General features: G+C 68.9%; 42 protein-coding genes and 1 other RNA gene. 17 read left to right on the top strand and 26 right to left on the bottom strand.

The genetic code is table 11. The annotated features are described in order from the left end of the window. Positions 1 to 101 precede the first annotated feature (101 nt). On the bottom strand, positions 102 to 407 hold the full coding sequence (locus tag ACR4XJ_RS08360; protein ID WP_434754802.1) for a hypothetical protein: 306 nt from the start codon (positions 405 to 407) through the stop codon (positions 102 to 104). A 174-nt stretch (positions 408 to 581) separates the two neighbouring features. On the opposite strand from ACR4XJ_RS08360, the gene ACR4XJ_RS08355 reads away from it, so the two are divergent. Beyond that, positions 582 to 854, top strand: coding sequence for a hypothetical protein (locus tag ACR4XJ_RS08355; RefSeq protein WP_333505431.1), 273 nt, complete (start codon positions 582 to 584; stop codon positions 852 to 854). A 217-nt stretch (positions 855 to 1,071) separates the two neighbouring features. Here ACR4XJ_RS08355 and ACR4XJ_RS08350 read toward each other — a convergent pair whose 3' ends face one another. Further along, on the bottom strand, positions 1,072 to 1,389 hold the full coding sequence (locus tag ACR4XJ_RS08350; protein WP_007523442.1) for a TusE/DsrC/DsvC family sulfur relay protein: 318 nt from the start codon (positions 1,387 to 1,389) through the stop codon (positions 1,072 to 1,074). Between the two features lie 919 nt (positions 1,390 to 2,308). On the opposite strand from ACR4XJ_RS08350, the gene hrcA reads away from it, so the two are divergent. The 4 genes from hrcA to ACR4XJ_RS08330 all read left to right on the top strand — a co-directional run bounded on the left by hrcA (position 2,309) and on the right by ACR4XJ_RS08330 (position 5,513). Beyond that, on the top strand, positions 2,309 to 3,376 hold the full coding sequence (gene hrcA / locus ACR4XJ_RS08345) for a heat-inducible transcriptional repressor HrcA (RefSeq protein ID WP_434754801.1): 1,068 nt from the start codon (positions 2,309 to 2,311) through the stop codon (positions 3,374 to 3,376). Positions 3,377 to 3,479: 103 nt separating this feature from the next. Further along, positions 3,480 to 4,076: a nucleotide exchange factor GrpE gene (locus ACR4XJ_RS08340; protein ID WP_434754800.1), complete on the top strand. Its 597-nt coding sequence runs from the start codon at positions 3,480 to 3,482 to the stop codon at positions 4,074 to 4,076. Between the two features lie 161 nt (positions 4,077 to 4,237). Then, entirely contained in the window at positions 4,238 to 5,275 is a 1,038-nt protein-coding gene (locus ACR4XJ_RS08335) for a DMT family transporter (protein ID WP_434754799.1), read from the top strand. A 49-nt stretch (positions 5,276 to 5,324) separates the two neighbouring features. Continuing rightward, on the top strand, positions 5,325 to 5,513 hold the full coding sequence (locus ACR4XJ_RS08330) for a hypothetical protein (RefSeq protein WP_434754798.1): 189 nt from the start codon (positions 5,325 to 5,327) through the stop codon (positions 5,511 to 5,513). A gap of 59 nt (positions 5,514 to 5,572) precedes the next feature. Here the strand turns inward: ACR4XJ_RS08330 and ACR4XJ_RS08325 are convergent, their stop codons facing one another. From ACR4XJ_RS08325 to mqnE, 4 genes are all read right to left on the bottom strand, one after another. Then, a complete protein-coding gene (locus ACR4XJ_RS08325; RefSeq protein WP_434754797.1) occupies positions 5,573 to 6,559 on the bottom strand; it encodes a DUF429 domain-containing protein in 987 nt (328 codons plus the stop codon). Between the two features lie 54 nt (positions 6,560 to 6,613). Then, positions 6,614 to 7,474 carry a menaquinone biosynthetic enzyme MqnA/MqnD family protein gene (locus ACR4XJ_RS08320; protein WP_434754796.1) on the bottom strand — a complete coding sequence of 287 codons (861 nt, stop codon included), beginning with the start codon at positions 7,472 to 7,474 and terminating at the stop codon, positions 6,614 to 6,616. Positions 7,475 to 7,652: 178 nt separating this feature from the next. Continuing rightward, the gene (gene mqnC / locus ACR4XJ_RS08315) at positions 7,653 to 8,771 is read right to left on the bottom strand and encodes a cyclic dehypoxanthinyl futalosine synthase (protein WP_434755164.1); all 1,119 of its coding nucleotides are present in this window, start codon (positions 8,769 to 8,771) and stop codon (positions 7,653 to 7,655) included. 32 nt (positions 8,772 to 8,803) lie between these two features. Then, complete coding sequence (gene mqnE / locus ACR4XJ_RS08310) at positions 8,804 to 9,991, bottom strand: aminofutalosine synthase MqnE (protein ID WP_434754795.1); 1,188 nt, start codon at positions 9,989 to 9,991, stop codon at positions 8,804 to 8,806. Positions 9,992 to 10,192: 201 nt separating this feature from the next. On the opposite strand from mqnE, the gene ACR4XJ_RS08305 reads away from it, so the two are divergent. Together ACR4XJ_RS08305 and ACR4XJ_RS08300 are read left to right on the top strand one after the other, a co-directional pair. Next, positions 10,193 to 11,119, top strand: coding sequence for a 1,4-dihydroxy-6-naphthoate synthase (locus ACR4XJ_RS08305; RefSeq protein WP_434754794.1), 927 nt, complete (start codon positions 10,193 to 10,195; stop codon positions 11,117 to 11,119). 203 nt (positions 11,120 to 11,322) lie between these two features. Next, complete coding sequence (locus ACR4XJ_RS08300; RefSeq protein WP_434754793.1) at positions 11,323 to 12,099, top strand: substrate-binding periplasmic protein; 777 nt, start codon at positions 11,323 to 11,325, stop codon at positions 12,097 to 12,099. A 123-nt stretch (positions 12,100 to 12,222) separates the two neighbouring features. Here the strand turns inward: ACR4XJ_RS08300 and rny are convergent, their stop codons facing one another. The 5 genes from rny to glmU form a co-directional block, all read right to left on the bottom strand. Continuing rightward, positions 12,223 to 13,782, bottom strand: a complete 1,560-nt coding sequence (gene rny / locus ACR4XJ_RS08295; RefSeq protein WP_434754792.1) for a ribonuclease Y — start codon at positions 13,780 to 13,782, stop codon at positions 12,223 to 12,225. 280 nt (positions 13,783 to 14,062) lie between these two features. Further along, a non-coding RNA gene (ssrS, locus tag ACR4XJ_RS08290) (6S RNA) lies at positions 14,063 to 14,248 on the bottom strand. A 22-nt stretch (positions 14,249 to 14,270) separates the two neighbouring features. Continuing rightward, a complete protein-coding gene (gene zapA, locus ACR4XJ_RS08285; RefSeq protein WP_434754791.1) occupies positions 14,271 to 14,534 on the bottom strand; it encodes a cell division protein ZapA in 264 nt (87 codons plus the stop codon). Positions 14,535 to 14,549: 15 nt separating this feature from the next. After that, positions 14,550 to 14,786: a cell division protein ZapB gene (gene zapB, locus ACR4XJ_RS08280; RefSeq protein WP_333505419.1), complete on the bottom strand. Its 237-nt coding sequence runs from the start codon at positions 14,784 to 14,786 to the stop codon at positions 14,550 to 14,552. Positions 14,787 to 14,817: 31 nt separating this feature from the next. After that, positions 14,818 to 16,185, bottom strand: a complete 1,368-nt coding sequence (gene glmU, locus ACR4XJ_RS08275; RefSeq protein WP_434754790.1) for a bifunctional UDP-N-acetylglucosamine diphosphorylase/glucosamine-1-phosphate N-acetyltransferase GlmU — start codon at positions 16,183 to 16,185, stop codon at positions 14,818 to 14,820. A 311-nt stretch (positions 16,186 to 16,496) separates the two neighbouring features. Here glmU and ACR4XJ_RS08270 point away from each other — a divergent pair, with 311 nt between their 5' ends. After that, a complete protein-coding gene (locus ACR4XJ_RS08270) occupies positions 16,497 to 16,967 on the top strand; it encodes an HAD family hydrolase (RefSeq protein ID WP_434754789.1) in 471 nt (156 codons plus the stop codon). Between the two features lie 29 nt (positions 16,968 to 16,996). Here the strand turns inward: ACR4XJ_RS08270 and ACR4XJ_RS08265 are convergent, their stop codons facing one another. The 10 genes from ACR4XJ_RS08265 to ACR4XJ_RS08220 form a co-directional block, all read right to left on the bottom strand. Next, a complete protein-coding gene (locus ACR4XJ_RS08265; RefSeq protein ID WP_434754788.1) occupies positions 16,997 to 17,869 on the bottom strand; it encodes a substrate-binding periplasmic protein in 873 nt (290 codons plus the stop codon). Positions 17,870 to 17,954: 85 nt separating this feature from the next. After that, positions 17,955 to 19,676 carry a multicopper oxidase family protein gene (locus ACR4XJ_RS08260; protein WP_434754787.1) on the bottom strand — a complete coding sequence of 574 codons (1,722 nt, stop codon included), beginning with the start codon at positions 19,674 to 19,676 and terminating at the stop codon, positions 17,955 to 17,957. Positions 19,677 to 19,933: 257 nt separating this feature from the next. Continuing rightward, positions 19,934 to 21,076, bottom strand: a complete 1,143-nt coding sequence (locus ACR4XJ_RS08255) for an ATP-binding protein (RefSeq protein WP_434754786.1) — start codon at positions 21,074 to 21,076, stop codon at positions 19,934 to 19,936. A gap of 121 nt (positions 21,077 to 21,197) precedes the next feature. Next, positions 21,198 to 22,085: a precorrin-4 C(11)-methyltransferase gene (gene cobM, locus ACR4XJ_RS08250; RefSeq protein ID WP_434754785.1), complete on the bottom strand. Its 888-nt coding sequence runs from the start codon at positions 22,083 to 22,085 to the stop codon at positions 21,198 to 21,200. Beyond that, complete coding sequence (locus ACR4XJ_RS08245; protein ID WP_434754784.1) at positions 22,066 to 22,884, bottom strand: substrate-binding periplasmic protein; 819 nt, start codon at positions 22,882 to 22,884, stop codon at positions 22,066 to 22,068. Before ACR4XJ_RS08245 ends, cobM begins: the two co-directional genes overlap by 20 nt. Before the next feature lie 92 nt (positions 22,885 to 22,976). Next, positions 22,977 to 24,368 carry a precorrin-6y C5,15-methyltransferase (decarboxylating) subunit CbiE gene (gene cbiE / locus ACR4XJ_RS08240; protein WP_434754783.1) on the bottom strand — a complete coding sequence of 464 codons (1,392 nt, stop codon included), beginning with the start codon at positions 24,366 to 24,368 and terminating at the stop codon, positions 22,977 to 22,979. Then, positions 24,365 to 25,687 carry a cobalt-precorrin-5B (C(1))-methyltransferase CbiD gene (gene cbiD / locus ACR4XJ_RS08235; RefSeq protein ID WP_434754782.1) on the bottom strand — a complete coding sequence of 441 codons (1,323 nt, stop codon included), beginning with the start codon at positions 25,685 to 25,687 and terminating at the stop codon, positions 24,365 to 24,367. Before cbiD ends, cbiE begins: the two co-directional genes overlap by 4 nt. Before the next feature lie 173 nt (positions 25,688 to 25,860). Continuing rightward, positions 25,861 to 26,856, bottom strand: a complete 996-nt coding sequence (locus tag ACR4XJ_RS08230) for a quinone oxidoreductase family protein (RefSeq protein ID WP_434754781.1) — start codon at positions 26,854 to 26,856, stop codon at positions 25,861 to 25,863. A 364-nt stretch (positions 26,857 to 27,220) separates the two neighbouring features. Continuing rightward, positions 27,221 to 30,280: a hypothetical protein gene (locus tag ACR4XJ_RS08225; protein ID WP_434754780.1), complete on the bottom strand. Its 3,060-nt coding sequence runs from the start codon at positions 30,278 to 30,280 to the stop codon at positions 27,221 to 27,223. A gap of 261 nt (positions 30,281 to 30,541) precedes the next feature. Next, on the bottom strand, positions 30,542 to 31,447 hold the full coding sequence (locus tag ACR4XJ_RS08220; RefSeq protein WP_434754779.1) for a diaminopimelate epimerase: 906 nt from the start codon (positions 31,445 to 31,447) through the stop codon (positions 30,542 to 30,544). 384 nt (positions 31,448 to 31,831) lie between these two features. On the opposite strand from ACR4XJ_RS08220, the gene ACR4XJ_RS08215 reads away from it, so the two are divergent. The 5 genes from ACR4XJ_RS08215 (at position 31,832) to ACR4XJ_RS08195 (ending at position 36,814) form a co-directional block, all read left to right on the top strand. Continuing rightward, on the top strand, positions 31,832 to 32,995 hold the full coding sequence (locus tag ACR4XJ_RS08215) for an ABC transporter substrate-binding protein (protein ID WP_434754778.1): 1,164 nt from the start codon (positions 31,832 to 31,834) through the stop codon (positions 32,993 to 32,995). 286 nt (positions 32,996 to 33,281) lie between these two features. Next, positions 33,282 to 34,202, top strand: coding sequence for a branched-chain amino acid ABC transporter permease (locus ACR4XJ_RS08210; RefSeq protein WP_434754777.1), 921 nt, complete (start codon positions 33,282 to 33,284; stop codon positions 34,200 to 34,202). 30 nt (positions 34,203 to 34,232) lie between these two features. Further along, positions 34,233 to 35,309, top strand: coding sequence for a branched-chain amino acid ABC transporter permease (locus tag ACR4XJ_RS08205; RefSeq protein ID WP_434754776.1), 1,077 nt, complete (start codon positions 34,233 to 34,235; stop codon positions 35,307 to 35,309). Between the two features lie 12 nt (positions 35,310 to 35,321). After that, positions 35,322 to 36,089: an ABC transporter ATP-binding protein gene (locus ACR4XJ_RS08200; RefSeq protein WP_434754775.1), complete on the top strand. Its 768-nt coding sequence runs from the start codon at positions 35,322 to 35,324 to the stop codon at positions 36,087 to 36,089. Further along, positions 36,089 to 36,814 carry an ABC transporter ATP-binding protein gene (locus ACR4XJ_RS08195; RefSeq protein ID WP_434754774.1) on the top strand — a complete coding sequence of 242 codons (726 nt, stop codon included), beginning with the start codon at positions 36,089 to 36,091 and terminating at the stop codon, positions 36,812 to 36,814. Before ACR4XJ_RS08200 ends, ACR4XJ_RS08195 begins: the two co-directional genes overlap by 1 nt. A 171-nt stretch (positions 36,815 to 36,985) precedes the next feature. On the opposite strand, the gene ACR4XJ_RS08190 is transcribed toward ACR4XJ_RS08195, so the two are convergent. Together ACR4XJ_RS08190 and ACR4XJ_RS08185 are read right to left on the bottom strand one after the other, a co-directional pair. Beyond that, the gene (locus tag ACR4XJ_RS08190) at positions 36,986 to 44,383 is read right to left on the bottom strand and encodes a Calx-beta domain-containing protein (protein WP_434754773.1); all 7,398 of its coding nucleotides are present in this window, start codon (positions 44,381 to 44,383) and stop codon (positions 36,986 to 36,988) included. A gap of 523 nt (positions 44,384 to 44,906) precedes the next feature. After that, complete coding sequence (locus ACR4XJ_RS08185; protein ID WP_434754772.1) at positions 44,907 to 45,050, bottom strand: hypothetical protein; 144 nt, start codon at positions 45,048 to 45,050, stop codon at positions 44,907 to 44,909. Between the two features lie 992 nt (positions 45,051 to 46,042). Between ACR4XJ_RS08185 and ACR4XJ_RS08180 the strand changes: the two genes are divergently transcribed. The 4 genes from ACR4XJ_RS08180 (at position 46,043) to ACR4XJ_RS08165 (ending at position 53,297) form a co-directional block, all read left to right on the top strand. Then, positions 46,043 to 48,232 carry a type I secretion system permease/ATPase gene (locus ACR4XJ_RS08180; RefSeq protein ID WP_434755163.1) on the top strand — a complete coding sequence of 730 codons (2,190 nt, stop codon included), beginning with the start codon at positions 46,043 to 46,045 and terminating at the stop codon, positions 48,230 to 48,232. 27 nt (positions 48,233 to 48,259) lie between these two features. Next, positions 48,260 to 49,759 (top strand): HlyD family type I secretion periplasmic adaptor subunit, encoded by a 1,500-nt coding sequence (locus ACR4XJ_RS08175; RefSeq protein ID WP_434754771.1) that lies wholly within the window; start codon positions 48,260 to 48,262, stop codon positions 49,757 to 49,759. A gap of 185 nt (positions 49,760 to 49,944) precedes the next feature. Next, complete coding sequence (locus ACR4XJ_RS08170; protein ID WP_434754770.1) at positions 49,945 to 51,078, top strand: transglutaminase-like cysteine peptidase; 1,134 nt, start codon at positions 49,945 to 49,947, stop codon at positions 51,076 to 51,078. A gap of 14 nt (positions 51,079 to 51,092) precedes the next feature. Continuing rightward, a complete protein-coding gene (locus ACR4XJ_RS08165; protein WP_434754769.1) occupies positions 51,093 to 53,297 on the top strand; it encodes an HD domain-containing phosphohydrolase in 2,205 nt (734 codons plus the stop codon). A 136-nt stretch (positions 53,298 to 53,433) separates the two neighbouring features. Here the strand turns inward: ACR4XJ_RS08165 and ACR4XJ_RS08160 are convergent, their stop codons facing one another. The 3 genes from ACR4XJ_RS08160 to ACR4XJ_RS08150 all read right to left on the bottom strand — a co-directional run bounded on the left by ACR4XJ_RS08160 (position 53,434) and on the right by ACR4XJ_RS08150 (position 57,470). Beyond that, positions 53,434 to 55,854 (bottom strand): methyl-accepting chemotaxis protein, encoded by a 2,421-nt coding sequence (locus tag ACR4XJ_RS08160; RefSeq protein WP_434754768.1) that lies wholly within the window; start codon positions 55,852 to 55,854, stop codon positions 53,434 to 53,436. A 264-nt stretch (positions 55,855 to 56,118) separates the two neighbouring features. Continuing rightward, positions 56,119 to 56,904 (bottom strand): RNA methyltransferase, encoded by a 786-nt coding sequence (locus tag ACR4XJ_RS08155; RefSeq protein WP_434754767.1) that lies wholly within the window; start codon positions 56,902 to 56,904, stop codon positions 56,119 to 56,121. Between the two features lie 56 nt (positions 56,905 to 56,960). Next, positions 56,961 to 57,470, bottom strand: coding sequence for a DUF456 domain-containing protein (locus tag ACR4XJ_RS08150; RefSeq protein ID WP_434754766.1), 510 nt, complete (start codon positions 57,468 to 57,470; stop codon positions 56,961 to 56,963). Positions 57,471 to 57,671: the final 201 nt, after the last annotated feature.

Raw genomic sequence — 57,671 nt, 5'->3', positions numbered from 1 at the left:
GGCCGCTCCCTTCGGGGGGCGGCCCTTTCGCGTGGGCGGGAAACGGCGGGGAGGGGCGGTGTGATGCGCGGCGGAATGCCGTTCCGGCCGGTTGGCCGGAACTACTCTTGGCCGCCGTACTCGCGGGCATGCCATGCGCGCAGCCCGCGCGGCTTGTCGCGCAGGTAGCCGGAAACCAGGTGGTCCAGCAGGTTGCGGGCCGCGCGTTCGGACAGCAGCAGCAGGGGGGTGTCGGCCCCCTGTGCCTCGAGCAGCAGCAGGCTGGCGTCCAGGGTGCAGCGGAAGCGCTGGCCATGGCCGCGCGTGCGCAGGGCAAGGCACAGGTCGCACAGGTCCTGCTCGCTCAGGGGCGAGAGGGAGGCGAGCCAGGACATGGCGTCGGTGGTGGCGTTGGTGTAATCGAGCATAACGTATTGCCCGGTGTATTGCGCGGCCGGGGGCGCGTCAAGCGTGCGCGCCCGCGCACTCTCCACGGTTCCGGGGAAAATATAAATGACCGGCGCGAACGGCGCTTGCTAGTCTGTTGCGGGTGCCGGCGCTTTGCGCGCACGGCGTCTAGTTCCTACAACGGGGTTCGCAACGTGAAGCATGACATCGATGGTCTACTGGGTAACGTGGGCAAGGAACTGACGGGCCTTTCCGTATCGCTTGACGGGCTGGAGCGCACACCGGACGGCGCGTACATCGTTCCGGCATCGGTGCTGATCTCCATGGTTCATTCCGTGCAGCAGATACTTTCCCTGTGGAAGAAGGCCCATTCGACGTTCAGCATCGCCATGGCGTCGAGCGTCCTGTGCCGCGAAGAGGCGTTGAACACCCTGTTCGACGCCGCGGAGGACGGCACGGAACATTGATTCCGGCCAGCCTTCCCCGCCTGCAACCACGCTTCGCCGTACGAAGCCCGCAACCGGCGCGCCCGAACTGGCCGGGCGCGCCACCGAAAGCCGGAAAGGGCGGGAACGCGAGTTCCCGCCCTTTCCGCGTCCGGGCGGAAGCCGCCCTGGGGCCATGCGAACGAAAAGGGCGGGAGCACAAGCTCCCGCCCTTTCAGTGAACAATGGGCCGTATGGACTACACGCAGCCGGTGGGCTTGGGCAGACCGGCCATCTTGCAGGCGCCCTTGCCGGGGCCGGAGGGGAACAGTTCGTAGATCTCCTTCAGCTTGAAGCCGGTGTTCTTGGAGAGGATACGAACCATCGGGGCGATGCCGTTCTTCTTGTAGTAGTCCTGCAGGAAGTCGATGATCTTCTGGTGATCGGGGGTGATGTCCGCGATACCTTCGGATTCCTTCACGAATTCAACCCACTCGGTGCTCCAGTCATCAAAGCGAAGAAGGAAGCCGTCTTCATCGACTTCGAAGCTCTTGCCCTTGTAAGTGACTTCAGCCATGCGTGTCCTCCTTGGACAGGTTCTTGGCAGTGAAAGGGATGCACGACAAACGCCTGACCTTCGCATCGTGCGGCGATGCGCCGGCCGATGATAAGCAGCGATCCGCTGCCTCTATCCGAATGATGGTCGGCCCGTGGCAGATACTGCCCGCTGGATAAACCGGGGCCACCCGGCGTGTCAACGATGGCCTCGTGCCGAGGCCCTCTCGCCGGTAACCCCGTGGCGCGCCCCGAGGGATGCACCCATGGGTACCGGAGAACCGAATCGCACGGGTTTTTCCGGGTTCCAGACATGCGGACGAGGCACAAGATGCCACAATGTCATGAAAAATTCAAGGCAGGTGTGGGTGTTTTTTCGGCAAGCATTACAGCCCCCTACGGGTGAGCGTGTAAACAATTGCTCACTCGCCGCGCCACGCCCGGCGGAATGGGCGCGATGCGGGCCGTATGGGGCATAGTGTGGGGAACAGGTGAAGCGATGCATGCGGCGATGCATTTCCGCTCCCCCGGTAACAACGCCACTGTAGTGTGTTGCCAGTGGCGTGTCAATGCATGTGAAATAATGCGCAAGATATAAAAGGGCACAACGTGCCGCGCGCAGTGGTTTGGGCGCGTGGGCCGGAAAATGGATGATGGCAGTCGGTTTTTGTCATTATGCTGAAATGATGAATGTTATTTTGATTTTTGGGGCGTTTGCGAGTCGCAATAGTGATTTTATTCACAAGTATCAGCCCAATCCGGTCCAAACAGCCACGGGGCGTCCCGCCGCACGGCCCGGCCGGGATTTCCCGCCGCCGCACGGGCGTTGCCGGGGCGGGCGCGCGCCCGCGCATGTCCCCGTCAACCTTGACAGCCCCCACCCCCGTTGTTACCCGTTTGTGCTACTGCAAGAACTGCATCCTCGTGATGCCGGAGCCTTCATGCCCAGCCTCGGACAGCGCGAAACCCAGGTGCTTGCCACCATCATCGAAAGCTACATCGCCTCGGCCTCGCCCGTGGGGTCTCGCGCCGTGGCCGAATGCTCGGGCCTGCACCTTTCCCCGGCCAGCATGCGGGCCACCATGTCCGACCTGACCGACCTCGGCTACCTGGAGCAGCCGCACACGTCCGCAGGACGGGTTCCGACGGCGCGCGCCTTCCGGCTGTACGTGGACAGCCTGCTGCGCCTGCGCCCGCTGGGCAGCGTCGAGCGCGAGGCCATCGCCGACGAGCTTTTCCGGCAGGAACTGGAGATTTCCGGCATCCTGCGCCGCGCCGCCAACCTGCTGTCCGGCCATGCCCGGCAACTGGGCATGGTGGTGGCCCCCAGCGAGGACGAGGCCCGCTGGCGCAGCATCGAGTTCGCTCCGGCGGCGGAAGGGCTGGTGCTGGCCGTGCTGATGCTGGAAGGCGGCCTGGTGCGCACCCGCACCGTGCGCGTGGACGGGCGCTACGGCCAGGACGAACTGGTGCGCTTCGGCAACTACCTCAACGAACATTTCCGGGGCCTGCCCCTGTCCGAGGCGCGCAACCGCATCGGCCGCGAACTGGCCCGCGCGGGCTCGCGGCTGGAAGAGATGTGCATGCGCGCCCTGGACCTGTCGCGGCGCGCCGTGGAGCACATGGGCGACGACCGCGAACTTATCGTCAACGGCACGCTGAACATGCTGGACCACGCGGAGTTCACCGACGTGGGCCGCATGCGCGACCTTCTGGCCGCCATCGAGGAACGCTCGCGCCTGCTGGAACTGCTGGACCGCACCCTGTCCGAAGAGGACGTGCGCATCACCTTCTGTCAGGACGTGCCGGAAGGCGCGCCGGACGGGCTGCGCGGGTGCAGCGTGGTCAGCGCGGCCTACGGCGGCGACACGCCGCGCGGCGTGGTCAGCGTGGTGGGCCCGCTGCGCATGGACTACGCCAAGATCGTGCCGGTGGTGCAGTGCGTGTCGCGCGCGCTCACCCAGCTGCTGCGCGAACGCTTCGCCGCGCCGCCCTCCCTGCTGCCGTAGTCCGGGCCATTTTCATCCGTTTTAGGACGCATGCAACCCGCCCCCCGGCGGGAGATGTTCAACGACGACTTCACGCATCAGGATTTCAAGGAGACTCAGGAACATGCCCCCCAGCAACGTGTTCAAGGACAATGTGGAGATCAGCCCCGAGGCCGAGGCCGACGCGCCTTCGCGGAACCCGGCCCCGGCGGCCCCCGGCGCCATGCCCGCCGTGATGGACGATGACGATCTGCGCGAGCAGTGCGCGGCCCGGCTGTGCCCGGAATGTCCCGTACGGGCCGAGGCCGATGAACAGCGCCTGCGCGCCCTGGCGGAAATGGACAATTTCAAGAAGCGCCTGCAACGCGAAAAGGACGACCAGGTGCGCTACGCCGCCGAGGTAGTGCTGGCGGACCTGCTGCCCACCCTGGACAACCTGGACCTGGCCCTGCAATACGGGCGCGGCAACGCGGCCTGCAAGGACATGCTGATGGGCGTGGAAATGACCCAAAAGCTGCTGCTGGACGCGCTGAAGCGCCACGGCCTGGAGCCGGTGGGCGAGGCGGGCGAACCGTTCAGCCCGGAAATCCACGAGGCCATCGGCGCCGAGGTGCGGCCCGACCTGCCGGAGAACACCGTGTGCGTGATGATGCAGCGCGGCTACCGGCTGAAGGAACGCCTGCTGCGGCCCGCCAAGGTCACGGTGAGCCGGACGGAATAGCGGCGCGCGGACAGCGCGCCCAAGCATCCCGCCAGACATCGCGCCCAGGCATCGCGCCAGACATCGCGGACATGCGGCGGCACGTCCCCCGGCGGGGCGTGCCGCCCTTGCGTTGCGGCCCGCATTTGCGCTTCCCCCGGCTTCGCAGTATGGGGGGCCGCATGAGTACACACTACTCCCCCTGCCTTGATCTGGGAGGGCTGCTGCGCGTTGCCGGGGGCGGCGTGCTGATCAGCTTTTCCGGCCTGTTCGTGAAGCTGGCGCACGTGGGGCCCAGCCAATCGGCCTTCTACCGCATGTTCCTCGGCGGGGTTGCGCTGCTGTTCGTGGCCCTGGCGCGCCGCGAGCGGCTGCGGGCGCGGCGCGGCGTGTGGGCGGTGATGGTCGCGGCGGCGGTGTTCTTCGCGCTGGACCTGGAGTGCTGGCACCGCAGCATCCTGCTCATAGGGCCGGGGCTGGCCACCATCATCGGCAACTTTCAGGTGTTCTTCATCGCCATCGCCGGGGCGGTGCTGCTGCGGGAACGGCTTTCCGTCCGGCACATGGCGGCCATTCCGCTGGCCCTGGCCGGGCTGTGGTGGCTGCTGGGCGTGAGCCCGGCGGAACTGCTGCCCGTGGCCGCCGACGGCGGTCTGGCGGTGGGCGATGCGCTGGCCGGGGTGGCCTACGGCTTCGCCACGGCGCTGTTCTACACCGGGTTCATCCTGCTGCTGCGGCATTCGCAGGGTATGGGCGGCATGCTCACGCCGGTGGCCAACATGGCCCTGGTTTCGCTGGTCTGCGCGGCGCTGATCGGGGCGGGCATCCTGGCGCGCGGCGGGGCGTTCGCCATCGGCGATGCGCCCAGCCTCGGCTATCTCGTCACCTACGGGATACTGTGCCAGGCGGCGGGCTGGGCGCTGCTGTCCACGGGGCTGCCGCGCCTGCCCGCCTCGCTGGCGGGGCTGGTGATGGTGGTGCAGCCCGCGCTGGCGTTCGTGTGGGATATCCTGCTGTTCGACCGGCCCACGGATGGCTGGGGCATGGCCGGGGCGGGCCTTTCGCTGTTCGCCATCTGGCTGGGCCTGTCGGGCGCGTCGGGCGGTTCGGGCGGCTCGGGCGCGCGGGTGTGCCGTCCGGGCGATCTGGAGGCGGCCCCGGATGCAGTGGCCGCGGGGGAATCCCCCAGCGGGGCGGACAGGGATTCCGACGCCGCATGACCGTACGCGACAACCAGGGCGCGCCGCGCCGCAACCGGGTGGGGGGACGATGATGAAGGTTCTGGGACTGATATTCGTGGCCGCCGTGGCCGGGGTGATCGGGTGGCTGTTGCTGCGCGGGCTGCTGGCCGCCGCCGGGTGCGTGCTGCGTCTGGTGCTGGGCCTGCTGCTGCTGGCCCTGCTGGGGGCCACGTGGACCATGGTGTCCTTCCTGTTCACCGGCGGGGCGGGCTGGTAGGCGCACGGCGGCCGCCGTTCCTTGGGGGCGCGGAAAGGGGTTGAAGGCGGGAGGAGCGGCTATTCCTCTGGCGGCAGCCCGGCAATCCAGCCTTCCACGTCCAGTTGCGCGGCGGTGACGCCGTGAGGAAGAGCGGAGGGTTCCGGCAGCCCGTAGCCGGGCCGCAGGACGGAGCCTGCGGCCAGCACGGCGCACAGCAGGGCATCCAGCAGGTCCGCTTCCGCATCGTCCAGCATGCGGGCCGCGTGGTCCGCGTTCCAGCGGATGAGCAGAGGCGGCAAGCCGGTGGGGTTCGCCGGTCCGTCAAGTTCCGCAAGACCATGCAGCAGGGCCGCGCGCATCCCGCGCCGGGCGGCCCGGTTCGTGGCCTCGCCGCCCTTGTACGGGGCGCGCCCGATCAACCGGCGGGCCAGCCAGCCGGGGTAGGTTTCCAGCGCCACGCGGTCCGCGCCGGGCAGGGGGCGCAAGAGGGGCACGTGCACCGCGTGCGCGGCCAGACGGGGGGCCACGGCGTGGAACATCAGGGCCACGGGCGGGCGCACCGTGTTCATGGGGCTGGCGGCCCCGGCGCGGCGGCAGCAGGCCCGGTACAGGTACTTGTGCCCGGCGGGCCGGGCGGCGGACACGCCACGCAGCAGATCGCGGAATCCGGCGCGGCTCATCCCGCCGCACAGGGCCGCGTATCCGGCCCAGTCGCGCGGCCAGCCCAACTGTTCCACCAGTTCCAGCGGCTGGGCCAGCGCGGCGTCGATGCCCAGCACCCAGCCAGCGTCGGGCGGATCATCGCCCCCCGCCAACCCCGCGTCCAACAGCCCGGCAAACAGCCGGTCCAGATCGTCCAGCGCGTGCAGTTCGCGCAGTTCGCGCAATGTGAGCACGAACGGCGCGTCCGGCATGTGGTTGCCCGGCGCGAGGTCGCACACGGCCAACGTCAGCGGCTTGCGCGGGCCGGGCGTGGCCGTGACGTCGAGCCCCAGCACCCGCACGGGCAGGGCGCGGGCGGGCGAGGGGGCGGCGGGTGGAATGTGATGGTCGCGGGTCTTCATGGCTGGCCGTCAACGCGCTGCGGCCCCGCGTGGTGTTCGCGGGGCCGCCGTGCGTTACATGCTGAAGAATTCCAGTTCCGGCGCGGCGGGTATTTCGCCCGCCTCGGCCAGCCGGTGGTAGAACAGGCGCAGCCCTTCCATTTCCGGAAAGCCCATGTGGAAGACCAGGCCGTGGTAGTACTGGCGCAGTTCGTCGCGCGACAGGGGGCAACCCTGCAAGGTCAGGTCGAGGATCACGTCCATGTGGCGTTCGCCCCAGTTGCGGGCGCGCTGCAACAGCTCGCACGGGTCGCTGGCGAAGCAGCCGGAGGCCGCCGCCGCGCGGCTGACCACCCACACCCCGAACACGAAGGGCAGGCCGGTCCACTGCCGCCACGCCTCGCCAAGGTCCAGCCGGTAGGGGAATTCCGGGTGGTTGCGCAGGCGCAGGGCTTCGTCGCCGATGGCCAGGAACGCCTCCGGCGGGTTGCCCGCCGCGATGCGCCCGGTGGCCGACCCCACCTCGTAGCGCACCGGAAACCTGTAGTAGTCGCGGAACAGCAGGCGCAGCAGCGCGGCCGAGGTGTGCGTCTCCGCGCTGACCAGCACCGGCTGGTCGGCCAAGTCTTCCACCGGGCGGCGCGATAGCAGCAGCACGCTCTGCACCGGCCCCCGGCTGCCGATGGCCAGGTCCGGCACCAGTAGGTAGTTTTTCCAGCGGTGCGCGTACTCCACCGACGAGTTGGCCGACACGTGCAGGTCGCCCCGCGCCATCATGTTGTTCAGCACAGCGGGCGGCCCGGCCACCAGTTCGTACTCGTGCGGGATGATGCCCGTCTCCAGCGGATGGTAGATGGGCAGCACGTTCAGGTACCCGATGCGGCCCAGCCGCAGCGGGCGGGCGCATGACGACGGTGTGGTGTTGTTGTTGCTCATTGGGGGGTTCCGTTTTGCATGCTCTGGCGGGGGACAGTTTTTTTGTACGCCTCCGGCGGGCAGGGGGCTACTGCCCCCTGCACCCCCCATCTCCCCCAACTAGAAGGTTTTGGGGGGAGGGGTCCGGGGAGGGAGACCTTTTTTAAAAGGTCCCCTCCCCGGAAAATCTTCCTGCTTTTTATATTTCCCCTTCCACCACGGGCTGGGGCGACACGGGGGTGTAGTCCATGGAGCGTTGCACGGGGATGAACCCGGCGGCGCGGATGCAGTTGTGGATCTCGCGGCGCGAGAGGCTGAAGCTGACCCCGGCGGCGGCCACCACGTTCTCCTCGATCATGAGCGAGCCGAAGTCGTTGGCGCCGAAGTACAGGGCCAGTTGGGCCACCTGCGGTCCCATGGTCACCCACGAGGCTTGCAGGTTGTCCACGTTGTCGAGCACCAGGCGCGACAGGGCCAGCAGGCGCAGGTAGGCGGGCGCGGGTTCGGGGTCGCGGTGGATGTTGGTGTGCGCGGGCTGGAAGGTCCAGGGGATGAACGCGGTGAACCCGTGGGTGCGGTCCTGCACCTCGCGCACGGCGAACAGGTGGTCCAGGCGGTGGCGGGGCTGTTCCTCGTGGCCGAACATCATGGTGGCGGTGGTGCGCAGGCCCTGGATGTGGGCCTCTTCCATGACGCCCAGCCAGCGCGACGCGGAACACTTGTTGGGCGATACCTGCGTGCGCACCTCGTCCACCAGGATTTCCGCGCCGCCGCCGGGGATGGAGTGCAGCCCGGCGGCGCGCAGCCGCGCGATGACCTCGGCCACGGTGATCTTTTCGAGTTCCGCGAAAAAGACGATCTCGGGCGGCGAGAAGGCGTGAATGTGGATGGCGGGGTAGGTGTCGCGGATCCAGCCGATCATGCCCTCGTAGAAGGACAGGGGTAGGTCGGGGTGGTGGCCGCCCTGAAGCAGGATCTGGGTGCCACCGAGGGCCAGGGTTTCCTCGATCTTCTTGCCGAGTTCCTCGCGCGTCAGCACGTAGCCCTCGGGGTGGCCGGGGGCGCGGAAAAAGGCGCAGAAGCGGCAGGCGCACACGCAGACGTTGGAATAGTTGATGTTCCTGTCGGCCACGTAGGTGACCACGGGTTGCGGATGCTTGCGCAGCCGCACCGCGTGGGCCAGGCGTCCCAGGGTGTGCAGCCCGGCGCGGTCGTACAGCAGGTCGGCATCGGCGCGGGTCAGGCGCTGGCCGTTCAGCACCCTGGCGGCCACGGCGCGCACGTCGGCGGGTTCGCCAATGGACGAGCCGCCGGGCATGATGGGGGCGGTGGCGGCGGAAGTGGCGGCGCTCATGCCCGGACCTCCGGAGTGACGGCGTGGCCCGTATCGCATCCGGTATCGAGCCCGGTGTCGTTCAGGATGGCGTCCGGGTCGGCCACGGGGTTGAAGTGCGAATCGCGGCGCACCGGGGTGAAGCCGGAGCGGCGGATCATCAGTTCCAGTTCGGGCACGGTGAGCGCCTGGGCGGAATCGGCCCCGGCGTCGTGGCCGATGCGTTCCTCGACGATGGTGCCGTCCAGGTCGTCGGCCCCGAAGTACAGGGCGGTCTGGGCCATCTTCACGCCCATCATCACCCAGTAGGCCTTCACGTGGGGCACGTTGTCCAGCATCAGGCGGCTGACGGCCACGGTGCGCAGCCGGTCCAGGCCCACGTGCTCGCCCACCCGTTCGGGCGGGAGCTTGAGCAGGCTGTTTTCCGTCAGGAAGGGCAGGGGGATGAAGCAGGTGAACCCGCCGGAGCGGTCCTGCTGCTCGCGCAGGCGGCACAGGTGGTCGATGCGGTGCTCGAAGGTTTCGATGTGCCCGTAAAGCATGGAACAGTTGGTGCGGATGCCCAGGGAATGCGCCTCGCCCGCCACGCGTAGCCATTCGTCGGCCGTGGCCTTGCGCGGGCAGATGCGGGTGCGCACCTCGGGCGCGAAGATTTCGGCCCCGCCGCCGGGCATCATGGCCAGGCCCGCGTCGCGCAGGCGGCGCAGCACGTCCAGGGTGGAGATGCCCTCCATGGCGGCGAAGTGGGCGATTTCCACCCCGGTGAACGCCTTGACGATGCTCTGCGGACGGGCCGCGCGAATCCGCCTGATGACGTCCTCGAACCAGGCCAGGTTCAGGTCCGGGTGGCAGCCGCCCACGATGTGCACCTCGGAGAACGGGGTGCCCCGGTCGTCCAGCACGCGGTGCAGGATGTCGTCGGGCGTCAGGGCGAAGGCCCCGGCCTGCCCGCGCTCGCGCTGAAAGGCGCAGAACAGGCAGCCGTTGACGCAGATGTTGGTGTAATTGACGTGCCGGTTGAGCACGTAATAGGTTCTGTCGCCGTGCAGGCGGGTGCGCGCGTGGTGGGCCAGGGCGCCCACGGCGGTGATGTCGGGGCAGTTGAACAGCGCCAGGCCCTCTTCGGGCGAAAGGCGCGCGCCTTCCATTACCTTTTCGAAGGCGGTCCCAAGGCCCAGGCGGGCGTAATGGGCTGCGTCGAGCATGTGTCCTCCGTGCTGACGGGGGGATTGGCGGCAGGCCGCCAGCGGCCGGACAAGGCCGTCCGGCGGAAGGGGGAGTATCGACCCGGCGTGCCCCGGTGTCAACACCGTCCGCCCGTCCCGGAACACCCAGCCCGCGCCACCCCGTCCCGACCCGAACCCCAACCCGCCCGGCAATCCGGACGGCGCAGCAAGGTCGCTTCCATGTCCTCGCGGAACCAGCATAGGCCGACGGTTTCCCTGTCCCCTTCGCGTATCCTGTCGCTGGGCATCTCGCCCTGTCCCAACGACACCTACATCTTCCACGCCCTGGCCAAGGGCTGCATCGACCTGCCCTGCGGGTTCGACCTGTTCATGGCCGACGTGGAAGTGTTGAACGGCCGCGCCCGCGAGGGCTCGCTGGAGGTGACCAAGCTGTCGCTGGCGGCCATGGTCCACGTGCTGGACGAGTACGTGCTGCTCAATGCCGGGGCGGCGCTGGGGCGCGGCTGCGGCCCGCTGCTGGTGGCGCGCGAGCCCTTGTCCCCGGCGGACCTGGCCGGGGCGCGGGTGGCCATTCCCGGCCGCATGACCACGGCCAACCTGCTGCTGTCGCTGCACGGCGCGCTGCACGGCCCGCGCGAGGAAATGGTGTTTGACCAGGTCATGCCCGCCGTGGCCGCCGGAAAGGCCGACTGCGGGCTGGTCATCCACGAGGGGCGCTTCACCTACGGCGGCTACGGCCTGCATTGCGTGCTGGACCTTGGCCGGTGGTGGGAATCCGCCTACGGGCTGCCCCTGCCGCTGGGGGCCATCGCGGCGCGGCGCGACCTGGGCGGGGACGCCATCCTGGCCGTGCAGGACGCCATCCGCCGCAGCCTGGAATACGCCAACGCCAACCCGGCGGCCTCGCGGGGGTGGATACGCGAACACGCCCAGGAGATGTCCGACGAGGTCACGGACAGCCACATCCGGACCTTCGTGAACGATTTCAGCCTGGACCTGCGCGACGAGGGCCGCGCCGCCATCCGCGCGCTGCTGGAAAAGGCCGCCGCCATATCCTGCCAGTCCTGCCAATCCGGCCAATCCGGCCAGTCCGGCCAGTCCGGCCAGTCTGGGCGGGGGCTGCCCGCGCTGCCCTTGTTCGCCTGAGGGGGCAGTGCATTGACAATCCTTCCGGGGCGTCATAGCTCAAGATAATGTTGGGCGAACACTCAGCGGCGGCGCCGCCGGGAACGCCCGGAGGGTTCGGCGCGCCCGTCCCCGTGAGGGACGGGCGCGAGTGGAATCCTGCCACCGAAAACGCGCATGGCGGGGCAATCGCCAGGGCGTTTCCCATCTCGCCGGGGGGACCCATGCCGCGTCCATGGGGCATACTGCTGCACCTGTCCATGACGGTCCTGCGCATGGCCGTGGTGACGGCGCTGGCGCTGCTGGTGCATCCGGCGGCGGGCAGGGCCGCGACTCCCGTGGTGCTGTGCAACGACGAGCACTTTCCCCTTTCCTACCGTGACGACGCGGGCAAGCCCGCCGGACTGTATCCGGAAATCCTGCGTGAGGCCGCGCGCCGCTCGGGCGTGCAGCTGGACATTCGCGTGGCCCCGTGGACGCGGGCCCTGCGCGCCCTGGAAACGGGCGAGGCAGCCCTTGGCGGGGCCTTTTCCACCACCCGTGCGCGCGGGCAGTGGCGGGTCAGCCTGCCCCTGCACCTGGAGCGCATCGTGGCCGTGCTGCCCGTGGAAAGCGCCTTGCAGGCCAGCCGCGTGGCCGACCTGAAGCCGCACCGCACCTGCATCGTGGAGGGCTGGAACTACGGCCCGCCCCTGGACGGCGCCCTTGCGGACGGGGCCTGGAACCTGGACCCCGCGCCCAGCGAGGCGCTGTGCCTGCGCAAGCTGGAGGCGGGCCGGGTGCAGGTGGCGCTGGTGGGCGAGGCAGGCGCCCTGCGCCTGCTGAACCCCGCCGAGCCTTCGCGCATGCGCACGGCGCCGGTGGGACTGGAACTGCCGGTGCACGTCTTCTGGCCGCTCACCGTGCCGGACGAGACGGTGCGCCGCATGGACGTGGCCCTGCGCCACATGGACGAGGACGGCACCCTGCGCCGCATCGTGCGGCGCCACGTGGAGCCGTGACCGGGCTGGCCAAAGGCCACGGGGCTACCGCCCCTGCCGCCCTTGGAACCCCATGTGAAAAGCCCGGCCTTGCGGCCGGGCTTTCTTCGGTTCTGCGGGGGGTGTGCGGCGGGGCCGCGCGGGCTATTTGGCGAAGCCCACGGCGCGGCGTTCGCGGATGACCGTGACCCGGATCTGGCCGGGGTAGGTCAGGTTCTTTTCGATCTTGCCCGCGATGTCCTTGCACAGCATGTAGGTCTGGTCGTCGTCCACGTTGTCGGAGTTGACCATGACCCGGATCTCGCGGCCCGCCTGGATGGCGTAGGCCTTGGCCACGCCCTCGAAGCCGGTGGCGATGTTCTCCAGGTCTTCCAGCCGCTTCACGTAGTTTTCCAGCAGTTCCTTGCGCGCGCCGGGGCGGGCGCCGGACAGGCCGTCGGCGGCCTGCACCAGCACGGCCAGGGCGGACTTGGGCGGGATGTCCTCGTGGTGGGCGGCGATGGCGTGGATGATTTCCTTGCTTTCGTTGTACTTCTTGGCGATGTCCGAGCCGATGATGGCGTGCGGCCCCTCCACCTCGTGGTCCACGGCCTTGCCGATGTCGTGCAGCAGGCCCGCGCGCTTGGCCTTCTTGATGTCCATGCCCAGTTCGGCGGCCATCATGCCACACAGGGCGGCCACTTCCAGCGAGTGTTGCAGCACGTTCTGCGAGAAGCTGGTGCGGTACCTGAGCTGGCCCAGCAGGCGCACGATGTCCGGGTGGATGCCGTGTACGCCCGCGTCGAAGGTGGCCTGTTCGCCCACCTCGCGGATCTGCACCTCAAGCTCCTGCTCGCACTTGCGCACGATGTCCTCGATGCGCGCCGGGTGGATGCGCCCGTCCTGGATCAGCCGTTCCAGGGCCATCTTGGCCACCTGGCGGCGCAGCGGGCTGTAGGCGGAAAGGATGACCGTCTCGGGGGTGTCGTCGATGATCAGGTCCACGCCGGTGGCCGCTTCCAGCGCGCGGATGTTGCGCCCCTCGCGGCCGATGATGCGGCCCTTCATGTCCTCGCTGGGCAGGGTCACGGCCGTCACCGTCTGCTCGCCCACGTAGTCGCCCGCGTAGCGCTGGATGGCGTTGGCGATGATTTCCTTGGCCTTGCGGTCGGCGGTTTCCTTGGACTCGGTCTCGATGAGCCGGATCATCTTGGCGGCTTCGTGGCGGGTGCGCGCCTCGATGTCTTCGAAAAGACGCGATTTCGCCTCTTCGGCGGTCAGGCCCGATATTTCCTGCAGGCGGCGTTCCTGTTCCTCGATGCGGCTGGAAATCTGCTCCTCCATGTCGGCCAGGCGGCGTTCGCGGCGGGTCAGTTCCTTTTCCGCGGCGAGCACCTCATGCTCCTTCTCGGTGGCCTTTTCCAGCTTTTCCTCAAGGCGTTCGCCCTGTTCCTGCATCTTGCGGTCACGGGCCTTCAGCTCGCGCTCGCGCTCCTTGATTTCGTGTTCCAGTTCGCGCTTCTGGTGAAAGATTTCGTCCTGGCCCTGGAGCAGGATTTCCTTTTTCTGGGCCTGCGCTTCCTTGCGGGCTTCCTCGACGATGCGCTTGGCGAGTTCGTTGGCATCGGCGATGCGCTTGGAGCTGACGTAGCGGTGCAGGGCATAGCCCGATGCCGCGCCGATGATCGCTCCCACGACGACGTAGATGATTTCCATGAGCCCCATACTGCAACTCCCGTTATGGTGTCGGACCAGCGTCCGATGTCGCGTCCGGCAAGCGGGCCTGGCGCGCCTTCCGGGCCGTGCGCGGGCCGCCCCAGCGGGGCGGCGGGCAGTGCCACGGCGTGAAGACACGCCAAATCACCGTGCCGATTCCATGAGCACGGGGAAGACGGGAGCTCGGGCAAGGAGGGGACGGACGGCCGCGTCGCCGGGGTCCGCGCACTCTTGTGCTAAACGCGGATGCCCCGCCGGGCGGGCCTTGTTGGGGGCGAGGGGGCATGGACGAAGCCCCGGAGCGCCGTGTGACGTGCCAAAGCAGGACCTGACTATGTCAGGGTGGGGACCTCGGGCGGGCCTTCAGGCTCCCCGGCGCGGGGCCGGGTCTGCACACCGGTCCGCCGTACAGGTCCCCTGTTTTTTTCTTGTGAGGTCAGCGATGGCAGGTCAATCACGCACACTCCAGGGATCGTTATGCATCGGCGCAACGGGAGTTACGCAGATTCCTCTATTTTCGCCAGCAGGGCTTCCATGCGGTTACGCATGTCGTCCCTCTGCCGGGTAGACTGCAACAGGTCGTCCGCCAGTCCCAGAACCAGAAAGGTCAGCAGCTTCTCCTTGCTGAGCTGTCTTCCGTGGAACTTCAGCCTGTCGAACCGTTCTTCCACCAGGGCCTTGGCGGTTTCGACCCTTGCGGGGTCGGCCTCGGCCTTGAAGGAAACCTCAAGCCCCAGGACGGTGAGGTTGTAGGTGCGCATGGGGCCTCGACGCGCCTAGGCGTCGCCGGTTTGGTCCTTGAGGCGGAGCAGCAGCGCGTCGATGCGCGTAAGCACCGCATCCTTCACGGTGCGCTCCTCGTCAAGGGCTTCCTTGAGGGTCCGGTTCTCTTCCGCCAGCGCCGAAAGGCCGCCTTCGACCTCTTCCCGAAGGCGACGGTTCTCCTCGCGCAGGGTTTCGAGCTGCGACAGGAGCGCCGTGACGCGGGTTTCAAGCAGGTCAATCAGTTCCATGTCTGTTAAATAGCCGTTTCACGGCGTGAAATCAAGGGTTCCCGCGGCGCGGCATGGTCGTTTGGCGGCCCCGTGCGATGGCCAGCGAATCGTCCGGAACATCCTTTGTTATCACGGAACCTGCGCCCACCAGGCTGCGGGCGCCTATGGTCACCGGGGCCACCAGCGCGCTGTTGCTGCCGATGAACGCCCCCTCGCCGATGACGGTCTGGTGCTTGTGCAGGCCGTCGTAGTTGCAGGTGATGGTGCCCGCGCCGATGTTGGCGCCGGGGCCCACCTCCGCGTCGCCGAGGTAGGTCAGGTGGTTGGCCTTGGCCCCCTTGCACAGGCGGGCCTTTTTCATTTCCACGAAGTTGCCAACCCGCGCGCCTTCCTCCATCACCGCGCCGGGGCGCAGGCGGGCGTAGGGGCCCACCACGCAGCCGGGGCCGATTTCGGCCTTTTCCACGTGGCTGAAGGGGTGCACGGTGGCGCCTTCGGCCACCACGGCGTCGCGCAGCCAGCAGTGCGAATGGACAACGGCTGCGCGGGCAATGCGCGACGCGCCGTACACCTCGCACGGGCCGTAGAGTTCCGCGCCCGGTTCCAGCACCGCGCGCGGGCTGATGCGCACGGTTTCCGGCGCATGGATGAGCACGCGCTTCTCGATCCAGTTCAGGGCGATGCGCGCGCGCACCAAGGCCTCCGAGCGGATCAGCTCCGCCGGGTCGTTGACGCCCAGCAGGTTGGGGTCCTGCCCGCATTCCACGCCGATGACGTCCATGCGCTCGGCCACGGCCAGCCCCACCAGGTCGGTGATGTAGTATTCGCCGCTCTTGTTGGCGTTGGTCAGGCGCGGCAGCAGCTTTTCCACCGCGTCCATGCGCAGGCAGTAGATGCCTGCGTTGATCTCGTCCGGTTCCGGGCCGTACAGGGTTTCGTCGTAGTCCTTGGCCTCGACGATGGCCACCACGCGGCGGTTGTGGCGCACCACGCGGCCGTACGCGCCGGGATCGGGCAGGGTCAGGGTCATGAAGGCCACGTCCGCGTCCATGGCTTCCTTGAGGAAGGTGGCCACGGTGGACGTGGGCAGCAGCGGGGTGTCGCCGTTGACCACCACCACGCGGTCCAGCCCGGCGGCCTTCAGTTCGTCCCAGGCGGCCTGGAGGGCGTGCCCGGTGCCCAGTTGCCGTTCCTGCACCACGAAGCGGTGGTCCTCGCCCTTGAACGCCGCGCGCACCATGTCGGCCTGGTGGCCGATGACGGTCCACACGTTGTCGCCGAACAGCGGTTCCAGCGCGTCGTACACGAAGCGCAGCATGGGTTCGCCCAGAATGGACTGCAATACCTTGGGCTTGTCGGAATGCATGCGGGTGCCCTTGCCCGCTGCCAGTATGAGAGCGCCGGTGATGGACGCCATGGTTCCTCCGCCGCGAAGGGGTGTTTTTCGGGTGTGCGCGCCGGGGAGGCGGCGCGTCGTCCGGTTTCTAGCCCCCCGTGCGGGGGCTGTCCAGTGGGAAGGGACCGTACCCCCGGCCGTGCGCCGGTGGGGGGCTGAACCGGCGCGGCGCGGCGGGACATTCCGACCGGGCGGGTCCGCACGCGTTGCCACCCCCGGCGCAACCGGATACAGGGACGGAGCGCGCACCGCGCGGGTGGCGACAGCGGGGAGGGGCCGCACGCATGCCATGGTTCCCGCCGGAAAGGGACGCGCAACCGGGGTAGGCCGACATGCTCAGACTGGAGATTCCGGGCCGCGAGGTCCTTGAACTGGACCATCTGGTCCTTGACTACAACGGCACCATCGCGTCCTCGGGCGCGCTGGTGGACGGCGTTGCCGAACGCATCACCCGGCTGGCCGGGGAACTGACCGTGCACGTGGTCACGGCCGACACCTTCGGCACCGTGGCCTCGGCGCTGGCCGGGCTGCCGGTGCGCCTGCACGTGCTGCCGCCCGGCATGCAGGACGAGGCCAAGCGCCGCTACGTGGCCGACCTTGGCTCGTTGCGCACCGTGGCCATGGGCAACGGCCGCAACGACCTGCTCATGCTGCTGGAGGCGGGGCTTTCGGTGGCGGTGATGGGCGACGAGGGCGCTTCGGTGCAGGCGCTGTGCGCCGCCGACGTGGCCGTGCGCCATATTTGCAATGGGCTGGACCTCTTGCTGCACCCGCTACGGCTGGTGGCCACGCTGCGAAGATAGGAAAATCCGGCGGTTCCGCCGCGCCTTGGCTACTGCCCGTCCTGCCCGTCCAGGGCGCGCTCCACGATGCGGGCGTAGGTGCCGTCGGCCCGCATGTCGCGGATGGCCGCGTCGAAGGCGCGCAGCAGTTCGCGCTGCCCGGCCTGCCTGCGGAAGGCCAGGTGCACCGGCAGCACCGCCAGCGGCAGCGGGGCCACCACCACGAGGCGGGTCAGCCCCAGCCGTTCCTGCAACCACATGGCCCCTTCGCGGGTGATGATGGCGCCGTCCAGCCGTCCGCCCGCCACCTTCAGCATGTTCTGGGCCTCGCTGCCCGCTTCCTCTGCGACGAACGCGCCCGCCGTACGTGCGGCGTCCAGGGTGTCGCCGTAGCTCCAGCCGCGCACCACGCCCAGCCGCATGCCCCGCAGCGCGGCCAGGGGCTCGCCGTCCGGCCCGGCAAGGGCTTCGGGCATGTCCGAGCCCACGGGAACCACCAGATGCAGGCGCTCTTCGAACAGCGGAGAGGAGAAGTCGTGCAGCAGCAGGCGCTGGCCGGTGGAGTACAGGCCGCACACCCCGGCGCGTCCGGCGTCCAGTTCCGCCATGGCGCGCGCCCATGGCGTCGGCTCCAGGGCCGTCCTCAGCCCCAGGCGGTGGAACGCCTCGGCCGTCAGCTCCGGATAGATGCCGCGCGCGCGGTGCGCCTCGCCCGAAAGCCGGTAGGCATACGGCGGCAGGTCTTCGTCGAACAGCACCCGCGACGGCGGGAGGGACGCCGGTCGGGCGGAGTGGACCGATCTGGCCGGAGGCGCGCCGTCGGCGCAGTGTCCGGGGAACGGAAGCGTCAGGCCCGCAGCCAGGACGGCCAGGACGGTCAGGACGGCGAGCACGGCCACGGCCAGCGGCAGCCACCGGAACACGCGGCGCGGCGGCCGCCGGGCGCATGGCCCGGCGGGCTTCTCCTCCGGTCCCCCGGCGCTCCCCGCGGCATCCTCGCCGCCCGCGCTACGGCACGGCAACATCCTGAACCATCCCGTCGTCCAGGCATTCCAGCATGCGCGAATACAGCGCGGCGCGCTGCTGGCCGTCCGGGCCGTCGCGAAAATCCACCAGCACCTTCACCGTCTCGCCGGGCCAGACCAGCACCGTATCCTTGATGCCGGTGTCGGGGGCGGCGCGGCCCGCCGGGTCCACGGCCAGGGCCGCCACGTGGGCGGGGCTGCCGCTCCGCTCCAGCACGCGCAGCTGGTAGCCGGACAGGTGCAGGGCGTGGGGGATGGAGACCGCGTCGTTGGACAGTTCCCAGACCTCGGGCTTGCGTTCCGCCACGCGCTGCGCCGGAAAATCGTCGGGCAGGTCCACCCGCGTGTCGTGGCGCATGGCGAAGGGCTGGCCGTTCAGCAGCCATGCGGGGCGGCCCATGACCTCGCCGCGCGACACGTGCAGGCGGCGCGGCGGCCCCTGCGGCATCGGGGGAGCGGCGGGGAAGTCGCACAGCCGCACGGGCAGGGGCAGGTCGTAGGCCACGCGCTGCACGACCCGCAGCCGCAGCAGCCGCGCGGCCTCGCCCTCGCCGGGCGATCCGGCCCCGCCGGAGGCGGCCCCCGCGCGGCGCATGGGGTCGAAGGGCAGGTTGACCACGTACCATTCGTCGCCCGGACTCGCCGCGCGCAGGTCCACCAGGATGTCCGCCCGCTCGCCGGGACCCAGGAACAGCCGCTGCGCGGGCAGCGGGCGTTCCAGCATGCCGCCGTCGGTGCCCATGAGCAGGAAGGGCAGCGGCGCGCCGTTGGCACGGGCCAGCCCCGCGTGCAGGATGCGCGCGTTGCACATGTTCGCCAGCCGCAGGCGGTACATGCGGGTGACCACGTCCAGCCGGGGGCCGGGCACGCCGTTGACGGTGAGCACGTCGCCCACGAGGCCGGAGACCCGGTCGTCCAGGGAGGGCGCGTAGACCGGCACGCCGTTGCGGTCCAGCCGCCGGTCCTGGATCAGCAGGGGAATGTCCGAGGGCCCCATGCCGGGACTGCCGGGACTGGGCAGGGCGGCCTGGAAGGCCCCGGTGCCCGAGGCCCCCAGCGGTTCGATGTCCATGGCGGCCAGGGCGGCGCGTTCCTCCTCGTCGTCCACGATGCACAGCCCGGCCATGCCCTGGTGGGTCTGGCGGCCCGAAAAGCCCGGCGCGATGGCGTGGTACGGGTAGACGCCCGCCCGGTTGCGCACGGTGACGCGGTATTCGAAGCTGGCGCCGGGCAGCAGCATCATCACCGGATGGCCGCCCATGCGCCAGTCGGCCAGCAGGCCATGCCAGCGCAGCAGGGTGGGGGCGTCCAGCCGGTTGACCAGGCGCACCCGCAGCGAGGCCCCGCGCTGGAGGAGCAGGGTGGGATTCCAGCAGGGATGCCGGTCGTGTTCGGTTTCGAAGCACAGCGGCGGCGCGGGCGGGATGTCGTCGGTGGGCAGCAGCGGGGCGGAGGTGGCGGAAAGTTCGATGCGCGCCCCGCCGTCCATGAGGCCCATGAACGAATGGTCGCCGGGCAGGGGCAGGGGGGTGTCGAACGTGGCGGCGGAGTGCAGCCCGGCCAGGGGGCGCGGCGGGGGAAGCGGGACGCTGACCGGGCGCAGGGCGGGGTCGGCCTGGGCCGCCAGGGCGGCGGGGCAGGCGGCGCCGGTGAGCGCGGTGATGCCGGCCAGTTTCAGGAAGCGTCGTCTGCCGATGCGCCGCATGGTTGCTCCTGCGTTTCCGGTGGGTTGCGCTTCAAGGGAAGAGGCCGGGGCCGGGAGAGGCGGCCCGATCCGGTTTGGTCCGGCTTGGTCCGGTATGGTCATGTCGCGTGGGTCTGCGGAAGGCCGCAGGTATTTCCGGACGCGCATATCCCGAAATGATTCTGGGACGATAGCCCGGCTGGCCGCGAAAGTGAAGCGGGTGCGGTATCGCGCTGCGGCGCGCCCTTGCCGCCGGAGCCGGAGAGTCCGGGAGACGGCTACCCCGGCGTGCGGGCGTTGCCGCTGGCGGTACGGAGCCCGCGTTGTTCCGGTGTGGCCGGGTCTGGGGCCAGACCTGACCGAGCCAAATTGGGCCGGGACAGGTCCGGATGATCCAGAGCCACCGGGGCCGTGTCGCCGGGCAGCACCAGCGGGGCGGGCTTGCCCGGCGACAGCACCAGGTGCAGGGCCTTGCCGGGACAGCGCAGTTCGCACACCCCGCAGCCCATGCACGCGGCGGCGTCGATGACGGGGAGGACGGCCGGGCGGGCGGCGGGAGGGGGCGCGTCCGGTGAAGACGTTTCCGGCGCGGGGCCATGGGCCATGCCCACCGCGCCGAAGGGGCAGACGCGCGCGCACAGGCCGCAGCCGGTGCAGGCGGCCGCGTCCACGCGGGCCACGTAGCCCGAGGAAACCAGCATGGGCGTGCCCTCGCGGTGGGCCTGCATGGCCCCGCAGCAGCAGGTGCAGCAGTTGCAGATGGCGTAGTAGCGGCCCAGCACCGCCTCCTTGAAGAAGGCGTGCGAGACGTGGCCGCGCCGGTTCTCCGCCTCCACCACGCGGATGGCCTCTGCGGGCGTGACGCGGCGGGCCATGTCCGGGTGATGCTCCAGCACGAAGTCCACCACCGGGCCGCCGGCCAGGATGCATACGTCCACGGGGGTGCAGTGATCCTCCCTGGTAAGGCGGCAGGGGCAGTCCAGCAGGGCAAGGGCGTCGGCGTTGTCGAGGATGATGTCGCGCGCCATGCGGAAGGGCAGCACGGTTTCCGGCACCGTGGTGGACACGGGCCGCTCCACCGCGATGAGCCGGGGCAGCGTGCCCGGCGGCATGACCTTGCCGTGGTAGGTCTGGGCGAATTCCGGCCCGAACTCCTCGGCCTTGCCCCACACCCCCAGCAGGCCGCCCAGCCGGGCCAGCGGCGCGGCCAGCCAGCGGGCCAGCGGGTGCCGTCCGGTGCCCACGCCGATGTAGAACAGCGGCCAGCGCAGGTAGATGTAGCCGTGCAGGGCCTCCATGAAGCTGCCGTGCGGGCGGTCGAGGGCGGCGCGCCAGAAGGCGCGGGCCGAGGGGCGCAGCGGCGCGAGCAGCAGGCGGCGCAGGCCGCGCGACAGGGAATGCAGGATATCCGAGGGGCGCATGGGACGGACCTCCCGTTGGCGGACGGGGGAGCGGGGACGCTGCCGCCATGATGCCCGGATCCGGAAGGCGATGCAACCGTGTGCGCCATTGTCACGCAAAGTTCACGGGGCGAGCCCGGCGTCAGTCCTTGCTGTCGTGAGGATGCGGGGCATCGTCCCCGTCTTCGCGGATGTCGCGCCAGCCATGGGCGAAGTCGGCCGCGTACAGACGCGACGCGGTATCCCCCGCCGCCTCGCCGGGCAGCACCAGGAATACCGTCTGGCGCGAAAATCCGCGCGACCGCACGGTTTCGGCCAGCCCGCCCGCCGTGGTCCAGGCCAGGGACTGGTCGGGCCAGCTCACCCTGTGGGCCGCCAGCACCGGCGTGCACGGGTCCACGCCCGCCGCCGCCAGTTCCTCTTCCAGCCGTTCCGGGGCGGCGGCGGAAAGGTACACCGCCATGGCGCTGCCGTGGCGGGCCAGTTCGCGCAGCCGTTCCGCGCCGGGCACGGGGGTGCGCCCTTCCAGCCGGGTGATGACCAGCGACTGGGTGACCTCCGGCGCGGTGAACGACACCCCGGCGGCGGCCGCGGCGGCAAAGGCCGCCGTCACCCCCGGCACCACCGAACAGGCGATGCCCTCGGCATGCAGCAGGCGCATCTGCTCGCGCACGGTGCCGTACAGCGAAGGGTCGCCGGTGTGCACCCGCGCGGCCATGCCCCCCGCAAGGGCCGTCTCGCGCAGCAGGGCGTGGGTTTGCTCCAGCGTGAGCGGGGCGGAATCGACCACCCGCGCGCCAGGGCGGGCGCAGGCCACCACCTGCGGCGGCACCAGCGAGCCCGCGTACAGGACAAGGTCCGCCGTCCCGATGATCCGCCGGGCCTTCAGGGTGAGCAGTTCCGGGTCGCCGGGGCCCGCCCCCACGAACCACACGTGGCCCCCTGTCGGCGGGGAGGTCGCTGGGGAGGGCGCGGGAGATGCCTCGGCGGCGGGTGTCCCGCCGGGCCGGTCATTGTTCTTGATGGGCATGCAGGGTCCTGTCGGCCTCGGCCAGTATGCGCGCGTATTCGCCGCTGGCGCGCATCCGCCCCAGGGCGCTGTCGAAATCCGCCGTCAGCGAAGCGTTGGCGGCGGTGAGGGCAAACGCCATGTAGGCGGAAACGTAGTCGAAGGCGGGGAACATGAACACCGGTTCCCTGCCGGGGGCAAGGCGGCGCAGCAACGCCCGCAGGGTGGGCTCGGTGCCGGGCACGGCCGCCACCTCGTGGCGCAGCAGGGCCTGCACGCCTTCCTGCAACGAGTAGAAGGACGAGGTGCGGATCAGCCCCTTGCGGGCCAGCAGGAGGTCCATGGTGGGGCCGTAGCTGTAGCCCAGGGCCAGGGCCACGGGCTTTTCGCCGTACAGGATGGCGTCGCGCCCGGTGCCGCCCGTGTCGGCGGCCAGGTGGCGGTCGCCGGGGTGCACCATCAGGATGACGTCCTCGTCGTAGATGGGCACCGTGGTGTAGTGCAGGAGCTTTTCGCGTTCGGGGGTGCGGTAGACCGCCAGGGCCGCGTCCAGCTTGCCCTGCATGACCAGCGAAAGGCCACGGTTGAAGGGCGTGACCACGAATTCCACCTCGCGCCCCAGGCGGTGCAGCACGGCCCGGGCCACCTCCACGGCGGCGCCGTACGGCTGGCCTTCGTGCAGATAGCTCCATGGCGGCTGGTCGAGGATGAACACGCGTAGCGGCGCGGCGGAATCGCCGGTTTCGATGGCTGCGGCCGCCCGCGACGGGATTGCCAGCAGCAGGAGCAGCAGCAGGGGCAGCCACGGCGACGTCCGCATCGCTCGTGTGGTCCGTGTCGCCCGCGTCATCCGCGTCATCCGCGTCATCCGCGTCATCCGCAATGGGGCCTGCGGGATGCCGGTGCGCGGGGTCATGCTGCGTCACCTTCGGGCCGGGTGGCCGCCACGATGAATACGGGGTTCATGGCCGCAAGGCGCAGGTCGCCCAGCAGGGGCACGGCTTCGCTGGCCTGGATGCAGGCCACTTCGGAGGGCCAGCCGTGCCGGGCAAGCGCGGCGCGCACCCGCTCCAGCGTGCCCAGCAGCACGCAGTGCGCCACCAGGCGTCCTCCGGGGGGCAGGCGGCGGCACACTTCATCCAGCAGCGGGTCCTCGTGGGGGGAATGGCCGTCGCCTCCCAAGCCTGCGCCCCCAAGTCCGCCGCCCCCTCCAAGCCCACCGCCGATGAACACCCGGTCCGGGCCGGGCAGGCCGTCGAGGCAGCCCGGCAATTCGCCATGGACAACGTGCAGGTTGGGCGTGCGGAAGCGGCGGCGGTTCTCCTTGATCAGGGCCACGCGGGCAGGGTCGCGCTCCACGGCCACCACCAGCCCGTGGCGGGCCAGGGCGGCGGCCTCCACCGAAACGGCCCCGCTGCCCGCGCCCAGGTCCCACACGGTGTGGCCGGGGGCGATGCGCAGGGCCGCGAGCCCGGCGGCGCGCACCGGCCATTTGGTGATCAGCCGGGCCTGCACGGCGAAGTCGCCGTCGGGGATGCCCAGCACGAGCGGGGGAGGGGGCGCGGACAGGGAGGGGGCCGCATCGGGCACCAGCAGGACCGTGCAGTTGCCGCCCAGGGAGTCCAGTTCCCGAAGCCGCGCGGCGGCGTCTTCCGGGGCGGGCGCATCGCCCGCGTCATCCGGGGACAGGGGAAAATGGGGCAGGTCGAACACCGCGTGACGCTCGCCGGGGCTGCCCATGTCGGCAAGGGCGTGCAGGCGCAGCCCGCCGACCCCGCGGGACAACAGGAACCGGGCGATGGCCCCCGGCGTGTTGCACCCGTCGGTCAGCACGCACACCGGTCCGCCGGTATGTCCGGCGTCGCGCAGGGCCGCCGTGAGCGGCCGGAAGTCGTCCCGGCCGTGCAGGGACACGCAGCGGGCCTCCTGCCACGGCAGGGCCAGCCGGGCGGCGGCCTGTTGCAGGCTGGACGCGGCGGGCAGCACCCGCAGCGCGCCGGGGCCGAAGGCTGCGGCCAGCCGCGCGCCGATGCCGAAGAACAGCGGGTCGCCGTCGGCCAGCACGGCCACGCGCAGGCCGCGCGCCCGGCACTGCCCGATGGCGTCCAGCGCCTCGTCCAGCGCCCCGCCGATGACGATGCGCTGGCCGGGATGGCCGGGAAAGGCATCCAGCAGGCGCGCCCCGCCCGCCACCACCTGGGCCTGCGCCAGGGCGGCGGCGTGGCCGGGCGGCAGGGGGGCGCCGCGCAGGCCGCAGCCGATGACCGTCACGGGATGGGGCGTGGGGGGGGGCGTGCGCGTCATGCCGTCACCAGACATCTGCCGTCCATGTGGAAAAGGTGCACCGTCACCGTGACGTGTTCCGCCCCGTCTGTCCAGCCATGAGCGGCGTCGCGGGCCCGTTGGGCCACGGCCCGCAGCACGGCGGGGTGGGCCGGGTCGGCCAGCAGGAGTTCCAGGGCCTGCCCGGCGGTGTTGGCGGCGGCCACCGCCGCGCACGCTTCCGCCTCCGCTCCGGCGTCGGCGGCCCACCGGGCCAGCAGGGGCAGGTCCAGCGGCGCGGTGTGGGCGTGGGTGTGCGGCAGCCCCTGCGCCAGCTTGACCAGCTTGCCGAAAAAGCAGCCCCAGGCCACCCGGATGAAGCCGCGCCGCGCGGCGGCCGCCAGCGAGAAGGCCGCGAAATCCGCCGCCTGCACGAAGGCCAGCGGCGGCAGGGCCGGGTAGGCGCGCATGAGCAGGGTTTCGCTGCGCCGCCCGGTGGACAGGCAGACCTCGCGCAGCCCGGCGGCCCTGGCCACGTCCAGCCCCTGGGCCACGGCGGCCTGCCACGCTTCGTGGCTGTAGGGGCGCACCGTGCCCCGCGTGCCGAGGATGGAAATGCCGTCGACGATGCCCAGGCGTTGGTTCAGGGTGTGCCGGGCGATGCGCGGACCCTCGGGCACCCGCGCGGTGACGCGCACCGTGCCGCGCCAGCCCGCCGCCGCGCACTCGCGGCGCACGGCGAAGGCCAGTTGCCTGCGCGGCTCGGGGTTGATGGCCGGTTCGCCCACGGCCACCGGCAGGCCGGGCAGGGTGACCCGGCCCACGCCCGTGCCGCCGCGCAGCAGCACGGCGACCCCGCCGCCACGGGGAAAGGGCAGGACCAGGTCCGGCGAGTCCGGCCTGTCTGGCCTGTCTGGCGAGTCCGGCCCATCCGGTAGGGACATGCCGTCCTTGGGCAGGGACGTGCCTTCGGGGGCGCACTCCACCAGCGCTTCGATGCGCGCCCCGTGGGTGGCGTCCGGGTCGTCGCCGCCGTCCTTGACCACCACGCCCAGCGCCGTTCCGCCGCCCGCCTGTGCGGGGACCATCAGCACGGCCTCGGCCACGGGCACGTCCAGCCAGCCCGCCGGGGAGGTGTCGTCCCCGTCGCCGGTGAACGGCGGCAGCGGCACGGACACCGTGTCCGGCCGCATGCCGCGCAGCAGCAGGCGCAGGGCGGCCGTGGCCGCCGCGGCCAGGGCGGAGCCGGTGGTGAACCCCTCGCGCAGGCCGACCCCGTCCGGCGGGGGAGCGTCCTGTTCCGGCGAACCGTCACGCGGGGGCGGGGAAGCGGGCGGTGTGGAGGAGAAACGGTCGTTCATGCGGCTCTTTCATGTGCGGCGGGTGCGGCAATCAACCTGGCGCGTGAACGGGAAGTCCATGCGGCGGGCCATGCTATCAGGAAACGCCCCGGCATGCAGCAGCGCCGGGGGCGGGGTTCCCCGGCGGGCTTCGGGCCGCCGCGCCCGGCAGTGACCGTGTTTTCTCCCGTTTCCTACACCAGCAGCACCGTGGACCCGGTGGTCCTGCGCGATTCCAGCGCGCGGTGCGCGTCGGCCGCCTGCGCCAGCGGGAAGGTCTGGTTCACCTGCACCTGCACGATGCCCGCGCGCACCACGTCGAACAGGTCGCGCGCGTGGGCCAGCAGGTCGGGCCGCTGCGCCGTGTAGTGCATCAGGCTGGGCCGGGTGAGGAACAGCGAGCCCTTGGCCGCCAGCAGGCCGGGGTTGAACGGCTCCACGCTGCCGGACGACTGCCCGAACGAGACCATGGTGCCCATGGGGCGCAGGCAGTCCAGCGAGGCCATGAACGTGGCCTGCCCCACCGAATCGTACACCACGTCCACGCCGCGCCCGTCGGTGAGTTCGCGCACCCTGGCCGCCACGTCCTCCTGCCGGTACAGGATGACGTGCTGGCAGCCGTTGGCCCGCGCGCGTTCCGCCTTGGCCTCGTCGCCCGCCGTGCCGATGACCGTGGCCCCCAGATGCCGCGCCCACGGCACCACCAGCGAACCCACGCCGCCCGCGGCCGCATGCACCAGCATGGCGGTGCCCTCGGCCACCGGGTAGCAGCCGCGCAGCAGGTAGCGCGCGGTCATGCCCCGCAGCATCATGCCCGCCGCCGTGACGAAGTCGATGTCGTCCGGCAGGACCACCAGGCGGTGGGCGGGGATCAGGCGGCGTTCGGCATAGGCCCCCACCGGGTTGCCCGCATAGGCCACCCGGTCGCCGGGGCGCACCTCTGTCACGCCGTCGCCCACGGCCTCCACGGTGCCCGCGCCCTCCATGCCGGGGATGGCGGGCAGCGAGGGCAGCGGGTACAGCCCGGTGCGGTGGTACACGTCGATGAAGTTGAGCCCCACGGCCCCGTGGCGCACCAGCGCTTCGCCGGGGCCGGGCGCGCCGGGGTCGTGGTCTTCCCAGCGCAGCACTTCCGGCCCGCCGGTTTCATGGAAGAAGATGGCCTTTGACGTTCCGGATGTGCTGGGCATGTGCGCCTCCCGCGCGGGGGAAAGCCGCGCCGTTGCCGGGTGCGATTCCCGATGGGCCGCTCCGTTGCGTTGTCGCCCCCGCCGCCGTGCCGCTGAAAAGGGACCGGCGTCCGGCGCGGGGCCGGGGCGGATGTTTACCCTGTATGGTAGGTCAGCTTGGCGGTTCGCACAAGAAGGTCCGGAAAAGTAACCGGGTTCCCGTGCGGGAACGGAGCCGTGCGGAAGGCGGCGGCCACGCAAAGGGAAAGCCCCGCCGAAGCGGGGCCAGTGGGGCGAGCAAAGGCGGACAAGCCGCGGCTCGCGCGGCCTGTATGGCACGAAAGCGCGGGCCGGGCAAGGGCGCGGGGGGCGTGCGGCCGCCCGGTCACACCGGCGAGGCCACCCGGTTGCCCACCGTGTCCACGCCGGTAAGCCGCGACATGGCCGTCAGGTATTCCACGTTGCGGTCCAGGTAGAAGGCCAGGGGCTTGGAGAAGTTCTTGCCCACGATGCCGTCCACGAACAGCTGGCTCACTTCGCGTTCGCGGGTCAGCACCATCTGCGAGCGGGCCAGGATGGCCTTTTCCTCTGGCGACATGTCGCGCACCAGCAGCGAGAGCACGTTGCGCGCGCGCGGCTGGTACATCCAGAAGTACATCAGGTCCAGGGCGTTGATGATGATGGTCCGTTCCAGGTCCTCGGCCTCCGCCTCCACGGCCCGGATGAACTGCTTGGGCTGCGAGAGCAGTTCCAGCACGTCCTCTTCGGGGAACAGCAGTTCCAGCTTCGAGAAGGAGTCGAACAGCTGGTGCAGCTTGCTGTCGTAGTCCCAGCGGCGGATGCGGATGTTGTTGTTGCGGTCCGCGTAGCCTTCCACGGCCCCGGCGATGGTGTCGGACGCCATCTTGGAGATGACCGCCGCATAGGGCTGGATGAGCAGGGCGGGGTTGGGCACGTGCATCAGCACCAGCAGTTCCAGCAGCAGTTCGCCGTAGAGCACGGAGGTGGGGATGGCCAGCACGCTGCGGAAGATGTTGCCGAGCACCGCCTCCTTGGGCAGGCCCCGGTAGATGTTGTGCGCGGCGATGTACGCGCCGTTGGCCGCCGAGATGACGGCGTAGACCAGCGCCGGGTTGTTGCTCACCGTCAGGCCGAAGCCCTCTTCCAGCAGCAGCACGCGGATGACGTTTTCCAGCAGCGGCACGGAAATGCCCGTGAACAGCAGCGAATCGCTGATCCTGCTCCAGCTCACGTAGTCGTTCCAGCGCAGCAGCGGGGTGCGGCCCATGCCGCCGCCGCCCGTCACGGCCTGGATGACGTTGCGCACTCCGGTGATGCCGAACCACACGGTGGTCCACAGCATGGCCGTGAGCAGGCTGTCCTGCGTCTGCAGGAACGAGAGCACGGCGGGGATGAACCCGGCCAGCACCTTCAGGGCGTTGGACACGCCGGTGTTCAGGTAGCGCATGCCCATCCAGCGCGTGCAGACCGCCCCGCCGCGCGGGTGCAGCGAAAGGCCGTTGCCCGCGCTGCGGGCAAAGCCGCCCAGGGTGGCGATGTTGCCGTACGGGGTGACGCGCGAGGTGTCGGTGCGCACCACCCATTCGCGCACCCGGCGGAAACCGAAGCGCGAACATCCCGGCAGCCGCCGCACCATGCTCACCATGGTGGTGCTGGGCAGCACGGGGGTGCGCCGTTCCAGCATGCTTTCGCGCAGGTACACCTCGGTGTGCACGGGAATGATCTGGCGCATGGTGTCGCGCGGGTCGTCGACCTGCTTCTGGGCGCGCGGGGGCAGGGTTTCGCGGAACACCAGGCCCATGCCGTGCACCCGGTGCGACCGGCTGGTGGAATCGCTGCCGATGCGCGACTTCAACTGCACCGACTTGTAGAAGCTCTGCAACCTAGGGATGTTGCGCAGGATGCGGCGGAACTTTTCGCAGCGTTCGCAGGCATCCGCCGCGCCCGAGTCGGAGTAGTCGCGGATCAGCGTGCGGATGAACCGCTTCAGCCGGGGCGCGCTGCCGCTGTTGATGGCCAGTTGCAGTTCGTTGATGGCCCGGATGCTGGCCACGTGCGCGTCGTCGCCCTCTGCCCAGTCCTTGAGGTTGAACAGTTCGAGGTGGGTGATCAACCCCTCGCAGTCCCACAGCAGCTCGAGCACGTCGGCCACGGTGAGTTCCGAGAGGTTCAGGGTGATGCGGTAGCCGCTGTGCAGGCTGGTCAGCCAGTCCAGCAGGGCGCGCGGCGGGGTGCGCAGGATGTCGGGCACGTCGGCCCCTTCGCGGGGCACGAAGGCCGAGGGGATGTCGGGGTTGCATGCCGGGGCCAGCCACAGGTCGTGCACCGTCTCGGCGTCCAGCCCGTCCAGCCGCCGCACAAGGGCCTCGATGGCCTCGCGCTCGGGCTGGGTGGCCATGGCCCATTCGTCGCGCAACTCCTCCACCCGGCCCTGCAGGGCGGGCACCAGCCGCTTGTGGATGAATTCCGCCAGGTGCAGCAGCGAGGGCTGCCCCGTGCCCACGAAGGCCAGGAATTCGTCGCGGTGCAGCGGTTCCAGGGTCAGCCCGAATTCGTCGTTGATGGCGCGGCGGTGGCGCTCGTTGTAGCGGCGCAGCACCTGCAACACGTATTCCGCAAGATATTGCGAAGCCTTGCGGCCTTCCTGCATCAGGTGCTGGGTGGGCGTTTCCGCCAGGAAGGACAGGAAGCCCTGCGAATCGGAAAAGCCGCGCGGCACCCAGATGAGTTCCGCGTACTTGTTGCGCGCGGGCACCCGGAATTCCACCCCGATGCGGACGGAAACCCCCATGATGTCGGCGGCCTGCATCAGTTCGCTGGCGGCGGCCGATTCCACGAAGTTGTAGTAGATCACCGTAAGGTGCCGGATGCCCTTGATCCACGCGTCCATGATCAGGTGGGTGGGGTTCTTGCGGCCCTTGGTGTTGGCGTCGTGCACGTGGTTGTCGAAGGCCAGTTGGTTCCACTCTTCTGGCATTTCCAGCAGGTGGTAGTGGGCCAGCAGGGCGCGCACGATGCGCGGCTTGCCCGAGGCGGCGCGGCGGAAATCGTGCGCCAGCTTGAGCTGGCGGCAGGTGTCGCCGTGGGCGCGCACCAGGTCCTTCATGATCTGGATGAGCACGCGCGCCGTGTTGCGGCGCAGGCCCGTCTGCGCGCTGTACAGCACTTCGTCGCGCAGGGTCTGGAGGGCCAGCAGGCGGTCTTCCGCCAGGCCCGCCTCCAGCGAGTCCAGCAGGTTGATCACCGCGTAGGCCACGCGCAGTTCGCGCGAGACGGAAAGCTCCTTGATGCCGTGCGGGTGCAGGCTGGCGTCGAACAGCTTGCGCACGAAGGGGCTGGGGGTGTGGGTCTTCTCCAGCACCTTGTTGACCATGAGCAACAGCTCGTGGTCCTGCTGGTCGAAGAAAAGCGTGCGAAATGCCATGGATGTGTCGCAGTGACGGCGGGCGTCCGTGAAGGGTGCGGGGAGCCCCGGCAAGGGCTCCGTGGCGATGCCGGGAAATGTTGCGGGAGCACCCGTGATTTCGGGAGGTTCCCGTGCATGCATTGTTACGGAAAGGTTACGGCGCCGTCAATTGGGACCGCGGCGGAAGCCGCGGCAGACGTGCGGCAATATACCGCCGATGCAGGAAAAGGCGCGTGAGCGGCGGGGCCGGAAGGGCGGCGGCCGTGCGGAAACAGGGGACTAGGTCTGCGGGTCGCCGTGGAGATAGGCGGTGCCGCTGGCCACGTGGCGCACGGTGCCGCCTATCCAGGCCTCGGGCGTCACGCCGTCGCGGCGGCTTACCGAAACGCGGATGGTTGCCCCGCTGGGCTGGCGCACCGCCAGGGATATCTCGCCTTCGGCCATGTCGGCGCGGTGCAGGCCGTAGGCCAGCGAGCCGGAACCGCAGGCCGATTCCAGGATGATGCTGCCGGTGTCCCGCACCCGGACCACCGGGGTGATGGCGGGGGCGGCCAGGGAGCCGTGGCACCAGATGCACCCGGCGGCCGGTTCGTCGTCCAGGCCGTGGCGGGTGATGAGCGTGCGCGCGTGGTCGCGCCAGTCGTCCGGAAAGGGATGCACCGAGGCGTCCAGCAGCAGATGGGCGATGCCCGGCAGGCGGACCAGCACCAGCCCGTCGGCCACGGGCAGCGCCAGCCGGGGCGGGGCGGGTTGTACGTCACGGGGAGAGGCCCCGTGCGCCGGGTCCGCGTTTCCGGCGGCAGGCGGCAGGGGCATGCGCACGGCGGCGTCCGGGCCGTGCGGGGTGTGCACCACCCGCACCGGCAGGACGCCGGACACGCCGGAACTCTCGATCTCGCCGGACATGAGCCCCCCCGGCCCGGCGTGCAGCACCCGTTTCAGCGCCAGCAGGGCGGCCAGCGAGCGGCAGGCGTTGCCGCAGAATTCGCCGCCCATCATGTCGATGCGCGGGCGAGGTCCGGCCAGCGTGACGAAGCCCACCTGCTCGGCGTGCACGTGGTCCTCGCCCATCAGTTCCGCCGCCACGGCGGCGCGCAGGGGCGCGGGCACCGGGTCGGTGACCAGGATGGTGGTGTTGCCGCCGGGGCTGAACTTGTGGAAGCGCAGGGCGCTCTGGTGGTGCATGGCGCGGGATGGGTTGAATGAACAATCTTGTCGTGTCAAGCGGACGCCACCCGAACGGGCCGGGGCGCTCGCCGACGCGAAAAGGTCGCCGGAACCTCGGAACATGCCGCAACCTTGCGGATTACCACATCAAGGGGCGTCAGCCCTGCCGCGAGGGCATGCTGCGGCCCCTGCCGCGCGGCATCTTGCGCATGATGCCCGATGGTTAGCTAACTGTCCAGTATGACGGCACAAAATCCGATGACAAAATGGTTAAATTTTATTTATGTGAAATATTTGAAGATTTACAAAAAAGACATTATTGAAGAAACCGGTTCCCTTCATGGCCTGATTACGATACTAAACCGCTATCAAAAACCCTAGTTTCCCTGCGAGGAGGCAAAGATGAAGAAGACAGTATTGCTCGTGCTGGCACTTCTGCTGGTGCTGTCGGGCCAGGCGTTCGCCGCCGACACCATCAAGCTCGGCTTCGTCATCCCCATGACCGGCGACATCCCCAAGGTGGGCGAGGCATCGAAGTTCGCCGCCGAAATGCTGCGCGAAGAAATCAACGCCAAGGGCGGCCTGGACGTGGGCGGCAAGAAGTACAAGCTCGAATTCGTGTTCGAGGACAACGAAGCCAAGCCCGAATCCGCCGTCAACGCCATGCTGAAGGTCATCGAGCGCGACCAGGTCCTGGCCGTGGTGGGCCCGCAGTCGTCCAAGCAGGCCGTGCCCGCGGGCGGCGTCGCCAACGACAACGAAACCCCGATGATCTCGCCGTGGTCCACCAACCCGGACACCACCAAGGGCCGTCCGTGGGTGTTCCGCGCCGCCTTCCTCGACCCCTTCCAGGCGCCCGTGGTGACCAACTTCGCCACCAAGCAGTTCAACGCCAAGAAGGCCGCCGTGCTGTTCGACATCTCCAACGACTACTCGAAGGGCCTTGCCGAGTTCTTCAAGGCGGACTGGGAGAAGAAGCACGGCGCCGGTTCCGTGGTGGGCATGGAATCGCACGGCACCAAGGACCAGGACTTCTCGGCCCAGCTGACCAAGGTCATCGCGGTCAAGCCCGACTTCATCTTCCTGCCTGAAAACTACAACATCGTCGCCCTGATCGTGAAGCAGGCGCGCGACCTTGGCTACAAGGGGCCGTTCATGGGCTCCGACGCCTGGGGTTCGGCCGAACTGATGGACCTGTGCGGCAAGGAATGCGTGGGCCAGTACTTCTCGACCCACTACGCCGCCGCGGGCGCCACCGGCGCCACCAAGGAATTCATCGACAAGTACAACAACAAGTACGGCTACATCCCCGACGACGTGGCCGCCCTGACCTGGGACGCCACCCGCCTTGTGCTGCAGGCCGTCCAGAGCGTGGGCAAGGTCGATACGGACGTGCGCAAGATGCGCAAGGCCGTGCGCGACGCCATGGTCAACATCAAGAGCTTCGACGGCATCACCGGCAAGATGAGCTTCGACGAGAACCGCGACCCCATCAAGTGCGCCGTTGTCGTCAAGATCAGCGAGAAGGGCGAATTTACCTTCGCCGAATCGGTCTGCCCCAACTAGTACACGAAGCCCCGCGCGGCCCCCGGGCCGCGCGGGGCCTTTCCTGCCGCACGCACGTCGCGGCTTCCGCTTCCGTCACGCGCCGCCCGCGGCGGCGCGCCGGGTTGCCGCCCGGCCAAGGTGCCGCCCTGCGCGGGTTCCCACCCGGAACCCGGCACCTGCGAAGCGGAACATACGAATCATCGTTCACGGACGGCGCGCACGACGCGCCGCCCGTGTTCTGCCCCCCTGCCGCGCGTACGGCGCGCGCCAAGGGGCAAACCGTTCCACGGAGGGTTTCGGGACTGTGGAAATCTTCATCCAGAACCTGTTCAACGCGCTGCAGTGGGGCAGCTTCTACGCGCTGATCGCCCTGGGCTACACCCTGGTGTACGGCGTGCTGCTGCTCATCAACTTCGCCCATGGCGACATCTTCATGGTGGGCGCGTACATCGCATTTTTCGTCTCCTCGCTGCTGCTGGGCGACCTGCTGGGCGTGTTCGCCCTGCCGGGCTGGGCCGCGCTGGCGCTGACCATTCCGCTGACCATGCTGCTCACCGCCGGGGTGGGCGTGACGCTGGAGCGCATCGCCTACCGCCCCCTGCGCCGCAAGGGCGCGCACCGGCTGTACGTGGTCATCACCGCGCTGATGTGCGGCCTGGTCCTCGAGAACGGCAACCTGGCCCTGCTGGGCGCCAGCCGCCGCAAGCTGCCCGACATGGTGGACAAGGTGGTGTACACCTTCGGCTCCGTGTCCGTGACCAACCTGAAGGTGTGGGTCATCATCGCGGCGTTCCTGGTGTTCTTCCTGCTGCAATTCATCGTCACGCGCACCCGCATCGGCATGGCCATGCGCGCCGTGTCGTGGGACAAGTTCGCGTTGCCGCTGATGGGCATTCCGCTGGATTCCATCATCGTGTTCACCTTCGTGCTGGGGTCGGGCTTCGCGGGCCTTGCCGGGCTGCTCTTCGCCATGTCCTACCCCATCCTCGACCCCTACATGGGCGCCATGGTGGGCTGGAAGGCATTCATCGCGGCGGTGGTGGGCGGCATCGGCGACATTCGCGGGGCGTTCATCGGCGGGTTCCTGCTGGCGTTCATCGAGATCATGGTGGCGGCGTTCCTGCCCTCCACGTTCAGGGACCTGTTCGCCTTCTCCATCCTGCTGATGATCCTGTGGCAACGGCCCACCGGGCTCTTCGGCGTGGCAAAGACCACCAAGATCTAACCCGCGACGCACGCCAGAGGATACGCGAACATGCAGAAATACGCCCTCAACGCCGCGCTGGCGGCGCTGTGCCTTGGCCTTGTGCTGCTGGCGCAGTTCAACCTGATAGACCAGTACACCCAGACGGTGCTCATGTTCATGGGCATCAACATCATCTTCGCCGCCAGCCTGAACGTGGTGAACGGCTACATGGGCGAGTTCTCGTGCGGGCACGCCGGGTTCATGTGCGTGGGCGCCTATGCCTCGTCCGTGCTCTCGGTGGTGCTGTTCACCTCCAACAAGCTGGTGGGCGACGCGCTGCTGCCGCCGGAACTGGCCCCCATGCTGTTCCCGGTGGTGCTGATCGTGGCCGGGCTCGTTGCCTCGGTGTTCGGCCTGCTGGTGGCGCTGCCCTCGTTCCGCACGCGCGGCGACTACCTGGCCATCATCACCATCGCGGCCAACTACATCGTCATCTCGGTCATCGAGAACCTGGACATCATCGGCGGCCCGCGCGGCTTTCACGGCATGAAGCGGGTCATCAACGGCATGCGCGACATGGTGGACATTCCCTGGATGTTCATCTGGGTCATCCTGGGCACGGTGTTCTCGGTGTGGATCCTGCGCCGCCTGGTCAACTCCACCTACGGCAAGGGCATTTCCGCCGTGTGTCAGGACGAGGTGGCCGCCGAGATCATGAGCGTGGACACCAACCACGTGAAGCTGGTGGCGTTCATGGTGTCCTCGGGCCTGGCCGGCGTGGCCGGGGCGCTGTACGCCCACGTGTACGGCTACGTGAACCCGCAGGCCTTCAACATCCTGAAGTCCACGGAAGGGCTGGTCATGGTCTACCTTGGCGGCATGGCCTCGCTGTCCGGCTCGGTCATGGCGGCCATCCTGTTCACGCTGCTGCTCGAATCGCTGCGCTTCGTCATTCCCGGCATCGATGCGGCCCTGCACGCGGTCAACCTGTTGCCCGCCGGATACGAGCTGAGCCAGGTGTGGAAGTGGGTGCTCATCCCGTTGATCCTCATCCTGCTCATGCAGTTCCGGCCGGAGGGCATCATGGGCAACCGCGAGCTTTCGGATGTTTTCCCGAAGCTGCGCCGCTTCTACACGTTCAAATAGGGGAACGAGGACATGCCGCTGCTTGAAATGAAAGGCGTGACGCAACGCTTCGGCGGGTTGCAGGCCGTTTCCGACTTCAACATATCGGTGGAGGAGCGCAAGCTCATCGCGCTCATCGGCCCCAACGGCGCGGGCAAGACCACGGTGTTCAACCTGGTCTCCGGGTTCTACCAGCCCACCGAGGGGCAGATCGTGTTCAACGGCCAGCCCACCGCGGGCCTGCGGCCCCACCAGGTCACGGCGCGGGGCATCGCCCGCACCTTCCAGAACATCCGGCTGTGGCACGAGATGAGCGTGCTGGACAATATCCGCATCGCCCAGCACCACCGCCTGGGCTACACCATCTGGGACGCCTTTCTGCGCACCGGCCGCTTCACCCGCAGCGAGGGCAACATCGACGCCATCGCCTGGGAAATGCTGGAGGCCATGGACCTGAAGGACGCCGCGCACGAACGGCCCCGCAACCTGCCCTACGGGTTGCAGCGCCGGGTGGAGATTGCCCGGGCCATGTCCATCAGGCCGAAGCTGCTGCTGCTGGACGAACCGGCGGCGGGCCTGAACTCGGCCGACGTGGACGGGCTGATCAAGCTCATCCGCTGGATTCACGACGAGTTCGACATCGCCATCTGGATGATCGAACACCAGATGAAGGTGGTCATGAGCCTGTGCGAATGGATCAAGGTCATCGATTTCGGTAGCACCATTGCCGAAGGGACGCCCGAGGAGATTCAGTCCAACCCGGTCGTCATCAAGGCATACCTGGGAGACGATACGATCTGATGCTGCTCTCCATCGAGAATCTCTACGTAAAGTACGGCAATATCGAGGCGTTGCACGGCCTTTCGTTCCACGTGGACGAAGGGGAGATCGTCACCCTCATCGGGGCCAACGGCGCGGGCAAGTCCACCACGCTGAAGTCCATCATGCGCCTGCCCCCGCCGGAGGCGCCCAAAGTCAGCGGCGGGGACATCCTGTTCAAGGGCAGGTCGCTGCTGAACGTGGAACCGCACGACGTGGTCAGCAAGCTGCACATCGCGCTGGTGCCCGAGGGGCGGCACATCTTCGGCAACCTGACGGTGATGGAAAACCTGATGCTGGCCACCTACGCCCGCAAGAACGACCCGGCCATCGGGCGCGACCTGGAACGGATCTTCGACCTGTTCCCCCGCCTGGCCGAGCGGCGCACCCAGCGCAGCGACACCCTGTCCGGCGGCGAACAGCAGATGCTGGCCGTGGGCCGCGCGCTGATGACCAGCTGCGAGGTGCTGCTGCTGGATGAACCGTCCATGGGCCTGGCCCCGCTGCTGATGTACGAGATGTTCCGCACCCTGAAGGAACTGAACCGCGAGGGGCTGACCATCATCGTGGTGGAACAGAACGCCCGCCTCGCCTTGCAGGTCGCCAGCCGTGGCTACGTGCTGGACACCGGCGAGATCGTGGCGCAGGGGCCGTCCGATTCGCTGCTCAACGACCCGGAAGTGAAGAAAGCCTACCTCGGGGGGTAGCCTCTGGTGACACACGGCCCTGGGACATCCCCAGGCCGGTCAGGACAGAAAATGAAGCGGGCCGCCCCGGAAGGGGCGGCCCGCTGTCTGTTGTCGGTCATGCGTTCGGGTGTCGGATGGCTGGCCAGATACCGCTGGGGCCATGCACCGTTGCGCCAGCTAACGTTTGCGTTAGGTGCCGCTGGGCGAGGTGGTGCTGACGGTCTGCTGGATGAGCAGTTGCACCTGCTGTTCATCGCCCGGCGTGCCCGCCGTGGCGGTGTACACGTTGTAGTCCACGTTGCCCACGGTGGCTGTGCCGCCATGAGCCCATTCCGAGCCTAGGATGACGGAATCGTGTCCGTCGCCCGTGATGGCCAGCGAGTGGTCGGCCGCGCCGCTCATGTCCAGCACGTCCTGCGCGGAAAGCGCCACGTGCTGCGCGCCGTCGGCGGTGAGGTCGATGGCCTCGATGCCGGTGACTGTGCCCGCCGTGATGCGGCTGAAGTCCAGGGTCACGTCCTCGCCTTGCACCAGCAGGGTATCGTAGCCGTCGCCGCCGTGCAGCCCGCCGAAGTCGTGGCTGTCGAGGTAGCCATCCGCCACGTCCGCCGTGCCGCCGGTGTCGCGCACCACCAGGGTGTCGTCGCCCGCTCCGCCGTACAGGGTGTTCACCCCCGCGCCGCCGTCCAGAAGGTCGTTGCCGTCGCCTCCGTGCAGCACGTCATTGCCGTCGCCGCCGTGCAGCACGTCGTTTCCGGCCCCGCCGTGCAGGGTGTCGTCGCCCGCGCCGCCATACAGGTGGTCATTGCCGCCGCCGCCGGTGATGGTGTCGCCCTGGCCGGACCCCACCACCACCTGCGCATGGGTGACGGACGAACCGTCGTAGTCGTGGCCCGGCAACCCACCTTCCCCGCCCGTTTCCGTGGCCTGCACGGTGACGTGCAGCGTCGCGGTATCCTTGTCGTTGGCGTCGCCTGCGTCGGCGGCGGTGTAGGTGTACTGGCGGTTGCCTTCGGTAAGCCCCGACAGGGTGATGTTGCCGCTGCCGGCATCCGCAACCCCAAGCCCTGCTGCAATGCCGAACACCATGCCTTCGGCATGCGCGCTGGGGTCCGTGGCGGCGCTCAGGAGAACGCTTTCCGGCAGGGTGACGCCGGAGGCGGCATCGCCCAGCACCACGAGGTGCAGGTCTTCGGCGGCGATGGGCTGCGTGGTGTCCACGATTTCCACCACCGCCGCCCCGAGCACGATGGACCCGCTGATGGACGTATTGGCGCGGTTGGCCGTGCTGTTGGTGTCCACGAAGGTGACGGTTATCGCCGCGCCGACGGCGCCCGCCCCTTGCGCCATGCTGACGGCCAGCTTGCCGCCCGCAAGCGAGAGCGACAGGGGAGCCGCGTTGTCAGGGCCATTGGCGAAGCCGCCCGTGCCGTCGGCAGTGTAGGTGACGCCGTCGAGCTTGAAGCCGGTTACGGCGCCGCTCACGTCGTCAATGATGATGTTGCTGATGGTGGCGCTGCCCACCTTGATGGACGCCACATCGGCGGCAGCGGCCACGCCGTGCAGGGTGTAGGTGACCGTGGACGTGGCGTTGGTGGCGGCGTTGGCGGTGACGTTGTAGGTCACGTAGCCGGTGCCTTCCTCCACGTAGGTGCTGGTCATGGAGGGCGCGCCGCCCACGCTGGCCTCGCCGCCCGCGACGGAAACCAGTTCCACCGAAAGGGGCGTGTTGCCGCCCACGGCGCCGGTGGTGTCCTTCGTCTGGAAGCTGACCGTCACGTCGCCCGCGGGGGTGCCTTCGGGCACGGTGAAGCTGAGGGTGCCGTCGGCTGCGATGTCGACGTCCTGCGGGGAGCCGCCGATGGTCACCGTGGCCTTGGAGCCCGGTTCCAGCGTATCGATGTCCACCTTCATGGTGACGGTGACGTCTTCTCCCTGCACGTCCTTCGAGAACGCCAGCGTGATGTCCGCGCTGTCGCCTTCGTTCACCGTGGCGGGCGCGCTCATGGTCACCGCCGGGCCGTCGAGGCTGTCGGTGATTTTGACGTCAATGGGCGTGTCGTCCGCAAGGGTCACCTCGCCCTTCAGGTCTCCCGCATTGGAGATGGACACGGTGAAGGTCTCGTCGCCTTCGGACAGGCGGTCGTTGACGGCGTCCACGCTGAACGACGCGCCGGAACCGCCCTTGCCCACGGTAAGGTGCAACTGCCAGCCGGTTACGTTGCCGCCGTCGGTGACTTCGGTGACCCTGCCGGAGCCATCCCCCGGATAGTAGGTAACCCCGCCCACGGTGATGCCCTTGAGGTCGTCACCGCTCATGCCGTCCTTGAACGTCACGTCCACGACGAACTCGACGGGCTCTTCCACCGCCTTGTCCATGGTCAGGCGGAAGGCGGCGCTGCCGTCGTCTTCGGACACGGTGGTGCTGCCCGCAACCAGTGTGGCCGTGGGACCGTTATCGCTGGTCTCGATGATGGTCAGGGGCGTTTCCGTGGTGCCGGATATGCCCTCAAGGGTGTTGCCGTAGTCGTTGTACGGGTCGTTGGCCTTGATGGTGGCCGTCACGCTCAGGGTCTTGTCGCCGTCGGAGATGTAGTCATCCGGCAGCGCCACGCTGACCGTGGCCTTGCCGCCCTCGCCGGGCTGGATGGTCACGGTGGTGGTGTAGGGCACGAAGTCGGTTCCGCGCGTGGCGTCGCCGCCGAAGGTCAGTTCAAGGGTAATGGGGCCATTGGCGGGGTCGAGCGGCTCGTTGGTAACGGGGTCCACAAGGCTGACGGTGACGGTGATGGGGGTCTGGCCTTCGTGGGCGTTGCCGTCGTCATCGAGCCCGCCGGTCACTTCCACCTTCACCTTCGGCGTGTCGTCGTCCACGATGGTGGTTTTGGCCATGCCGCCGTCGCTGCCGGAGACGGTGGCGTTGGAACTGATGCCGGTGATGATGGTGGTGAAGGTCTCGTCGCCTTCCACGTGGTTGTCGTCATTGGCCTTGGGCAGGTCGCCCGTCACCTTGATGGCCCCCGGCAGGATCGGGGTGAAGGGGTTGCCGTTGCTGTCGTAAATGGTGGGGACGATATTGCCGTTCCCGTCGTCGGTGAGCTTCAGCGTGAAGTCGCCGCCCTCGAAGTACTTGATGCGGGCCAGCAGTTCCGCGCTCAGGGTCACGGTCACTTCGCCTTCCGAGTAGTCCGCGCCCTGGGCGGCGCTGTTGCCGTAGGTCTTCAGGGTGAAGGTGACGTCGCCGTTCAGCAGCGGCATGTAGTTGTCGGGCAGGTGCCCGGTGATGGTGTAGCCGGCCACGCCGCCGTTCTCGGCGATGGAGTCCGACGCATCGAGGGACAGTTCCAGCCGCCCGTTGAAGGGGCCGGAGCCGCCGCCGTTGCCGACGTCCACGAAGCGGAAGCCGTCGTCGAACCGGGTTTCGCCGCCGGTGCTGCCCACGATGCGCACGTGGTAGTAGTCGGTGTTCGGAACGGGCAGCGTCAGGTTGCCGGCGGACTGTCCGGCCGGAATGGTCACGGTATGATCGTGCACGCTGCCGTCGCTGTACACCATCTGCACGGTGACGGTGACGTTCTCGTTGACGGCGACGCCGCCGGGCAGGCCCACGGAAATGGTGGTGGTGCCGTCGGAGGTGTTCTGCGTGACGTCCAGGTCGGTAATGGACACCACCGGCCCGCGCATGTCGTCGGCGATGGCATCGCCGGTGCTGGCGGGGTCGGTCTTGTCGTACACCACTTCGCTGCCCTGCATGTCCACGATGGTCCACGACACGGTGTCCGTGCCCGCGTCCACGCCGTGGCCGTCACCGGCGGTGTCGTGGTCGTGCAGGATGTTCACTTCGAAAGAGGCGGAGGCGGAACCGGCGGGGATGATCACGTAGTAGTAGGGGCCGTCGCCAGTGGGTGCGTTGGCGTAGTGGTAGCCGGAAAGGTCCGTTTCGCCCGGCTTGTACAACTGGATGCCGTCGCCGGTGCGGAAGTCGGTGCCGAGGCCCTTCGAATCGAGTTGCAGCCACACCACGACGTCTTCCGCCGCCACATCGGTGAGGATGATGGTGTAGGCGACCGTGTTGGTCTCGTTGGTAGTGTTGTTGCCGTTCTCGTCGAACTGGGCGGATTCTCCGGGGGCCACCGGCTCGCGCACCAGGGTTTCCGGGCCGAAGTATTGCAATTCCGGTCCGTCCAGAATGTCCGTAGGAGGATTCTCGGTGCCCGGAGCAGGGGGAAGCGATGCGTCGTCGGTAATGGTAACGATGGCGGAACCGTCACCAAGCACACCCGCCTCATGACCGGAAACGCCGGTGATCTTGACTTCGAACGTTTCCTCGCCTTCGCTCAGCCGGTCGTCGGCAAGCTGCACGGGAATGATGGCCCTGTAGTAGCTGACGGGATTGCCGTTGCCGTCAGTGGTATGCACCAGTTCCCACTTGTCGTGGGGTATGGTGTAGGAATCGGTTTCGAAGTAGTCGGCGTCGGCCTTGGCGCTGCCCTCCGTGAAGGCCAGCCTGACGGTCACGTCCTGCACCGGCTTGTCGCCGGCGTAGTAGCCGCCGTCGCCCGAGTTGACGTACAGGCGCACTTCCACGCCCGCGTCCTTGCCGCTCTCCTGCACGGAACTGTCCACCAGCCCCAGCAGGAAGCCGTCGCGGCCTTCGTCGTTGCCTTCATCGTGGATGGTGGTGTCGGCCTTGTTCTTGGTGATGGCCACGTCGAACGAGCCGGGCGTGTCGTCGGCAAGCGTCAGGTTGCCCACCACGACGCTGTACTTTTCGCCGTTGTCGCCCACCATGTCGTCCACGGCCTGGATGGCAAGGGGCAGGTCCTTCAGCGGCGCGCCGTCGCGCACGGTGAAGGTGAGCTTGAGGGCGGAATCCATCTCCACAGTGACATAGGCGTTACCGGCGCTGTCCGTGCCGTAGTACGCCTTCAGCGCCTCGTTCAGGGCGCTTGCGAGGTCGGCCGTGGACGTGGCCGTCCAGCCGGTGATGTTGCCCGCCCCGTCCACCGTGGGCACCATCCAGACGATGTCGCCGGCCTGGCTGATGTTGCCGCTGGCCCCGCCGTTGTCCGAAAGGTCGTTGTCGTAATAGACGGAGGACGGGTTGATGTCGGACGGGTCGGTGGGCAGTTCGGAAACGCCCTTCAGCGTCACGTCGAAGCTGAAGGTGCCGCTGGCCTTGTCCGCCGCCGCGTCGCCATGCCCGGCGTAGTCCATGGCGATGGTGTAGTGCGCGATGTTGGACATGCCGGCACTGTTGCCGGGGTCTTCGTGCACCGAAGGATCACCGGTGATGGAAAGCTCCAGCCGGGACGCGGGGGTGACATTGATGGTCAGCGTCGAGGATGCGGTATCGCCGTCGCTGTCCGCGCTGGTGGTGTAGTTGACCTTGATCTGGAACTTGTCGGCAATGTCCTGCCCTTCGGCACGGGTGAAGCTGTACGAGCCATCCGCACCGAGCGTCAGCGTGCCCGCGAATTCCTTGGTGGTGTCGTCGTAGATGTAGTAGGTGCCGGGGGCGATGGTGCCGGAACCGGCGGGGCCGGTCGGTGAACCGTCTGCGTCCATGCCCGTGTACACCCGGTAGGTGTGCGCGGGGGTGGAGCCGTCCGCGTCGGTGACGCGGACGTTGTTCCAGCGCGCAACCGAGGGGCCGCCATCGGCCCAGCCGTCCACGCCGGGCGCGTCATTGGCCAGCACGTTGCCGCTGACAGCCGCGTCCGTGGCTTCGTTGTAGGCATTGCTGTCCGCGGTGGCCTTGGGGCCGTCGTCGTGCACGTTCACCCGCACCGTGGCGTCGATGGCGTCGCCTTCGTCGTCGGTGACGGTGAAGGTGAAGGGCAGATCCTTGATGTCGTCGCCATTGTTCGCCACATCGTGGTGCAAGGGCATGTACTGGACAAAGGTGACGGTGGCCGTGTTCGAGCCGTTGGCGAGCACGCCGTCGTTGTCGGCAAGGATGACCACGCAGGCCGTCTTGCCGCCGCTCGTGCCCACCAGCACGTCGTGGCCGTCCACGGTCTGTACGCTCCACGTGATGGCGGAGCCGTCGGCGGTCTTCAGCCCGGCAAGGTCGGATGCGATCTTGTCAAGGTTCCACGCCAGCGAAAGCTGGCTGTCGGAGGCCGGATTGGGGTCGCCCGCGCCGTCCGTGCCGAGGTTGTACGTCACCTGGCCGTCGGAGGCGGAAAGGGGCGCGTCCGCAAGGCCAAGAGCGCCCAGGATTCCTTGCGCGGTGGTGGACAGGGCCGACAGGGCCTTGTCGCCGTGCTGCGTCCCCGCCGATTCATCCACGGTCAGCACGAGGGCCTTGCCGTCGGTTACGGTGATGGCAGGCATGTCTTCCGCGCGGGAAACGACGATGGTGGCGGCGTCGGACGTGGCGGTGTCGTTGTCCGTCCGCTCGCCGGGCACGGCGTTTTCCTGCGCGATGGCGGTAACGGTCAGTTCCGCCGCGCCGTGGGTGTTCTCCGTGCCGTCGTTCAGCCGGGCGTCGGACCAGTCGTGCGGGTTGAATTCCAGCGACGCCGAAACCGCGCCGTCGTTGTTCGCCGCCGCTTCGGTCACCTCGAAGCGCAGGGTGGACAGGCCGTCTTCGGTGACGGTGGAAACCAGCGTCCAGCCCTCGGGCAGGCTGTCCATGTCCAGCGTCCAGTCCTTGGGCACGCCGTCGATTTCGACGTAGTGGCGTTCCGAGCCGTCAAGGTCGTGGAAGGTGGCGGAGACGGGAATGGTGACCAGCGCCTCTTCGGAAGCGTTGGTGTCTCCTCCGGGGGCTGCAAGGTCCGGCCGGTCGGCCACGGCGTCGATGACGATGGTGAAGCTGCCGCCGATGGTGGCCGACAACCCGGAATCGGGGTCGGTGATGGTTGCGGTGACCTTGATGTTCATGTCCGCCGAGCTGTCCTGCGGCGGGCGCAGGTAGATGCCCGAGGCAAGCTGCGCGGCGGTCAGGGTGATGGCCTGGCCGGAACCGGTGACCACGATGTCGCCCGCATCGTCGAAGTCCGCGTCGCCGATGCTGATGCGCGTGCCGGGGGTGAACCCGGTGAGGGTGATTTGGCCGAGCACCTCGTTGTCCGCGGGGGTGAAGACAAGGACGAATTGCAGCGGCTGTTCCGTGCCGTTGCCCGCGTGGGCGTCCACGGAGCCGTCGTTGGCGCCGGGCAGGTATTGGCCGGGCTGGTTGTCCTCGTAACCGTACAAGGTGCCGACCAGGGAGCCGTCAGGCCCCACCAGTTGCAGGGAAGAGCCAAGGGAACCCGATGCCGGGTCCAGCGGGCCTTCGGCCTCAAGGGTGGGTTCCACTTCGCTGGACCAGAAGAAGGGCGTCAGCGGGTCCAGGCGGTCAATGCCCGCGATGAGGCTGCCGGGGTCGTCGCTGTAGTCGCCCACGCCGCCGCCTGCAACGCCCGCGCCCGCGCCGGGACCGGCGGCGGGCAGCAGGTCGGGTTCCAGGGCGGCCAGAAAATCGTGGCCGGAAACGGCGCCGCCGTCAGGAAGGTTGAATTCCGGCAGCAGATCGGCGTTGTTGCCTTCGAAGAACCCGGACAGCACGATGCGGCCGCCATCGGGAAAGCTGAACACCAGATCGTCGCCGCTGCGGTCAAGGTGGCGGCGTCGGTGGGAAAGCCCAGGGCAAAGCGGGAGTCGGGGCTGGCGTCGAAATGAATCTCCTGCCCGGCGGTGGGCAGGAGCAGCGTAATGGGGTCGGTGGCACCCTGCGTGGAACGGGTCATCGCTACCTCGTGGTATCGGCGCGCCGTACGGGCGCGGGTTGCGTGGGCAGGGGGGGCTGCCCGGTGTCGTCGAACCTGTGTGCGGACTTCCGCATCGCGTTTTCGCGCAGGCGATGCGCATTGCACCGTACGCAGGGGGGAGACGTGGAAGACCAAGGTCCATCATATATGCACTTTGGTGAACTTTCGCAAGAAAATATGCGCCTGCGTAGTGAAAAATGGGGGATTCATGGTGGCGCATGCGGTAATATGAACGGAAATATGCAGTGATTTCCGATGGGCTTGCAATGGTGGCGCGACACATTGTAATGGCGCACAATTTTCGATGGGGAAATGGTGAAATGCATGGAGCGGAATGGTCGGGTTTTTCCCTATGCCGCAATGGGGAGGATGCAGACAGTGTTGTTGTCTGGTGCGGAGAATCCGGCTTTTCCGGACTGTCGTGCCGTGCGGGAAATGCCCCGGCGTGGCAGGGAATTCCCTACCTTGGAATGCTGCGCGGCGATGATGGTCACGGCGGTGCTCCGCCTGGCATGCGGCCGGGGCAGGGAGCGGGGAAGAGCGCCATAATCCGGTTGCGCGGCAGGGGCCCCGCGCGTATACGATAAAATGTCCGGAAAGGGGGGATGGTTGCCGTCCCCTCGCCGCGCCGTTGGTCATCCACCTCACGAGGGGTTCCGCCGTGACAGACAAACCTTCCTCCCCGCCCTCCTCCCGCCCCGACGCCACGCAACCCGGCAAGGAGCCGGACAAGGTGCCGGACAACGCGCCGGACAAGACGGCGGGCAAGCCCGCCGCGCCCGCTCCGGAGCGTACCGCCGCCCGCGTGCCGGAGCCCGCGCCAGACAGGCTTGGTGACAAGCCTGGTGACAGGCCCGGAGACAGGGCCGGAGACAGGCCCCCCCGGCCGTCGTACGGATTTTCCGGGCGTCCGGGCACCGGCGGCGAGCCGGGCAAGGCAGTCGCCGGCGAGGGCGTGAAGCCCGTCACGGTGACGCCCCCCACCGTCACGGCCAAGCCTTCCGTCGCCGCGCCCGCGTCAAGGCCGACCGCGCCGACCGCGCCCGTATCAAGACCGGCCGAAATCGGGGCGAGACCGGCCGGGTCCGGCGACAAGCCTGCCGATGCGGGGGCCAGACCGGCCAGCGGCGCTCCGGCCCATCCCCCGCTGCACGCCACGGTGACGCCGGGCAGGCCCGCCACCGGACCCACCACCGGACCCGCCACTCCGGCCGCCTCCGCTACTCCGGCCGCCTCCGCCACGCCGGGGGCTTCGGCCTCCGTGCCGCGTCCGGCGCCGCGTCCGGCCATGACGCCGGACCCGGACCGGGCCGCCGCCTTCGCGCCGGAAGAACCCATCCCCGCCGTGGGCGCGCCGCGCCCGGTGCCGCCTCCGCCGCCCTCGGCCATCCCGCGCGAGGCAGCGGCCGCCACGGCCGCCGCGCTGGAAGGGCCGCAACTCGACGCCGCGCTGGAACCCCCGGTGCCGCAGGGCGGCATTCCCGACATGCGCGGGCTGGACCCGGCCGACGTGGACTACACGCCGCCGCTCATCGAATGCATGGCCTTCCTGTTCCGGCTGCACGGCAAGCCGGTGTCCACGCGGTTCCTGGTGGCCGGGCTGCCCATGTCCGACGGGCCGGTGCAGCCTTCGGCCTGCATCCGCGCCGCGCGCACGGCGGGCATGGCCTCCAGCGTGGTGTACCGCCCCACGCTGGACCGCATCTCTTCGCTGACCCTGCCGTGCATCCTGCTGCTGCGCCAGGAAAAGGCCTGCGTGCTGCTGTCGCTGCAAGGGGACAAGGCCGAAGTGCTGTTCCCGGAGACGGGCATGGAGCCGCGCAGCGTGCCGGTGGACGAACTGACCAAGGAATACACCGGCTACGCCATGTTCGCCCGGCTGGAAGGCAAGCTGGACCGCCGGGCCAGCGAGATAAAGCTGCTGAAGGCCAAGCGCTGGTTCTGGGACACGCTGCTGCACTTCCTGCCCATCTACAAGCACGTGCTGTTCGCCAGCGTGGTGGTGAACCTGCTGACCATCGTCAGCCCGCTGTTCTTCATGAACGTGTACGACCGCGTGGTGCCCAACAGCGCCACGGAAACGCTGTGGGTGCTGGCCATCGGCATCGGCATCGCCTACGTGTTCGACTTTCTGCTGCGCAACCTGCGCAGCTACTTCGTGGACGTGGCGGGCCGCAACGCGGACATCGTGCTGGCCAGCCGCCTGATGAACCAGTTGATGAGCCTGCGCCTGGACGCCAAGCCGGACTCCACCGGCTCGCTGGCCAACAACCTGCGCGAGTTCGAATCGCTGCGCGAGTTCTTCGGCTCCACCACGTTGCTGGCGCTGGTGGACCTGCCCTTCCTGGTGCTGTTCGTGCTCATCGTGTGCTTCATCGGTGGACCCATCGGCGTGGTGCCCATGCTGGCGGTGCCCATCGTGGTGGGCATCGGCATGCTGCTCCAGTTGCCGTTCCAGCGGGTGGCCGAGGCGGGCTACAAGGAAGGCATGCAGAAGAACGCCCTGCTGGTGGAGATCATCAACGGGCTGGAAACGGTGAAGTCGTCGCTGGCCGAAGGCCGCATGCAGCACGCCTGGGAAAAGGTGGTGGGCATGAGCGCCTCGTCCAACGCCCAGTCCAAGGGGCTGGCCAACATCTCGGTGACCATGTCCATCCTGTTCACCCAGCTGGTCAGCGTGACGGTGATCATCTGGGGCGTGTACCGCATTTCCGACGGCCTGCTGACCATGGGCGGGCTCATCGCCTGCAACATGCTGGCCTCGCGCGCCATGGCCCCGCTGAGCCAGGTGGCGGCCATGCTGGCGCGGCTGCAACAGTCGCGCATGGCCCTGAAGTCGCTGGACATGCTCATGAACCTGCCCACCGAGCGGCCGGAAGACAGGCCGTACGTGGATTTCGGCCCGCTGGAACATTCCCTGGTCTTCGAAAGCGTGTCCTTCGCCTACCCCGGCTCGGAACGGCTGGCGCTGGAGAACGTCAACACCACCATCCGCCCCGGCGAGCGGGTGGGCATCATCGGGCGCATGGGCTCGGGCAAGTCCACCCTCGGGCGGCTGGCCATCGGCCTGTACCAGCCGCGCGACGGCGCAGTGCGCTTCGGCGGGGTGGACATCCGCCAGATGGACATGGCCGACCTGCGCTCGCGCGTGGGCTACCTTGCCCAGGACAACTACCTGTTCTACGGCTCTGTGCGCGACAACATCGCCATCGGCGTGCCCAACGCCGACGACCGGATGATCCTGCGCGCCGCCACCATCGCCGGGGTGGTCGATTTCGTGCGCGGGCACCCGGCGGGCTTCGGCATGCCGGTGGGCGAGCGGGGCATGGCCCTTTCGGGCGGGCAGCGCCAGGCCGTGGCCCTGGCGCGGTCGCTGCTGCACGACCCGGACGTGCTGATACTGGACGAGCCGTCCAGCAACATGGACAATTCGTCGGAAATGGCGCTGAAGCGCCGCCTTGCGGAAATACTGGACAAGAAGACGCTGATCCTGGTCACCCACCGGGTGAGCATGCTGGACCTGGTGGACCGGCTGGTGGTGCTCGACCATGGCCGGGTGGTGGCCGACGGCCCCAAGCAGGCCGTCCTTGCCGCGTTGCGCGGCGATCAGGTGCGCGCGGCGGGCGCCGCGCGCTTCACGGGCGCGCCCGCCCCCAGACCCGCTCAACAGGGCTGATGCGCGGCGCGCCAGCGGAGCATGAACATGGAAAATGACAAGACCACATCCGGCGCGCCGGAATCCGCCACGCCCCCCGTTGCGCCGGGGGCTGCTTCGGGCATGCCTCCCGGCATGCCTCCGGGCATGGGCGGCCACGGCGCGTCGAGCCTGGGAGAACGCCTTGCCGGAGCCGCGCGCGGCGGGGCGCTGGGCGGCGGGGCCGCCAACGGCGTGCGCCGCGACGACCTGGAATTCATGAGCGAGGTGGACGCGGCCCTGCACCGCAAGGGCCACCCGCTGGCCTTCCTGCTGTCCGCCTCGCTGGGGGTGTTCTTTCTGGTGTTCATCCTCTGGTCGGCCTTCGCGCCGCTGGACGAGGTGACGCGCGGCCAGGCCCAGGTCATTCCCTCGCAGCGAGTGCAGGAAATCCAGAACCTGGAAGGCGGCATCATCAGCGAGATATTCGTGCGCGAAGGGCAGATTGTGGAAAAGGGCACGGTGCTGGTGCGCCTGGACAACGAATCGGCCGCCAGCTTCTTCCGCGACGCGGTGTCCAAATCGTACGAGCACATGGCCGCCATCGCCCGCCTGGAGGCGGAACTGGAGGGCAAGGACCCGGTGTATCCCCCCGAGGTGGTCCAGAAGGCCCCGCAGGTGGTGGCCGACCAGACCTCCATCCACAACGCGCGCAAGCGCCAGTTGGAGCTGGAACTGAGCGTGCTGGAAAGCCAGCTTGTCCAGAAGCGCCAGGAAGTGGACGAAATGGTGGGGCGGCAGGGCCAGCTGGGCGCCAGCCTGCGCGTGGCGCAGGAACAGCGCGACATCGCCCGGCCGCTGGTGGAGAAGCAGATATACTCCAAGGTGGACTACCTGAGCCTTGAGCAGCGCGTCATCCAACTGCGCGGCGACATCAGTTCGCTGGCCGTGAACATCCCCAAGGCCCGCAGCGCGGTGCACGAGGTGGAACAGCGCCTGTCGCACCGCAAGGCCGAGGTGCGCTCGCAGGCGGTGGAGGAGATCAACAAGCGCCGCGTGGAGCTGAACTCGCTGCGCGAAACCCTGTCCGCCGGTGAGGACCGGGTGACCCGTACCGACCTGCGCGCCCCGGTGCGCGGCACGGTGAAGCGCATCATCATCAATACCCAGGGCGGGGTGGTGAAGCCGGGCGAATCGATCCTCGAACTGGTGCCGCTGGACGACACCCTGCTGGTGGAAGCGCGCATCCGTCCGGCGGACATCGCCTTCCTGCATCCGGGCCAGAAGGCCATCGTCAAGGTCACCGCCTACGACTTCTCCATCTACGGCGGTCTGGAGGCGGGGCTGGAACAGATCAGCGCGGACACCATAGAGGACCGCAAGGGCGAGTTCTACTACCTGGTCAAGCTGCGCACCAGGAAGAACGCCATCACCTACCGGGGCGAAAACCTGCCCATCATGCCGGGCATGACCGCCACGGTGGACATCCTTACCGGCAAGAAGACGGTGCTCGACTATCTGCTGAAGCCCATCCTGAAGGCGCAGCAGAATGCCCTGCGGGAGCGTTGATGCGGCAGAGGGCCACGGGCGAGGGAAACGGCGCGGGGCACGCGCCGTGCCATCCCGGCCGGCCGGTTGCGGCGGGCGGGGCCGGGGGGGCGCGTTCGCGCCGTGAACCCGGCCCGGATGGCCCCTGCGCGGATGGTCCCTGCCCGAATGGTCCCTGCCCGGATGAGCCCTGCGCGCGTGGTCTGATGCAGGTGCTTTTCCGCCGACGTGGCCGGGCGCTGTCCGCCCTGCTGGCCCTGGTTGCCTTGCTTGCCATGCCGCTGGCGGTGGAAACCGGCGTGTGGCGCGGCACGGCCGTGGCGGGCGGTTCCACTCCCAAGGCCGCCCCCATGCAGGCGCAGGATGCGGGCAGCACCGCCGAGAGGACCGGTCCGCCCGCCACCCCCGAGGTGCGCGGGGCGGTGGCCGGACCCGCGCCGGATGCCGCCGATACGCCGGAAGAGCGGGCCAAGCAGGCGGGACGGCAGGAAGCCGCCCCCGATGCGGTGCCCGACGCCGCCGGTGATGACGCCGCCGGAAAGGATGATGACGGAGAGGACGCGGACAAGGCCACGGCGGACGTGCCCGATGCGCCCCTTGTGGCGCAGGCGGAGCAGCCCCAGCCATCCCGGCCAGACCGGCAGGCAGTCGGGCAGGGCCAGCCGTCACGACCCGGCCAGACCGTGCAGTCCGGCCAGGCCGCGCAGTCCGGCCAGACCGCCGAGCCCAGGCAGGCCGCCCCGGCCCCCGCGCGTCCCACCGGCATCCGGCTGTTCAACACCATCGAGTTCCGGGGGCCGCTGAAAAACCTGCCCAAGTGGGACCGGGTGCTGAACGTGGACCGCAAGACGCCGGGGCTGATTCCGGAACGGGCCCTGGGCGGGCGCAACGCCCTGTGGGGCGAACTGCGGTCCGAATGGCGCGGCCTGTCCACCATGGACAAGTTGCGCAACGTGAATTCCCTGTTCAACCAGTGGCCCTACCGGCTGGACAGCGAAGTGTGGGGAGTGGTGGACTACTGGGCGGCGCCCGTCGAATTCCTGCGCAAGTCGGGCGACTGCGAGGACTACGCCATCGTCAAGTATTTCGCCCTGAAGCAGCTTGGCGTGCCCGTTTCGGACATGCGCATCGTCATCCTGATGGACTCCATCCGCAGGCTGGCCCACGCCATACTGGTGGTCTACACCGGGGGCGACGCCTACGTGCTGGACAATCTTTCCAATGTCGTGCTGTCGCACCAGCGTTACGGACACTACGTGCCGCAGTACTCCATAAACGAAGAATACCGGTGGGCGCACATCCCTATCAAGGGCGGCCCCGGCACCAGAAGAATGCAATAGCTCGCGGAGGACCCATGGCAGAGAACAGCGCATCGACAGGTACGCCGGACCGCGACAGACCCGCCGGCCGTTCACGGCTTCTGTGGTTCGGCATCGTGGTGCTTGCGGTCACCGTGGCGGCGGCCACGGTGGGGGCCTACTGGAACATCTCCGACGCACGGCACAAGCTGGAGACGGACATCGCCCAGCGGCAGGCGGTGCTCACGCTGGCCCGCGTGGAATCCGTGCATCTGTGGCTGGCTTCCATGACCGAGCAGGGGGCGCGGCTGATCAACGCCGACCTGTTCCGGCTGTTCGCCTCGGAGGTGAACCAGCTGGAAGGCGACGTGGGCCTGCTGCTGAACAAACCAGGACAGGGGCCAGGACAGGGGCCAGGACAGGGGCCGGGTCAGGGGCCGGGTCAGGACGCGAACAAGGCGGGCAAGCCGGGCGCGGGGCAGGGCGACGACGACATCTCGCAACTGGCCGCGCAACTGCCGCTGATGCGCAACCTGCTGCGCGAGTTCGTCACCTATTCCGACTTCGTGTCCGGGCGCATCGTGAACACCCGCGCCCAGACCTACATCTCCACGGACGCCACCCCCGTGCCGCTGGGCGAAGACCAGCAGGCCGCCATCCGCGCGGTGCTGGAAACGGGGCAGATGCGCTTCTCGCACGCCCGTTCCACCCAGACCGGGCTGGTGCTGGACCTGTTCATGCCCATCCTGCCGCCCCAGTTCGAGGCGGCCACCGGCGCGCGGCCCGTGGCGGTGCTGATGCTGTCCAAGATCATCTCCGGCAAGGTGGGCGAATTCCTGGCCGCCTCGCCGCTGGTGGAGAAGGGGCAGGTGTCGCGCCTTGTGCAGCGCACCCCGCGCGGCTTCGAGGAAATCGCCCCCTCGGCCCAGGAAGGGTTGAAGAACGTGCCCCCGCCCGCCTTTGCCGAAACCGGCGACCTGCCCTTCATGCGGCGCGTCTCGGTGGATGGCGGCACGCAGGTGTACTCCACCGGGCGCAAGGTGCAGGACATCGAATGGTGGACCGTGGAGGAGATTCCCGCCGACCTCGCCCTGGCCCGCCTGGCCGAGCGCGAGCGCACCGTGGTGGGGCTGGCCGTGCTGTGCACCCTGCTGCTGGTGGTCATGCTGGCCTCGCTGTGGTGGTGGCTGGTGGGCCGCGAGCAGCGCGAGATAGCGCGGGACTTCAAGGCGCTGTTCGAGGTCATCGACGACCAGAAGCAGCTTCTGGACGGCATCAACTCGGCCATGACGCATCCGGTCTCGCTCACCGACGACCAGAGCGTGTTCCAGTACGTGAACCGGGCCTTCGCCCGCGCCGTGGGCCGCACCCCCGAAGAACTGCTGGGCATGGACATGCAGGCGGTGTTCGGGTTCGACACCGCCCGGCGCATCACCGCGCCCGACGCCCAGGTGCTCATGGGCGGCGACCCGGCCACGGTGAACGAGGTGGTGTACCTGCAATCGCGCAAGCGCCACTTCCAGATCGCCAAGGCCCCGCTGTTCGGCCCCGACGGCAGGCAGGTGCGCGGCGTGGTTTCGGTGTTCCACGACATCACCGACCTGGTGGAGGCGCAGGAACGCAACCGCCGGGTGGTGCAGCAGACCATCGACGCACTGGTGCGCGCCATCGAGCAGACCGACCCGTATCTGGCGGGCCATTCGCGGCTGATGGGCCTTGCGGCCAGCCTGACCGCGCGGGCTCTGGGCCTTGGCGACCGCGACGCGGCCACGGTGGAGGCGGCGGCCAACCTTTCGCAGGTGGGCAAGATGTTCGTGCCGCGCGACATCCTGAACAAGCCCGGCAAGCTCACGGCCGAGGAAAAGCAGGAGATGGAACGCCACGTGGAATACGCGCGCGACGTGCTGTCCTCCATCGAGTTCGACCTGCCCGTGCTGCCCGCCATCATCCAGATGAACGAGCGGCAGGACGGCAAGGGCTACCCCGAGGGCCTTTCCGGCGACCGGATATCCACCCACGCGCGCATCCTGGCCGTGGCCAACGCCTTCTGCGCCATGCTGCGGCCGCGCTCGTACCGCCCGGCCCTGCCGCTGGACAAGGTGCTGGACGCCCTGGAAAGCCAGACCGACAGCTACGACGTGGACGTGGTGCACGCCCTGCGCGACGTGCTGGACACCCCGGCGGGCGAACGGCTGCTGGGCCAGATCGGCGGGACCGCCACAGGCGGGGCGGGCACAGGCGGAGCCGACGGCGCGGCGTAGCCGGATCGGGAGCCGCCGCCCGCGCGGCGGACGGAAACAGCAAAGGGGGGACGCCGCATGGCGTCCCCCCGTCGTTTCAGCGGGATATCCCGCTGCCCGGTGTGGTGCCGGGCGCTGTCCGCTGGGTGCTTCCCGGTCAGGCGCGCATCTCGGCGGTGAGGCGGCGCAGGTCGCCCGCCAGCCCGGCCAGTTCGTTCACGGCCGTGGCCGAGCGGGACATGATCTGCGCCGTGTCCTGGGCGATCATGTTCACTTCCTCGGTGGACCGGCTGATCTGTTCGCTGGCGGCGGACTGCTCTTCCGAGGCGGTGGCGATGGAGCGCACCTGGTCGGCGGTCTGGTCCACCATGGTCACGATTTCCTTCAGCGCGCCGCCGGAGCGTTCGGTAAGCTCGGTGGAGCGCATCACCGCATCCACGGCCGCCGCCGTGGCCTGCACGTTGTCGCGCGCGCCGGACTGGATGGAGGCGATGGCCTGGCCCACCTCGCGGGTGGCGTTCATGGTCTTTTCGGCCAGCTTGCGCACCTCGTCGGCCACCACGGCGAACCCGCGCCCGGCGTCACCGGCCCTTGCGGCCTCGATGGCGGCGTTGAGCGCCAGCAGGTTGGTCTGGTCGGCGATGTCCTCGATGACCTGCATCACCCGGCCGATGTCCTCCGCCTGGCGGCCCAGGCCTTCCATGTTGGCGCGCAGGTCCACGGCCAGGTCGCGCACGCCGGTGATGGCCTGCACCACCCCGGCCACCAGCTGTTCGCCTTCGTCGGCCTTGGCCCGCGCGCCCTCGGCGTTGCCCGCCGCCTGCGAGGCGTTGTGGGCCACCTCCAGCATGCTGGCGTTCATCTGTTCCATGGCCGTCGCCGTCTCCGCCGTGCGGGCGCGCTGCCGGTCGGTGCCGCCGTTGGCCTCGTCCACCTGGCGGGCCAGTTCCTCGGCCGCCGTGGCCAGTTGCCGCGCGATGTCGTCGGCCTGTTCGGCCACGCGGGTGATGGCCGCGTGCTGGGCCTCCACGCGGGTCTGCTGGGTGCGCAGGCCGGTGACGTCGGCGTAGATGGTGAAGGCCCCGATGAGGGTGCCGTCCAGGTCGTACAGCGGGGCCACGTCCACCTGGGCATGCACGGGCTTGCCCGTCTCGGTGGTCAGGTCCACGCTCAGGTTGCATTCGGCCCCGCCGCTTTGCAGACACCGGCGGGTGGCCATGTCGTCCATGGCGCGGCCGTACACGAAGCGGTCCAGCGGCTTGCCCACCCAGTCCTGCGGGGTGCCGGGGCGCTCCAGCATGTCAATCAGCGCCGCGTTGGTGAACACCACCTTCTCGTCGGGAGAACTGATGGCGAAGGGCACGGTCATGCCGTTCAGCACGCCCTGGGTGAAGCCGAGCTTGTTCTTCATCTCGGCCACCATGGCGTTGACGGCGGCAATGGTGTCGCCCACCGCGTCGCGCGCCTCGTAGCGCATGGCGGCGGAAAAATCGCCGGAGGCCACGGTGCGGGCATAGGCGGCCAGTTGCCCCATGGGCTTCATCAGTTCGCGCACCAGCACCCACACGAAGAGCACCGCCAGCGCCAGCGCGGCCACGCCGCCGCCCGCGGTCCAGCGCAGCATGTCGGTATCCGCGCCCTGGAGCATCTCGTCGCGGGTCATGGCCACGGCCAGGTACAGGTCCCACGGTTCGAAATAGCGCACGAAGCCCACCTTGAGCCCGTCATACTCCCATTCCAGGAAGCCGTTGCGGGTTTCCAGCATCTGCCTGCCGTAGCTGTCCTGCAGGATGTTGGTGCCGGTGCGGGTGGGGTGCAGCAGGCGGGTGCCGTCGGGCGTGAAGATGAAGGTGTAGCCGCGCCCGCCCACCTTGGCTTGCCCGAACATGGTGCGGAAGGCCTCGCCGAGCAGGGGTTCGCCCACGAACAGCGCGCCGATGACCGCGCCGTAGGCGTCCTTCACCGGGCGGTAGTGGGTGCGGAATGCCTTGCCCATGACCATGGCCCGGCCGGTGTAGTCCTTGCCTGCCGCCATGGCCTGGTACACCGGGCTGGATTCGGGGATGTAGGTGTCGATGGCGCGCTTGCCCTGCGCATCGGTGATGGTGGTGGCCACGCGCAGCAGCTTGCCGGGCAGCAGCACGAACAGGGTGGCGTCGGAACCCACGGTGCGCTTGTGGCGTTCCACCAGGGCGTTGGGCGAAAAGGGCAGGGGCATGCCGTCGCCGGTCAGTTCGAAATCCGGCACCGATACCGTGGACGTGGCCCCGGTGGACTGGTCCGCCACCTGATGCGGGGCGGCGTTGGAGGCGTTGAGGCGCAACTCGCCCTGGCCCAGCAGCGAACCGGACAACGCCTCCAGGCTGTTGTGCAGGGCCTCGCCGCCGATGCTGTCCTGCATGGCGGCCACGTCGCACATGGCGTCCATGAACCCGGCAAGGTTGTCGTGCCCCATCCGGTCCAGCGTGCCCTGGATGCGCCAGGCCACGATGCCGGACAGGAATACGATGGTGCACAACACCACCATGATGACCCCGGAATACATCTTGGTGGTGATCCTGAGTGTATCCAGCCGCATTGTAGCCACCTCCCGTCGGCATTTTCCATGGTACGTAAGTCCCCACTTCCTTGGCCGGGTGGTTGCACTATTTTTCACAAGAGGTCAATCGATTTCTCCATATATGGCCGTGTTAGCCGCTGCGTTGCATCGCGGAACGGAAAGCGGCGCCATGCGGATGCCGCCGCGCGGCACTGGAGTCGCACCCGTGGCGACGCAATGGAAAAGGCCCGGCGTGGTGGCCGGGCCTTCGGGAATTGTCGACGGGTGGGGGAGGGCCGCCGGTCAGTCCGTGCGTTCGCCGTCCGGCTTGGGAGTCGCGGTCCCGGCCAGGGCGGCCATGCGCTTCACCTGGCGGCACACGCCCATGACCATGTCGAATTCGTGGCGGCGCAGCCGGGTGCGGCCCAGAAAGCGGCGCACCGGCATCATGAAGTAGTCCGGGTTGTCGGCGCGCAGGTAGTCGATGGCCAGCAGGGTGTCGCGCAGGGTGTCGTGCAGCAGTTCCAGTTCCGCATGGTTGGCCAGCCGCGAATCCGGGGCGGGGCCGGGCCGGAACGGGTGCGCCGACGCGCCCTTCAGGCATTCGTACAGCACCACCAGCACCGCCTGGGCCAGGTTCAGGGACGAGGCGTCCGGCGCGGTGGGGATGGTCAGCAGCCGGTGGCAGTGTTCTATCTCGTCGTTGGTCAGGCCCCGGTCCTCCGGCCCGAACACCACGGCCACCCGGTCGCCCCCGGCCAGCACCGGGCAGGCTTCCGCCGCCGTGCGCTCCGGCGAGAGCAGTTCGCGCCGCCACCCGCCCGTGCGCGCCGTGGTGCCGAACACCAGCGCGCAGTCCGCCACCGCCTCGGCCAGCGTCGCCGCCACCCGCACCCCGGACAGGATGTCCTGCCCCTTGAGCGTGGCCAGCGGCGCGGCCTTGGCCGGATCGCCGTCCGCTTCGCTCCAGCGCTCCGGGTCCACCAGCACGATGTCGCGCGCGCCCATGTTGGCGCACGCCCGGGCCACCATGCCCACGTTTTCCGGGAACCGGGTCTTTACCAGGACGACAGACAGGTTGTGCAGCATTGTCGTATGGGGAAGAAGTGTTAGGGGAAAGGAGGGAGGGAATCGGGGGCAGGGGCCTACGCGGGCCAGACCTGCCCCGCGCCCATGACTGCCACCACGGCACCGGCGGCGAACTTGAGGGACAGCCCCAGGAACTTGCCCACGAACGCGCCCCAGGCGGCCTGGCGGGCCGCGTCGCGCGGGCGGCCATGGCTCAGTTCCGCGAGGTAGCAGCCGAACCACGCCCCGGCCAGCGCGCCGGGCAGCGCGCCCAGGCCGAACAGGAAGGGCGCGCCCAGAATGGCCCCGGCAATGGCCCCCACGATGCCGCCCAGGTTGCCCCGTCCGGTGGAGCCGTGGCGCTTGCCGCCCAGCATCTGCACGCCGAATTCCAGCACCTCGCCCACGGCGGCGGCCCCGATGACCGTGGCGAAGAACCAGGTGTCCATGCCGGGCGCGGCGGGGGCCAGCAGCTTCCACAGCGCCAGCACGCCCACGGCCAGCCAGTTGCCCGGCAGCCCGAACACGTTGAGCCCGATCAGGCCGAACAGCACGATGATGCACAGGGTGGCGAGGATGTATTCCATAAAAATGATTCGGTTGTTGAAGTAAGAGATTGGGGCTATCGGCAAACCATGCCGCTATCAATGCGCCCCAATTGAAACGTTTTGAAGGAGGGGTGGGGGTGCGGGGGGGGGGGGGCGGGAATATGTTTAATATTGAAACCACACCCCCCCCCCATTAAAATACCAGTCGAAACCACAAAAAAACGCCGGGCGGGCCGCGGA

This window comes from Nitratidesulfovibrio sp. D1 (assembly GCF_051133415.1).
Lineage (GTDB): Bacteria > Desulfobacterota > Desulfovibrionia > Desulfovibrionales > Desulfovibrionaceae > Cupidesulfovibrio.
Note: the sequence above shows the minus strand (reverse complement) of the source record. Positions and strands in the feature narration are given on the sequence as shown.

Bases quoted from the DNA above. Each gene is read 5' to 3' on its own strand.
- ACR4XJ_RS08165 (WP_434754769.1), top strand. From the start codon at position 51,093: ATGGCAGAGAACAGCGCATCGACAGGTACGCCGGACCGCGACAGACCC.
- ACR4XJ_RS08330 (WP_434754798.1), top strand. From the start codon at position 5,325: ATGATGAAGGTTCTGGGACTGATATTCGTGGCCGCCGTGGCCGGGGTG.
- hrcA (WP_434754801.1), top strand. From the start codon at position 2,309: ATGCCCAGCCTCGGACAGCGCGAAACCCAGGTGCTTGCCACCATCATC.
- ACR4XJ_RS08180 (WP_434755163.1), top strand. From the start codon at position 46,043: ATGCGCGGGCTGGACCCGGCCGACGTGGACTACACGCCGCCGCTCATC.
- ACR4XJ_RS08335 (WP_434754799.1), top strand. From the start codon at position 4,238: ATGAGTACACACTACTCCCCCTGCCTTGATCTGGGAGGGCTGCTGCGC.
- ACR4XJ_RS08300 (WP_434754793.1), top strand. From the start codon at position 11,323: ATGCCGCGTCCATGGGGCATACTGCTGCACCTGTCCATGACGGTCCTG.
- ACR4XJ_RS08325 (WP_434754797.1), bottom strand. From the start codon at position 6,559: ATGAAGACCCGCGACCATCACATTCCACCCGCCGCCCCCTCGCCCGCC.
- cbiE (WP_434754783.1), bottom strand. From the start codon at position 24,368: ATGACGCGCACGCCCCCCCCCACGCCCCATCCCGTGACGGTCATCGGC.
- ACR4XJ_RS08205 (WP_434754776.1), top strand. From the start codon at position 34,233: ATGCAGAAATACGCCCTCAACGCCGCGCTGGCGGCGCTGTGCCTTGGC.
- mqnE (WP_434754795.1), bottom strand. From the start codon at position 9,991: ATGCTCGACGCAGCCCATTACGCCCGCCTGGGCCTTGGGACCGCCTTC.
- ACR4XJ_RS08305 (WP_434754794.1), top strand. From the start codon at position 10,193: ATGTCCTCGCGGAACCAGCATAGGCCGACGGTTTCCCTGTCCCCTTCG.
- ACR4XJ_RS08195 (WP_434754774.1), top strand. From the start codon at position 36,089: ATGCTGCTCTCCATCGAGAATCTCTACGTAAAGTACGGCAATATCGAG.
- ACR4XJ_RS08360 (WP_434754802.1), bottom strand. From the start codon at position 407: ATGCTCGATTACACCAACGCCACCACCGACGCCATGTCCTGGCTCGCC.
- ACR4XJ_RS08340 (WP_434754800.1), top strand. From the start codon at position 3,480: ATGCCCCCCAGCAACGTGTTCAAGGACAATGTGGAGATCAGCCCCGAG.
- ACR4XJ_RS08260 (WP_434754787.1), bottom strand. From the start codon at position 19,676: ATGCGGCGCATCGGCAGACGACGCTTCCTGAAACTGGCCGGCATCACC.
- ACR4XJ_RS08150 (WP_434754766.1), bottom strand. From the start codon at position 57,470: ATGGAATACATCCTCGCCACCCTGTGCATCATCGTGCTGTTCGGCCTG.
- ACR4XJ_RS08270 (WP_434754789.1), top strand. From the start codon at position 16,497: ATGCTCAGACTGGAGATTCCGGGCCGCGAGGTCCTTGAACTGGACCAT.
- ACR4XJ_RS08320 (WP_434754796.1), bottom strand. From the start codon at position 7,474: ATGAGCAACAACAACACCACACCGTCGTCATGCGCCCGCCCGCTGCGG.
- ACR4XJ_RS08255 (WP_434754786.1), bottom strand. From the start codon at position 21,076: ATGCGCCCCTCGGATATCCTGCATTCCCTGTCGCGCGGCCTGCGCCGC.
- ACR4XJ_RS08155 (WP_434754767.1), bottom strand. From the start codon at position 56,904: ATGCTGCACAACCTGTCTGTCGTCCTGGTAAAGACCCGGTTCCCGGAA.
- ACR4XJ_RS08230 (WP_434754781.1), bottom strand. From the start codon at position 26,856: ATGCCCAGCACATCCGGAACGTCAAAGGCCATCTTCTTCCATGAAACC.
- cobM (WP_434754785.1), bottom strand. From the start codon at position 22,085: ATGCCCATCAAGAACAATGACCGGCCCGGCGGGACACCCGCCGCCGAG.
- ACR4XJ_RS08160 (WP_434754768.1), bottom strand. From the start codon at position 55,854: ATGCGGCTGGATACACTCAGGATCACCACCAAGATGTATTCCGGGGTC.
- ACR4XJ_RS08215 (WP_434754778.1), top strand. From the start codon at position 31,832: ATGAAGAAGACAGTATTGCTCGTGCTGGCACTTCTGCTGGTGCTGTCG.
- ACR4XJ_RS08175 (WP_434754771.1), top strand. From the start codon at position 48,260: ATGGAAAATGACAAGACCACATCCGGCGCGCCGGAATCCGCCACGCCC.
- ACR4XJ_RS08350 (WP_007523442.1), bottom strand. From the start codon at position 1,389: ATGGCTGAAGTCACTTACAAGGGCAAGAGCTTCGAAGTCGATGAAGAC.
- cbiD (WP_434754782.1), bottom strand. From the start codon at position 25,687: ATGAACGACCGTTTCTCCTCCACACCGCCCGCTTCCCCGCCCCCGCGT.
- mqnC (WP_434755164.1), bottom strand. From the start codon at position 8,771: ATGCCCGGCGGCTCGTCCATTGGCGAACCCGCCGACGTGCGCGCCGTG.
- ACR4XJ_RS08170 (WP_434754770.1), top strand. From the start codon at position 49,945: ATGCAGGTGCTTTTCCGCCGACGTGGCCGGGCGCTGTCCGCCCTGCTG.
- ACR4XJ_RS08225 (WP_434754780.1), bottom strand. From the start codon at position 30,280: ATGGCATTTCGCACGCTTTTCTTCGACCAGCAGGACCACGAGCTGTTG.
- zapB (WP_333505419.1), bottom strand. From the start codon at position 14,786: ATGGAACTGATTGACCTGCTTGAAACCCGCGTCACGGCGCTCCTGTCG.
- ACR4XJ_RS08220 (WP_434754779.1), bottom strand. From the start codon at position 31,447: ATGCACCACCAGAGCGCCCTGCGCTTCCACAAGTTCAGCCCCGGCGGC.
- ACR4XJ_RS08245 (WP_434754784.1), bottom strand. From the start codon at position 22,884: ATGCGGACGTCGCCGTGGCTGCCCCTGCTGCTGCTCCTGCTGCTGGCA.
- rny (WP_434754792.1), bottom strand. From the start codon at position 13,782: ATGGGGCTCATGGAAATCATCTACGTCGTCGTGGGAGCGATCATCGGC.
- glmU (WP_434754790.1), bottom strand. From the start codon at position 16,185: ATGGCGTCCATCACCGGCGCTCTCATACTGGCAGCGGGCAAGGGCACC.
- zapA (WP_434754791.1), bottom strand. From the start codon at position 14,534: ATGCGCACCTACAACCTCACCGTCCTGGGGCTTGAGGTTTCCTTCAAG.
- ACR4XJ_RS08200 (WP_434754775.1), top strand. From the start codon at position 35,322: ATGCCGCTGCTTGAAATGAAAGGCGTGACGCAACGCTTCGGCGGGTTG.